This is a genomic window from Ascidiaceihabitans sp., assembly GCF_039986515.1.
Classification (GTDB): Bacteria; Pseudomonadota; Alphaproteobacteria; order Rhodobacterales; family Rhodobacteraceae; genus Ascidiaceihabitans.
Genome location: NZ_JBDWQO010000007.1, coordinates 392,840 through 449,454 on the forward strand (window position 1 = coordinate 392,840; position 56,615 = coordinate 449,454).

Consider the following 56,615-nt stretch of genomic DNA (forward strand, 5'->3'; position numbering starts at 1 on the left):
CATGGCCTGGTTGATAACCAATTCACCGACCAAGTTTACCAAACGTTCAATTCTGTCCAAATCTACACGCACAACGGACTTCGCTGCAGCGGCTCCGGGTGCTTTGGGCGGCGTTTGCACGGGTTGTGGAGGCTTCTTTGCGAGATCAGTATCAGGTTCGTCATCTTGTGTAGGTGGAGGTTCTGGCAGATCAGGCAGATCTTCCGCTTCAGGTGCGACGATTGCGCTTTGCGCACTGTCCGAATAAATTTTAAGGTCGCACAGTCCTTCGACAAATTCAAAAACAGACTCGATTTCAGCGGTTTCAACATTTGCCGAGAGCGTCACCTGCCATGAAAGATAAGGGATTTCTGGCGACAATTCCTCTAAGCTCGGCAGCCTGTCCAGATTGCATTCGGTTTTGCATTTACCCAGTTCTTGCAATGCTTTGAGAATTTGAAACGGTTCATTTCCAGTTTCGAAAAGTTCTGCATTAGGGGTGAAATGAATGTAGAATTTGGGCTGCTCTGGTTCGACGGACATATCGGGTAAGTCCAGATCCAGGTCCAAATTTAGCCCCAATGGTTGGAAGTAGATTTCTTCTTCAGCTTCTTCTTCCGGGCTTCCGCCATTTGCAGCATCAAGCTCATCAGTCAGCAGTTTCCCCTGATCGTCTGGTAGATCAAAACCGTCCCGTGCTGCACGAACAAGATCTGAAAGGTGATCAGCGCAACGGAAGAACAGTTTCAAGAGACTGCTGTCGATTTCCAAAGTACCCGATCGGATACTGTCCATCACTGTTTCATATCGGTGCGCAAACCGGACCAGTTTTTCCAAACCAAAAGCACCGGCACCACCCTTGATCGAATGGACCGCCCGAAAGACGACGTTGATTGTTTCAGCGTCCCATTCGCCGTCGTCAATGGTCTGCAACCCATCGTGCATCGCTTCAAGCAATTCTTCACATTCAATGAAGAATGAGGCCTTAATTTCGGCCATTGGATCGGTTGGTTCGGTCATGTCTTTTGTCCTTACCCGGCAACCATCTGAAGCGCTTTGATCAATTTCGTCGGTTCAAACGGCTTCACGATCCACCCTGTTGCCCCGGCTTGCCGCGCACGCATTTTAAGTTCAGGTGCAGCTTCAGTGGTCAGGACCAAAATAGGCGTGGCGCGATATGAATTCTTTTGGCGGACCGCGTCGATGAACCCGAAGCCGTCCATCCGAGGCATGTTGATGTCGGTGATAATCGCGTCAGGGGAAAGGTTTTCAAGAATTTCGACACCGTGAATACCGTCATCGGCAGTATGGACAGTAAAACCGACCGGTTCCAACGCCAGTCGGATCATTTCACGCATTGTACGGCTGTCATCAACGGCCAAAATTTCAAGGCTCATGCTGTGCCCTCCATGAGGTTTGCGGAATTGAGCCCCATGTAGCCCAATTGCCGTTCGACACGTTCGCTGACATTTTCAAGCTTTAAAGATGCCCCTGATGCGTGGGTGCGCCGTGCCGTTGCCAAAATGGCCTGTGCACCTAATGCGCCGAAATGTACGACGTCTGAGGCGTCCAAAATAATGTCGGTGCCTGCATCGACTGCTTTCAAATCCGATAACAGTTTCTCAGAAAAGGACAGATCGAGCCGCGCTGTTAGTTTAATTGTCTCAGCCATTAATCTGACCCAAACTACCAACCTGTTGCATCGTCATCGCGTTCTCCATCCAGTCTCAATTAGAACGGTCTCTGTTTAGCCGAGGGGTTCTTAAGACACCGTTACTAGCTAAAATTTCTTTTTTACCTCCAAAAAAAACGCCCCGTTGCGGAGGCAACGGGGCGTTAAAAACTGTTGTTTTGTGTAGCGATTAGGCCTTGCGGCGGCGTCCACCGGTGCGCCCGGCGCGCCCGCGGCCTTCTTGGCCAGCTTTGGGTGCCACTTTGTTAAAGCTGATCCAATCACCGCCGTGCGGGTCATTGTCTGTTAGGAAATTGGCTGCGCGAATGGCTTCCATTTCCTTGCCTGCGCGCGCCTGGGTCGATCCGATCCCAAACATTTGTGCAAAAGCTTCGTCATCCATATCAGCCGGTAAGATGATACCTGATGCTTCGACTTCCGCGCGTTTCTCTGCCAAACGCTTTGGGCCAACCGGCAAAGCCACAGGGTTCATGATCGCTGACGTCATTCCTGCGCCCATTGCCATCGGCAAAAACGCATTGTTGATGCCGTGACGGTTCGGCAGGCCAAAAGAAATGTTGGACGCGCCACATGTGGTGTTCACGCCCAGTTCTTCGCGCAAACGGCGTACAAGCGTGAAAACCTGAAGTCCGGCAGTGGCCATCGCACCAATCGGCATAACCAATGGGTCAACAACGATGTCATGTGCGGGAATGCCGAAATCAGCCGCCCGTTCCACGATTTTCTTGGCAACAGCGAAACGCACATCCGGATCTTCGGAAATACCTGTGTCATCGTTGGAAATCGCGACAACAGGTACGTTGTATTTCTTGACCAACGGCAAAACCATTTCCAGACGTTCTTCTTCGCCCGTAACCGAGTTTAGAAGGGGACGACCTTCGGCAGCGGCCAAACCGTTTTCCAAAGCCCCCGGAACAGAGCTGTCGATGCACAAGGGGCAGTCTGTAATGGCTTGTACGCGCTGCACCAGTTCAGTCATCAACATGGGCTCAACAAAGTTGTTGTCCGCATAGCGGGGGTCTTCGGCCATTTTGTTGGAAAAGACAGCGCCAGAGTTGATGTCGAGGATATTCGCGCCCGCCATGACCTGTGCCAATGCATCGGCTTCAACGCGTGAAAAATCACCGCGTTCCAATTCTTCGGACAGTACTTTGCGGCCCGTTGGGTTGATCCGTTCTCCGATCACGCAAAAGGGTTGGTCAAACCCGATGACGGCTGTTTTTGTCTTGGATTCGACAATTGTTTTTACCATGACGGCAATCCTTTATGCGTTTTTCGGTGTGGCTGCGGCCCCACCGTTTTCGATAGCCCAATTTGCATTGGTTTTGATGCCGCCCAGCGGGAAGAAGTGAACTTGGGCGATGTTGAAATCTGGGTTGGCCGCTTTGTGTGCAGCCAATTCTGAGATAACTTCCGTGGGTTCAAACGGCAAAAGCAGTTTTGTGACGTCTTTGGCGCGCCGTTGCAGCACACGCAAAGAGGGGCCAACGCCGCAAGCAATAGCAAATTTGATCATGGTTTGCAGCTTGGCGGGACCGGCAATGCCGATGTGAATGGGCAAATCTATGCCCGCTGCCTTCAGCGCATCAGCCCATTCGATGATCGGACCTGCTTCAAAGGCAAATTGAGTGGCCAAAGCCATCTTCGCATCGGTGCGGGTGGAAAAATCCTGCTTCCAGCGCAGCGCGTCATCGACGTTTTTCATGCTGCCGTCGGGATCAATGTCTTTGTTGCCTTCGGGGTGGCCCGCAACATGCAAATGTTTGAAGCCGGCCGCGTCAAACGCACCTGTTTCCAGAAGCTGCATGGAGCTGTCGAAGTCACCATGGGGCGTTGTGACGCCGCCGGCCAATAGCAACGCCTGATCGACGTTTGCTTCGCCTTGATAACGGGCGATCCAGTCCTGCAAAGTGGATGCGTCTTTGATGATGCGGGCCGGAAAGTGCGGCATCACATCAAAGCCTTCGGCGTTCAGACGCTTGGCGGTGTCGACCATGTCTTCGATGGGGGTGCCTTCGATGTGCGCGATGTAGACGCGTGTGCCTTCAGGCAAGATGTCGCCAAAGTTGTCCACTTTTGCAGCAGTGCGGGGCATCACCTCGATGGAATAGCCTTGCAGAAAGCTTTCAACCTCTGGGGACAAACGGCCCGCATCGGGACCTTCGGATTTTTTGAAATTGAACAAAGCCATCAGCTTTCCTTTCCAAGGAGTGGACCCGTCAGGTTGGGGCGTGTCCGTCGTTTGCAATCAACGCCTTGATGCGATCTGCATCATATTCGGCTTCCAGACGCAGGGCTTCTGCCTCTGCGATCTGGTCGGGGTCACCGTCCATGGGGTAGGGGGCCGCTTTGCGCCATTCGGCGAGATAAGCATCGGCATCTTTGGCGTTCACTTTCATGGCGGCGCGGTCGATGGCTTGTTCAAACCGCTCTTCCAGCTGGCGTTTTGATCCACGACGTCCTTTGCCCACGATGACTTGGGCAGGAATGTCGCGCCAATATACGATCGTGACGTCTGGCATGTGTGATTCCCCTTGGTTGGTTTGGCCTGTGTAGGGCAGGTTTTGCGCATTCCGGCGTCGTTTTTCGACAGAAACGAAGCTGTCCGCGACCTCTTTGTCTGCACCTGTTTAGGCGGGCTCTGTCAAAGGGGCCAGTGCGCGGGGGGCTCAAAATCCTCATGGTTTTCATGAGTGCGATGTTTTAGGTTGTGTCCAAAGCATGGATCACATGTGCAAAAGCGTGAGGCTGCATACCAAAATGATCAAAGTCGAAGCACATAAGATAGCCTATATGGCGCTGCCAAAAGCGGCGTGTTCCTCGGTGAAAAAAGCGCTGGCGATGATTGATCCTGCGGTGGATGTCGAAAGCCTGCCGGAAACAAAATATGACTATGACAAATGGCATTCAGTTTATCCGACGCAAAAATTCAGAATACATCGCTGGCAGAGGAATATTGAAAAGGATTGGTTTGGGTTCGCTGTTGTTCGTGATCCGGTCAAGCGTTTGATGGCATGCTATACGAACAGGGTTGTCGAACGCGGTGAACTTAAAAATAGCCGTAATCTCAAGAATGGCACATATAATCTGCCCGTTGAACCAGATCCGGATTTCTTCTTTCAAAATATCGACACCTATCGAAAGGCGGCCTCTTCAATCAAGCACCATGCGATGCATACTTGGCTTTTTACCGGGCCGGATTTGAGTGTTTTTACTAAAGTTTATACCACGGAGAAAATGGCTGATCTTGTCAGAGACGTGCAGGATTGGACCAATGCGCCATTCGAGATTGGGCGCGAAAACACCAGTTCGATGACGTTGACGCTGGATGATTTGAAACCGGAAACTGTAAAAGCGCTGACGCCGTGGTTGTGTTTAGAATATGGGTTCTTGATCAACCACTACAGCAAACGCCCGGCGCAATTGCAGGCATTTTAGGTGTCCGGTCGCTAAATGGGTCTGGTCGCTAAATGGGTCCGGTCCCTAAATGGGTCTGTGCGGCGCTTGGGTCTTGCGTGTGCTGGGTTGCAGGCTTATCGTAAACACAACTCGATATGAAAGGCGCGCAAGATGGCGCCACAGCGTCCCGATGGTGCGGGCGCGCAAAACGATAAGGGCGTTGTAAAACGTCCGTCAAAAAGACGTCCCGTACCGGCACAGCCCCGGTCTGAGCAGCTTTATGCTGCGTTGGATTTGGGAACAAATAGCTGCCGCATGTTGATAGCCCAACCCAAAGGGGGTGGGTTCCATGTGGTGGACAGTTTCTCGAAGTCCGTCCAATTGGGGGCGGGGCTTGAGAAAAGCGGGCGTTTGTCGCGCGGTTCAATGGCGCGTACCGTTCAGGCTTTGCGCATCTGCCAGCAAAAATTACGCAAACATAAAGTCAAACGCATGCGTTTGGTGGCGACTGAAGCCTGTCGCCGGGCGCTTAATGCGGATGATTTCATCAACCGTGCCCACCGCGAAACCGGTCTGCGCCTTGAAATCATCAAGCCCGAAGAAGAAGCACGGCTTGCTGTCATTTCCTGCGCCCCATTGGTCAGTAAAAAAACCGAAAACCTGTTGGTTGTAGATATCGGGGGCGGGTCGACCGAACTGGTTTGGATCGACATGAAAAATGTGCCTAAACGGGATCGGCCGCAGTCTATCATGCGGTTACATTCGGGGTTTATCGCGCTGGACAAATCAATGCCGGCGGCGCGGGTCGTTGACTGGATTTCCGTGCCTTTGGGTGTGGCGACATTGCGCGACCAGTTTAATGATGTTGAAAACGACGCCGCACGATTTGCACTTATGAGCTGGTTTTTCGAAGAAAACCTGTCTGATTTTTCACCCTACCACGACACAGAAGCCCGCGAACGTTTTCAGATTGTCGGCACGTCCGGCACCGTCACAACTGTGGCGGCCAGTCACCTTGGGCTGAAGCGGTACGACCGCACAAAGGTGGACGGGCTGCGCATGTCGTCGACGCAAATCGACACCGTGATCAGCTCTTATCTGGAAATGGGCCCTGACGGGCGCCGCGCCGATCCGCGCATCGGTCAAGACCGTCAGGCGTTGATCATGTCGGGGGCCGCGATTTTGCAGGCGTTGATGCGCTGCTGGCCCACAGACAAATTGTCAGTTGCGGATCGCGGTCTGCGTGAAGGGCTGTTATATGCACAAATGAGCGCCGATGGCGTTCTGGACAGTGGAGCGTTTTGAGCATGGCTAAGAAACCCGGACCATCAGGCAGTGGCAAGACGCCTACGGGCAAGAACACCTCGGGGCGCGGACAGCGTGATCTGAAAGTAAAGGTCAAATCGGCCCGCGGGCGCACAACCAGTTCGACCCGCTGGTTACAGCGCCAGTTGAACGACCCTTATGTCAAACGCGCCCGCGCCGAAGGGTATCGCGGACGGGCCGCGTTCAAGATCATGGAGCTGGACGACAAGTACCGCTTTTTGGTGCCGGGGGCGCGGGTGGTTGATTTGGGCTGTGCGCCGGGCGGTTGGTGTCAGGTGGCGGTCAAACGCGTCAATGCGCTGGACGAGCGATCAGGCAAAGCTGTTGGCACAATTTTGGGCGTGGATCTGCAAGAAATGGAACCGATTGCAGGCTGCACTTTGCATCAATTGGACTTTATGGAAGACGATGCCGATCTGAAGGTCAAGGACTGGCTGGGTGGGCAGGCGGATGTTGTGATGTCCGATATGGCGGCCTCCAGTTCCGGTCACAAGCAAACCGATCACATGCGCATCATTGCCCTGTGTGAGGCTGCTGCGTATTTTGCTTTTGACGTTCTGGAAGAGGGCGGCACATTTGTCGCCAAAGTTCTGGCCGGGGGGGCTGAGGGCGATTTGCAAAAGTTGCTGAAGCAACGCTTTAAGAAAGTGGCGAATTTCAAGCCACCTTCATCGCGGTCCGACAGCTCTGAAAAGTTTGTCGTGGCGACCGGGTTCAAAGGCTAAAGCACAAGTCGATGGTGATGTGACGGGCAGCAGGGCCTAGTTGGGGCGCTGTAGCGTTTTCGCGGCAGTCAGCTTGATCATCTCCACCTCTTCAGGTGTCGCTTTGCGAAACGTCAATTTGCGGGCAGGGGCCACGACGTCAGCGGCACGTTCGCCTTGGCGAAACAGCTCAAACAGCCGCGAATGGCGCGGGTCCTTGGGGTCATGAAGATGTCGTGACATAAGATTGTCCTGTGTTTCAGTCACAAAACCATGCGCGAAGATTGCGCCAATGGTGGGGCGCATCCAAGGTTATTCAAAGCCCGACAACAGTGTCTGACAACAAGAAATCCAACAAGGCCTGTCTGGTGCCTGCGGGATGTTCGTCCACAAAGAAATGCCCGCCAGGCAGGCCTGCGCTTTGCATGTGCGTCAGGCGGTCCGCCCATGTGGCTGGCACATCATACAGCTTGCCCATAATGCCGTCTGCGCCATAAAGCACCAAAGCAGGGCAGGTAATTTCGCGCCCCAGATCGGCCGCATCCAATGCAAAATCCACGTCAATGGCCGCGCGGTAATCGTTGCATGTGGCATGGATCACTTCCGGTTTGCGCCACGCATTGCGGTAGTGGTCCAGTGCGACGGGATCAAAAGCGTCAAGCGGTGTTGCCCCCCAAGCCGTCAAGGCGGTTTGGTAGTAGGTGTCGGGGTCGGATGCGATTAGGTTTTCTGGAAATGGCGCGGGCTGCGCCAGAAAAAACCAATGATAATAGGCCCGTGCCACGTTTTGTTGCAGATCGTTTAACAGTGTATGCGTTGGGATGATGTCCATCACTGTCAGGCTTTTGACAGCTTCGGGGGCATCCAGTGTCAGCCTATGCGCGGTGCGCGCACCACGATCATGCCCCACAAGATGGAAGCTGTCGTACCCCAAATGGGCCATAAGTGCCGTTTGATCTGCCGCCATTGCACGGAAGCTGTAGTTTTCCATGCCTTCCGGCGCCGCGCTGTCGCCGTAGCCGCGCAAATCGGCTGCAACGACGGTGAAATGTTGTGCAAGCGCCGGTGCCACCTGTCGCCACATTGCGCGGGTTTGTGGAAAGCCGTGTAGCAACAACAAGGCAGGGCCGGACCCGCCTATGCTGTACGCTATCGTCTGGTCGCCAAGCTGGGCTGTGCCGTTTTCAAACCCGTCAATCATGATCTGCCCTTTATGTCAGCGCATCAAGGATACGTGCCCAACTGCGGATGCCTTTGTGAAAGCTCTCCATGTCGTATTTTTCATTCGGGGAATGCAGCGCGTCATCATCCTTGCCAAAGCCGATCAGCATGGGCGTTGTGTCCAGAATGTTCTGGAAATGACCTGCAATCGGGATCGAGCCGCCGCAGCCCACATAAGCCGCAGGCACCCCCCATTCGGTCGACAGCGCCTGACGGGCCTTTTCAAACATCGGATCGGTGGTTTCCGTGGCCGATGCAGCACCCGAGCTGTGGCCTTTGAAGTCCACGGTGCAGTCTTCGGGCAACATGCTTTGCACATAAGCGCGGAAATTGGTGCGAATGGCGTCAGGGTCCTGATCACCGACAAGGCGGAAACTGATCTTGGCATGGGCCTGCGCGGGCAGGACGGTTTTGAAGCCATCACCGGTGTAGCCGCCCCAAATTCCGTTCACTTCGCAGGTGGGGCGTGACCAGATCATTTCCAATGGTGTGCGGTCCTGTTCGCCTGCAGGATGGCTCAGCCCCACTTCGCCCAGAAAATGCGCATGATCAAAGGCCAAGCCTTGCCACTGGGCTTCCATTTCATCGGAAAGCTCTGCCACACCGTCGTAGAAATGCGGAACGGTGATGCGCCCCTCATCGTCGTGCAAACCGGCAATAACCTTGCCCATGACGCGGATCGGGTTGATGGAAATGCCGCCATACATGCCGGAATGCAGATCGATGTCGGGGCCCTGGATGGTGAATTCCTCGCCCAGAAGCCCGCGCAGCATGGTCACGATGGCGGGTGTTTTGCTTTCGAACAGTCCTGTATCGCAGATCAGCGCGATGTCGGCCCGCAATTCGTCGGCGTTATCTTTCATGAAGGGCACAAGGCTGGGCGATCCGCTTTCCTCTTCGCCCTCAAAGAAAAAGGTGATGCGGCAGGGCAGGGCACCATGCACATGAATCCAGGCGCGGCAGGCTTCCAGAAACGTCATCAATTGCCCTTTGTCGTCGGCAGAGCCGCGACCGCGAATGACCGGACCCTTGGCGGTGTCTTCAACCTGCGGATCAAACGGATCATTGTCCCATAAGTCCAAGGGATCGACAGGTTGCACATCATAATGGCCATAGAACAGCAAATGCGGCCCGTCGCTGTCTTCGTTGATGTGGCCCACAACCATCGGATGACCGGGGGTTTCGCGTTTTTGCGCAGGCACACCCAGACGCGCCAGATCCGCAACCAGCCAATCGGCAGCCGTTTGGCAATGTTGCGCGTAGGCGGGATCGGTGGAAATAGACGGGATGCGCAACAGCTCTTTGAGGCGCTCAGTGGCGTCAGGCAGATCAGTGTCGATTTTGGCAAGAACGGCATCAAGGGACATGGGGAGGCTCCGGATAATTGTGTGTTGGTGCCACGTTACGCAGGCCAAGCCGACTGTCCAGCCCGTTTCCTATCGGCGTCATGACGTACATGTGTTTTGCAGATGCGACAAGGTGCGCATAATTTAGGTGGTCGAAGTGCTGGCGCAGAATCTAAATTCATTCTAAGTATGACATATATTTAATCAGACGTATTTTTATCAAAGCCATTACAACACCTTAAGACGACGGAGTGACCGGTTTGGACTATACTGCAAAGCTAGATGAAGCGATTGGGCGCCTACACGAAGAGGGACGCTACCGCACGTTTATCGATATTGAACGCCAGAACGGCCAGTTTCCCCATGCGGTTTGGACAACGCCAGAGGGCGACAAAAAAGACATCACAGTGTGGTGCGGCAACGACTATTTGGGCATGGGCCAGCATCCTGTTGTTCTGGATGCGATGCATGAAGCCATCGAAGCCACGGGCGCAGGGTCTGGCGGGACGCGCAATATTTCCGGCACGACAGTGTACCACAAGCGCCTAGAGGCCGAACTGGCGGATTTGCATGGCAAGGAAACCGCGCTGCTGTTTACCTCGGCCTATATCGCCAACGACGCGACACTTAGCACTTTGCCAAAGCTGTTTCCGGGTCTCATCATCTACTCTGATGCGTTGAACCACGCCTCTATGATCGAAGGTGTGCGGCGCAACGGGGGGTCAAAGCGTATTTTCCGGCACAATGATGTAGAACACCTGCGTGAGCTTCTGGCTGCTGATGATCCCGCGGCCCCCAAGATCATTGCCTTTGAATCGATATATTCGATGGATGGCGATTTTGGCCCCATCGAAGCGATCTGCGATCTGGCGGATGAATTCGGGGCACTGACGTATATTGACGAAGTGCACGCCGTAGGCATGTACGGGCCACGTGGCGCGGGGGTTGCGGAGCGCGATCGCTTGATGCATCGGTTGGACATTATCAATGGCACCCTAGCCAAAGCATACGGCGTGATGGGCGGATACATTGCGGCATCCGAGAAAATGTGTGACGCCATAAGATCTTACGCGCCGGGCTTCATCTTTACCACGTCTTTGCCGCCAGCCGTTGCCGCGGGTGCTGCGGCCTCTGTCGCGTTTTTGAAAACTGCGCCTGAACTGCGGGAACAACAACAGACACAAGCCAAAATTCTGAAACTTCGATTGAAGGGCCTTGGATTGCCCATCATTGATCACGGAAGCCACATTGTACCTGTGATGGTGGGCAACCCTGTGCACACGCAGATTCTAAGTGATATGTTGTTGCAAGATTATGGCATTTACGTCCAGCCCATCAATTTTCCGACGGTACCGCGTGGCACTGAACGGTTGCGCTTTACGCCGTCACCAGTACACGGTGCTCCCGAAATGGATGCGCTTGTGACTGCAATGGATGGTTTATGGTCACATTGTGCGCTGAATCGTGCCGAACTAACGGCATAATTCCCCATAGGGTGCATTTCAATTGGCGCTATGCTAAGGTGCTGCTAACAACGGGTCGAAAGTCGAATCGCCTAGGGGATGGCGGACTTTAAGGCCTAAGAGCAGTGCAGATATGGAAGACGGGGCGCACCAACTATGATCGGGCGAAAGCAACCCAAGATCATTGAAGAAAACGTTGAACCAAAAGGGTTTGACGATTTCGAACTGCGCCTTGGCGATATGATGCGCGGCGAACGCGCCACGATGGGCAAAAGCCTGTTGGACGTGCAACGCGAACTGCGCATCAAAGCAAGCTACATCGCTGCCATTGAAAACTGCGATCCGGAAGCGTTCGACACGCCCGGTTTTATCGCCGGCTACGTGCGGTCATATGCGCGGTATCTGGATATGGATCCGGACCGGGCCTTTGCGGTGTTTTGCACCGAGAGCGGATTTTCTGTAGCGCACGGCATGTCGGCAGAGGCTTCTGTTGTCAAAAAACCGTCCCGCGAAGATCGCCTGAACAGTGGCCGCAGCGCTGATATTTTTGCGAAACCTGCAACACCTTTTATCCCGACTGGTGAAAGCATTTGGAACCGGGTTGAACCGGGTGCCATCGGGTCGTCGCTTGTTCTGATCGCCCTGATCGGGGCCATCGGGTTTGGTGGCTACTCCGTGTTGCAAGAAGTGCAACGTGTGCAAGTGGCCCCTGTGGATCAAACGCCTATCGTTTTGGCCGACCTTGACCCATTGGATGATGCCGTTTCGGCACCCAGCGCTGAAGTGAACCCTGCCGCGCCACAGCTTTCGGAAAATCCGCGTGGTGATGTGCTGGACCGCTTGTATCGGCCTCAGGCGTTGGACGTGCCGGTTTTGATTGCGCGCGATGCGCCCATTGCAAACATCGATCCCAGCTCGATTGGCAGTTTCACCTCTCCATCGCCTGACAGTGTTGTCGTGGCTGGTATCAATGACGCGACTGCGTCGTCCGGTTCTTTGACGGGCAGCTTGAATGTGCCGCAGGTTGTTGAAGGCCCAGCACCTGCGTTGCAAATGGTTGCAGTGCGCCCATCTTGGGTGCGTGTGCGGGCTGCTGATGGCACCATCATCTTCGAATCCACCATGCAGGCAGGCGACACATGGAACGCGCCAGCCACCGAAGAACCCCCCACTTTGCGAACGGGCGAAAGCGGTGCGATCTACTTTGCTATGGACAATAAATTCTATGGCCCTGTTGGACCCAACGGGTCTGTAACATCCAATCTGCCGCTGGATGTGGCCGAGCTGAAACAAAACTATGTGCCAGCCGATTTGCAAACTGACGCAGGGCTGACACAGTATGCGGACGCCAAAGCGCTTGAGTTGACGCAAGGCGAAAACGGCACGGACTAATCTGCTGCGGGTCCTTGTGACAGTGTTCTAAACTGTCTACCTTACATTACAGATTATCCTTCTTGCGGAGACTGAAATGTCGCTGAACCACATTCGTCCTTGGCGCAATATTTACCGTCGCAAAAGTCGGCAGATCATGGTGGGCAATGTGCCTGTGGGGGGCGACGCCCCAATCACTGTGCAGACGATGACCAACACTTTGACTACGGATGCCAAAGCGACGATTGCCCAAATTCAGGCAGCGGCCGAGGCTGGCGCAGACATTGTGCGTGTTTCAGTGCCCGACGAAGCGTCATCCCAGGCGATGAAAGAAATTGTGCGTGAATCGCCCGTGCCTTTGGTGGCGGACATCCATTTTCACTATAAACGCGGGATTGAAGCCGCTGAGGCAGGGGCCGCATGTCTGCGCATCAATCCAGGCAACATCGGCGATGAAAAGCGTGTAAAAGAGGTGATCAAAGCCGCGCGCGACCACAACTGTTCGATCCGTATCGGCGTCAACGCAGGATCGCTTGAGAAACATTTGTTGGACAAATACGGCGAACCTTGCCCGGATGCGATGGTCGAAAGTGGTCTGGATCACATCAAAATCCTGCAAGACAACGACTTTCACAATTTCAAAATCAGTTGCAAGGCCTCGGACGTGTTCATGGCTGCGGCCGCCTACCAACAACTGGCGGAAGCCACCGATGCGCCGATCCACCTTGGCATTACAGAAGCGGGGGGGCTGACATCTGGCACCATCAAATCTGCTATCGGTTTGGGCAACCTGTTATGGATGGGGATCGGCGACACGATCCGTGTGTCGCTGTCTGCGGACCCCGTGGAAGAGGTAAAAGTTGGATATGAAATTCTTAAATCGCTGGGACTGCGGCATCGCGGTGTGAACATTATCAGTTGTCCGTCTTGTGCGCGTCAGGGGTTTGACGTCATCAAAACCGTCGAGATTTTGGAAGACCGATTGGCGCATATCAAAACGCCTATGTCTTTGTCGATCATCGGTTGCGTTGTGAACGGGCCGGGCGAAGCTTTGATGACAGATGTCGGGTTTACGGGCGGCGGCAATGGTGCCGGAATGGTCTATCTTGCCGGCAAACAAAGCCATAAGCTGGGCAATGACGCAATGATCGAGCATATTGTCGAACAAGTCGAAACCAAAGCCGCCGCAATTGAGCAGGCTGCACTGGATACGGCAGCAGAATAACAGACGGGCGATCCGCAACTTAGACCACAGGGATTGGACCACAATTTGAAGAACACTGCAGTGCAAGACCGAAGGCGATACGATTTGTCGGGCGTCAAAATCATTGACAGTTTTTCGAATATGGAAGTGCGGCTGCGTATCGCGTTATTGACCCCGTTGGCGTTGCAATTGACGTGGTGGTTAAGTGCGCCTTTGTTTTCGTACATCATGGCAGCCTATCTGGTGGTGTTGTCGGTGTATTTCCGTCTCATTGCGCAAGCGCCTCGCAAAGTCGGCAAAGGGCATTTGGCTGGCCTGTTGATATTGTCGTTGATCACACACGCCATGTTTATCAGCTGCGCGGTTTTGCTGTGGTCCTTTGACGGACGTATCGCGCAGTCATTGGGTATGATGTTGTGGTTTGCGGCAATGCTAAATGCGATCTCCCCCAGAGCGGTGGAGAGCTATTTCTTGATCATGGATATTTGTGTGATTTTCCTGTCGGGGGTGTTCATGCTGATGATCGAATTTATGCGCGGCACCGACGGCGCGACGTTGACTGTATTCAGCGTTTCGTTTTTGGCGCTGTTTTTGTATTATATTCAATCTGTCAGCGGGATTGCCAGGTTTCGTGGGAAGCTGTTGCAGCTTCGTCGTGGCGAAAAAGAAGCCGACAGACAACGGGCAATTGGCCAGCTTGTGGGTGGGGTTGCCCATGATTTCAATAACTTGTTGACCGTTGTTATTGGCAATCTACAACTACACGGCGAGATAACAGAGGTCGCGGAACGTGAAGAACTTCTGCGCGAAGCGGAAAGGGCCGCGCGGCGTGGAGCTGATTTGACAGGTCAACTTTTGGCGTTTTCCAGAAAATCGCAGCTGTTGCCCGAGCCTGCAAGCATCGATCAAATTGTGAAGGATGTGAAACCGCTTATTATGAGGCTATTGGGCGAAAAGCATACTTTGGAATTCCACATCTCTAAGGAAACCCCGTTGATTGATGTGGATTTGGCAAAACTGCAAGCGGTCTTGATGAACTTGATTTTGAACGCAAGGGACGCGATGGGCGATGGCGGCACGATAAAGTTCTACGCCGAACCCAGTTATGCGCTAAAAAACCGCACGCTCAGCATAAAAATCGCAGACAAGGGAACCGGGATTGAACCGAGTATTTTGCCACAGGTATTTGATCCCTACTTCACGACCAAACCGGTCGGTAAGGGATCCGGGCTTGGCTTGTCGATGGCCAAGGGCTTTGTCGAACAGTCCGGCGGGCAGCTTCATCTGACCTCAAAGGTCGGACGTGGAACGCAAGTGGTGTTGAATTTTCCTGCGTTTTTCCCCACGTCCTGACATCTTGTAGAATAGGGGGGGAAAAGCTGGGCCTCAGCCGCGCTTTTCTTTGATCATTTCCATCATCTGGTCGTACGGCAGATAGCCACGCAGCATTTCATCATGCACGACAAAGGTCGGCGTGCCGGTAATGCGCAATTTTTGGGCCAAAGCGCGTGTACGGGTGATTTCCTGCGTCACGTCTGCGCTGTCCATTTGGGCTTCGATCGCTGCGGTGTCCAAGCCCAAAGTTGTGCCTAAGCGGCGCAACATCGGCAACGATACGTCCCCGTTCACAGTCATCAATGCATCGTTCAGGGCTTTGTAGCTTTCGCCACCAGCAATCTGTTTTGTGGCCACCGCAAACCGCGATGCCAAAACCGACTGGTCCCCAAGGATTGGGAATTCTTTCACGATCAGACGAATGTTTCCGTCTGTTTCCAAAAGCTTGGCCACTTCGCCGTGGGCGCGTTTGCAATACCCGCAGCGATAATCCAGAAATTCAACCAATGTGATGTCGCCATCGGGATTGCCGCCAACATAGGAAAACCCGTCGTTGAAAATCTCGTCGGCGTTGTCTGTGACCATGCTCAGGTCTGCTTGCACCTGCGCTTGCTGCTGGCGTTCTTCCAGTACATTGACCGCTTCCATAATCACTTCCGGGTTGTCCATCAAATAGGACCGAACCTCTTGTCGGAAAATGGAACGTTCTTCTGAGGACATTTTGGTCAAATCAAGCGCCGCAGCAGGCATGGCAAAAAGCCCGGCAACGGCGGCTGCGGTCAAAGTATGGTGCAAGGACATTGGGTTATCTCCGTTTTTTTGCGGCGCGTTTGGTGGCAATCAACACATCTTGCGCCCGTTGCCAAGGGCCACTGCCTTGCGGCAATAGATCCGATGCGCGTTTGGCGTGAATACCAGCATCTTTCAGTCGGCCCGTCAGGGCATAGCGTTCGGCTGTCACCAAAGCGGCCATGCCGGGTTGCTTTGATTTGGCATAAGCCACGGACAAATCGCGCAACATGATGCCGTCCCGAAAATCGATTGATCTGGCCTTTTCCAAGGTTGTACGTGCGGCATTGATGTCGCCCCGCACCAGCAATGCGCGGCCATATCCCGACAAAATCAGCGCATCACGCGGGGCGAGACGTACGGCCTGTGCGTAAGCGTTTTGAGCCGCTGCAAATTGACGGGATTCCATCAAGATCTGCCCTTTGAGGTCATACAAAAATGCATCTTTCGGCCGTTGTGCAATCGCTTGATTGATCGTTTTCACAGCTTTTTTGGTTTTGGAGGTCCGGTGGTACGCCACAGCCTGACGCATCAGCTTCACATCCGCGTAACCGCTTTCACCCGCTCGGCGCAGTGTCCATTTCGGGGCGCGTTGAAAGGCGGTAAGTTTACCTTTGACCCGCGAAAACCAATAGCTGGCATTCTGGTCTTTGGTTGTGGTTTTGTTGGCTGCAACATAGGCTTCCAAAGCACGAATACGGTCACGCGACAAAGGGTGGCTGCGCAGGTACGGGTCCTGACGCGACGCGCTCAAGAGCTCCTTGCCCCGGAAGATATCCAAAGTGTCCAATAGCCCTTTGGGATTGACGCCAGCGCTGCGCATGTAGCGAACGCCCGTTTGGTCTGCGGATGCTTCTTCGGCGCGCGTGTGGCTTAAAAAGGCGCGTTGTGCCGCACTTTGTGTCCCCAACGCGATGCCTGTGGCGGCTTCGGCCCCACCGGCGGCTGCAGCGACGGCGGCCAGTGCCAAACCCAAACCGGCAGCTGTGCGTGAGGCGCCCAAATTGGTGATGCGGCGTGTGATGTGCCCGTTTGTGATATGGGCCGCCTCATGCGCAATCACGCCTTGCAGCATTTCGGCGTTTGTCATTTTGTTGATAAGGCCCGAGTGGATGAAAATCGCACTGTTGTTCACGACAAATGCGTTCAACGTGGAATCGTTAACAATCAGGATTTTCACCCTATGCGGGCTTAGCCCCGCGGCTTGCAAAATAGGCGTTGCGATTTGCTTCAGGCCGTATTCGATGTCGGCATCGCGCAGCAGGCTTGTGGCGGATGCGGGAAGAACCGCCAGACACATCGCAAAAAACAAAGCCATTGTCCGGCCAATCAGGCGGGCAGGTGTTGACGGGTGTGCAAGGACGCTGTGAAAGGACATGGACACACTAGGAAGGAATATCATGAGAGTTTCAACCCGCTCAAACGTCGATCCCTTTATTGTGATGGATGTTATGGAGGCTGCGCGGCGTGCAGAAGCGGAAGGCCGCCACATTATCCATATGGAAGTGGGCCAGCCCGGAACCGGTGCGCCCAAAGCTGCAACGCGCGCTTTGGCGCAGGCGATGGATGATGGACCTTTGGGATATACTGTGGCCCTCGGGCTGCCTGCGCTGCGCCAGCGGATTGCAAAGATGTATGGCGATTGGCACGGTATTGATCTGGATCCAAACCGCGTGGTTGTCACGTCCGGCTCGTCGGGCGGCTTCATTCTGGCCTTCACATCACTGTTTGACAGTGGCGACCGCGTCGGGATCGGGGCGCCAGGGTATCCCAGCTACCGCCAGATTTTACATGCGTTGGGGCTGATGCCGGTGGATTTGCAAACATCTTCTGCAAACCGCTTGCAACCCTCTGCAGGTGACTTTGCAAATAGTGATTTGCAGGGTTTGCTATTTGCAAGTCCCGCCAATCCAAGCGGCACAATGCTTGATACATCTGCGATGACAAAGCTGATTGAAGGTGCGCAAGCCCAAGGGGCCTCGGTGATTTCTGACGAAATTTACCACGGTATTGAATATGAAGCCAAAGCTGTAACGGCCTTGAGCATCACGGATGACTGTTACGTCATCAATTCTTTTTCCAAGTATTTCAGCATGACCGGCTGGCGCATCGGCTGGATGGTTGTGCCCGAAGATCACGTGCGTGTGGTAGAGCGGATTGCGCAAAACATGTTTATCTGTGCGCCGCATGCCAGTCAGGTCGCTGCATTGGCGGCGATGGATGCCACAGATGAGCTTGAAGCGAACATGAACGTTTACCGAACCAACCGCGCCTTGATGTTAGATGGGCTGCCAAAGGCGGGATTTGCAAAATTCGCGCCGCCGGATGGCGCTTTTTATGTCTATGCGGATGTCTCTGATTTCACCAAAGACAGCCGCAGCTTTGCAGCCGACATCTTAAGCGAAGCGGGCGTTGCTGTCACACCGGGACTGGATTTTGACCCGGTGCGTGGTCATAAAACTTTACGGTTTTCATATGCACGTAGTTCTCAGGACATCACGGAAGGTTTGGCCAGATTGCAGGCGTTTATGGTCCGTCGGGGCTTCGCTTGACGTGAAATCTGGCGTAAGATGCGCCAAAGGCCCAACAGAGGCAGAGCGGTATGTGGAACTTTCTGAAGGCAACTTGCGTGTTTGCGATGCTGTGTGGTCCTGCGGCCGCGCAAAGCCTAAGTGCTGTGGCCCGTGTGGATGGCACCAAAAGTAGTATAGAAGACGGATGGTTCGGCAAAACGCAACTGACTGTGCATCTCAGCCAAGGGGTGCCGTTTCGCGTGTTCCATCTGGCCGATCCGCCGCGTTTGGTTGTGGATTTCCAAGATGCCAATTGGGCCGGCGTTGAGCCGTCCGATATTCTAGAAGAACCCGGGCGGATCACGCAGGTGCGTTTTGGGCCATTCAAGCAGGGCTGGTCCCGTTTGGTGCTTGATCTGGCGGAACCGATGCTGCCCAGCGAGATTGGATTGCCTGTCGATGCGCAAACAGGGCAAGCTGTGTTGGGCATCGCGCTGAAAGTCGCGTCTGAACAGGACTTTGCGGCCAAGGCCGGTGCACCAGCCGACGCACGCTGGGAAGCCAGCACAACAGAGCCGCAGATTGCAGCCAAAGCAGACGACCGTTTCGTGATTGTGATTGATCCGGGGCATGGCGGCGTTGATCCGGGGGCGGTGCGCGATGGGATCAATGAAAAGGACCTGATGCTGACCATGGCGCGTGGCTTGGCGGAAACGCTGGCGCGGTCGGGGCAGGCGGATGTGTATTTGACCCGCAACGAAGATGTTTTTGTCTCTTTGCCCGCGCGCGTCGGGATGGCGCACCGTGCAAAAGCCGACCTGTTCCTGTCGCTTCATGCAGACGCGCTTAGCCAAGGGCAAGCCCATGGGGCGACGGTTTATACGCTGGCAGATGAAGCGTCTGATGCTGCGTCGGCACAGTTGGCCGCGCAACACAATCGCGCCGATATTATTGCCGGTGTTGATTTAAGCGGGGCCGATGATGCCGTGGCCGGGGTGCTGATTGATTTGGCGCGTCAGGAAACCAATCCGCGCAACGACGCTTTGGCCACGGCACTGTTGGACGGTATGGAAGCGGCGGGAAAACCACTTGCCAAAACTCGGCAGCGCCGCGCCGGGTTTTCGGTGTTGAAGTCCGCTGATATTCCTTCCGTTTTGCTTGAGGTCGGTTTCCTGTCCAGCCCCCGTGATCTGGCAAATTTGCGGGATCCTGTCTGGCGCGAGGGGATGATCAATGCATTGGCGCAATCGATCTTGGATTGGCGGGCGGATGATTTGGCGAAACGGGCGCTGATCCGCCAGTAAAACATCGGCAAATGGGCGGGTTTTAGCCGTCTGAATACCACTTCGTGTTTTGACCAAAATCACGCGCTCCGGTATAGGTGGACCCCAGAGCAGAACCTCAGAGAGGCGCGGGCACAATGTTCCGATTTATTCTATCGTTTTTTGGCGGTATTTTCACAACGATTACAATGGGTTTGGGCATGTTGGCCCTAACCATTGGTGCGGTGTTCTGGATGTATGGACGGGACTTGCCCAGCCACGAATCTCTGGCACAATATACACCGCCCACAATCAGCCGTATTTATTCGGGCCAGGGCCGCATCATTGATGAGTTCGCCAAGGAACGCCGCCTGTTTGCCCCTGCCGACACGATCCCGGACTTGATCAAACAGGCATTTGTGTCCGCCGAAGACAAGAATTTTTACACCCATGAAGGGTACGATTTGCGCGGCATCGCAGCCGCTGCAATTGACGCGATTAAATCCCGCGGTCGCGACGTGCGCGGGGCGTCTACGATCACCCAGCAGGTTATGAAAAACTTCTTGCTGTCTGGTGATCGTCAAGCACAGCGCAAGATCAAGGAAATCATTCTGGCCAGCCGTATCGAGGAAACGCTGGACAAAGAGCAGATTCTGGAACTTTACCTGAACGAGATTTTTCTGGGTCAAAACAGTTACGGCGTGGCAGCCGCCAGCCAGACATATTTCAACAAGAACCTCGGCCAATTGACCCCGCATGAGGCGGCGACACTGGCCAGTCTGCCCAAAGCGCCATCCGACTACCATCCGGTGCGCCGCAAAGACCGCCTGACATCGCGTCGCAATTTTGTGCTCAAAGAGATGATGGAGAACGGCTATATTTCCGAAACCGTCTATGAAAGCGAACGGGCCCAACCTTTGCGTTCGGTGCAAAACGGCGACTTTGACAGCTTCAAAAAGGAACTGCCGCCGCGCGACTACTTCACCGATGAAATTCGCCGCCAACTGACCCGTGATTTTGGCGAAGGCGAATTTTTCACTGGTGGCCTGAGTGTTCGGGCCACCATCGACAACGAAATGCAGCCCATTGCCGCCAACGCCTTGCGCAAACAGCTTGAGCGTTTTGACCGGGGGCAGGGTGTTTGGCGTGGCACGGGAAAATCCATCGCAGAAGATGCATTGTCTGACGAAGCCGCATGGCGCGCTGCCCTGTCCGACGTCAAAGTGGCGCGTGACGTTGATCTGGAAAACCAGTGGTACCCTGCCGTGGTGCTTGAGGTGGGCAACAACGACGCCCGTATCGGCATCGAAGGCGTGGAAGAGGACGAAGACGGGCATTGGGTGCCTGCAAAAGACGTGCAATGGGCGCGCAAGCGACGCGAAGACGGCTCTTTGGCGAAGAAAGCCCGCGTGGCCGGTGACTTGCTGACAGTAGGTGATGTTGTTTTGGTGCGCCGCATGACGGCGGATGCTGACGGATCATTCATCCGCTGGACCCTGCGCCAAATTCCGCAAGTGCAGGGTGGTTTTGTCGCGATGGACGTGGACACGGGCCGTGTGATTTCCATGCAAGGCGGGTTCAGCTACCAACATTCGGTTTTTAACCGCGCGACGCAGGCCAAACGCCAGCCGGGTTCGTCTTTCAAACCGTTTGTCTACGCGGCAGCGCTCGACAGCGGGTACACGCCCGCCACGATCGTGGTCGACGCGCCGATTGAAATCAACACGCCACAAGGGCTGTGGCGCCCCAAGAACGCCTCTAACAAGTTTTACGGGCCGACACCTTTGCGCACAGGGATTGAACAGTCACGAAACTTGATGACAATTCGTTTGGCGGAAGAAGTGGGCATGGACACCGTCGCAGCCTATGCCGAAAGCTTTGGTGTTTACGACCAGCTGGGACGGTTTCTTGCAAATGCTTTGGGATCTGAAGAAACCACGCTTTACCAAATGGTTGCGGCCTATGCGATGTTTGCCAATGGCGGCGAACGGGTGCGCCCGACTTTGGTGGACCGCGTTCAGGACCGCTATGGCAAAACTGTGTACCGTCACGATGAACGCACCTGTGATGACTGCCGTATTGCCAGCCTTGATCCGGGGTTTGCACCGCAAATCCTGTCAGACCGCGAACGGGTTATGGACCCCATCACGGCCTACCAATTGACGTCGATGATGCGCGGCGTTGTCGACCGCGGAACGGCGCGCAAAGCGGTAAAACTGCCAGTGCCCACAGCAGGCAAAACCGGCACAACCAACGATTCCAAAGATGTGTGGTTTGTTGGGTTCACCAGCAACATCGTTGCAGGGTGCTACATCGGGTATGACCAACCGCGATCTATGGGACGCGGCGCATCGGGGGGCGGCATGTGCGGACCCGTCTTTCAGGAGTTTATGAAAGAAGCGACCAAGAAATATGGTGGCGGCCCGTTTGATGTCCCGCCTGGGGGACACTTTATCAACATCGACCGCTTCACCGGCGCACGTCTTGGGGATGGCGCGTCTGGCCCTAACGTGGTTGCGGAATACTTCCGTGACGGTGAAGAGCCGACCTTTGGTGTGTCCTTTGATGGTGGCTTTGCGATGGGCGGTGATCTGCCATTGGTGGAAGAAGTGCAGCGGACGTCCAAGCAGGTCACGACCTCGACAGGTAAGAAAGCCGTGGTGGGGGGAAAAGCCAGCTTCGGCACGCTCAGTTCCGGTGGATTGTATTAACAAGCGCCACCGCTTGCCCCGTCGCTTGCCCATGGGCGCACGGTGGTCTATCACGCGGGTCTAACTGTTGAACCTAAAGGTTAAATCCGATGCGCGCAGAGCTTCAAAATACCGTAGCCGAGATTGAAAAATCCCTAGAGCTTTTGGGCCAACGGCTTGATGTGGAAACCGCGCCTTACCGCCTTGAAGAATTCAACGCGCGTGTCGAAAACCCCAATCTGTGGGATGATCCGGACGCCGCCCAAAAATTGATGCGAGACCGTCAGATGTTGGTGGATGCCATCGACACCTATGAAGGCATTAAAACCGATTTGGCCGACAACATCGAATTGATTGAGCTGGGCGAGATGGAAGAAGACGCCGAAGTCGTTACAGATGCAGAAGCGGCACTGACAGCTCTTGCAGTGATGGCGGCCCAAAAAGAGCTAGAGGCATTGCTGGACGGAGAAGCCGATGGCAATGACACATTCCTTGAAATCAATTCCGGGGCAGGCGGCACAGAATCCTGTGACTGGGCATCCATGTTGGCGCGTATGTATGTGCGATGGGCCGAAAAGAAAGGCTATAAGGTTGAATTGCAGTCTGAAAGTGCCGGCGAAGAGGCGGGGATCAAATCCGCGACTTATAAAATCAGTGGAACAAACGCCTATGGCTGGATGAAATCGGAAAGCGGCGTCCATCGCTTGGTGCGTATCTCGCCGTTTGATTCCGCTGCGAAACGGCACACCTCTTTTACTTCGGTCGGGGTGTATCCTGTTGTGGACGACAACATCGAAATTGAGGTGAACCCGGCTGATATACGCATCGATACCTATCGGTCGTCAGGGGCGGGCGGACAGCACGTCAACACCACGGATTCCGCCGTGCGTATCACGCACGCGCCAACTGGCATTGTGGTGACCAGTTCCGAAAAATCGCAGCACCAGAACCGGGACATCGCGATGAAAGCGTTGAAGTCGCGTCTATACCAGATGGAGCTGGACCGCCGGAATGCTGCGGTGAACGAAATGCACGAGAACAAGGGTGATGCGGGCTGGGGCAACCAAATCCGGTCCTATGTTTTGCAGCCCTATCAGATGGTCAAAGATCTGCGCACGAACTTTGAGACCTCTGACACCAAAGGGGTGCTTGACGGTGATCTGGACGGGTTGATGGGGGCCACTTTGGCGATGGACGTGTCAGGCAAAAGCCGCGCAGAAGCACAGGGCGACTGATCTCCAACCTTTGGGGGCCGACCGTGTTTGACACGGTCCAATTGTCTGGCGACAAAGGCTGCAATACCCTTGAACTGACCAAGGTTTTAGCGTTCCCTTAACGCATGACAGATTTAAGTTTCCAAAGTGCCCTGACGCTTTCCGAAAAACTGGCTGATGGCACCATAAGCGCCTCGGACGTAATGCAATCGACGCTGGACCGTGTCGACGCCGTAAATGGGACCGTAAATGCCATTGTGTCTTTGCGCGACAACGATGCGCTAATGGCCGAAGCCCGCCACGCGGATGAAACCCCACGTAAAGGTTGGCTGCACGGAATACCCATTGCGATCAAGGATTTGGCCAATGCAAAAGGGCTCCCGACGTCTATGGGGTCCCCTTTGTTTGCCGGACAAATGGCTCAGGCAGATGATGTTATGGTGGCACGTCTGCGGGACGCGGGTGCGATTGTCATAGGCAAAACCAACACGCCTGAATTTGGTCTTGGAAGCCATACGTTCAATCCCGTGTTCGGCGCCACGCGAAACCCCTACGGTCCGGGTCAAACGGCTGGTGGATCATCGGGTGGGGCGGCGGTTGCTTTGGCGACAGGGATGCTTTGTGTGGCGGATGGGTCGGATATGATGGGGTCCTTGCGCAATCCGGCCGCTTGGAACAACGTCTACGGGATGCGACCAACATTCGGGTTGGTGCCATCAGAACCACAAGGCGATACGTTCTTGCATCAAAATGCGACAAACGGGCCAATGGCGCGAAACCCAAAAGATCTTGCGGCCCTGTTGGATACAATGTCAGGCCCTGATCCGCGTCAACCACATGGGATTGCGCAGGCCCAGACCCTGCCTGCCCTGAACGGAGACGTCGCAGGCTTGCGTGTGGGGTGGTTGGGGGATTGGGGCGGTGCAATCCCGCTTGAGGATGGCATCGACGATCTGTCGCAAACCGCGCTGCGCCAAATGTCTGATATGGGCTGCGTTGTAGATACACTGAACCCTCCGTTTTCGCCCAACGCGATCTGGGACAGCTGGACCACGTTGCGCGCGTTCAATGTGTCAATGGGTTTGCGCGCATTGTACGAGGATGAGACGAAACGCCAGCGCTTGAAACCTTCTGCGCAGTGGGAAATCGAAAAGGGGTTGGCCTTGTCGGCCACTGAAATTCACAAAGCCAGTGCAGTGCGGTCTGGCTGGTTTAAGGTCGCGTCACATCTATTTGATAGATATGATGTAATTATTGCGCCATCCGCGCAGGTGTGGCCATTCGATGTGGCATTGGAATACCCCAAAACAGTCGCGGGGCAAACAATGGACACCTATCATCGCTGGATGGAAATTGTGATCGCCCCAAGCCTTCTTGGTCTGCCCGTCGTCAATATTCCAATGGGCTTTGGCGGGCCGAATGACCTGCCAATGGGGCTGCAACTGATCGGTCGTCGTGGGGCAGATGCCATGCTTTTGCGTTTGGCGCAAAATTGGCACCTTGCGACCGATTGGCCAAATGCACGACGCCCGATACTTGAAACCGCAGTATAGTATGGCGCACACTCCCGAAATGGAGCGATCACCAGAAACCTTACCTGCCAATCATGGGGTGCCTGACATGGATGCGCCCACTATCGTCATTTTACGTGGTGCACTTGTGTCGGGGTGGCAGGATTTTAAAGCAGCCCCTGTGTTTGGTCTGCTCGCTGCATTGGCCTGTATTTTGGCTGGATGGATGATGGTGGGGGTGACCTATGCTTCGGGTCACACGTTTTGGTTGATTTTGATGGTGTTCGGATTTCCGTTGGCGGCGCCTTTTGCAGCTTTTGGCACCTATGAGGTATCACGCAGACGTGCAGCGGGGCATCGCGTGTCTGTGGGCGCAGTGTTGCGCGTTATGTGGGGAGAGCGCAATCGCCAACTGCCTTGGCTGTGTGCCATCATGATCGTCGTTTTGCTGTTTTGGTTTTTCCTTGGCCACATGATCTTTGCGCTGTTTCTGGGACTTGCGCCGATGACGAATATTTCCTCGTCTCTGACGGTGTTTTTGACGCCGGACGGGGTGATGATGTTGGGAATGGGCACAGTGGTCGGCGCCGGTTTTGCGCTTTTGCTGTTTTCAATGTGCGTGATCGGACTGCCGTTGTTGCTGGACCGTGAAGTTGATTATGTGACAGCGATGCTGACCAGTATTCAAACCGTGATGGCGCATCCTTGGGTCATGCTGCCATGGGCGATTTTTGTTGCAGGGGTTTGTCTTTTGGGGCTGCTGCCTGGTTTTTTGGGCCTGTTGATCGTTCTTCCGTGGCTGGGCCATGCGTCGTGGCATGTTTACGCAGCACTTCTGGACAGGACTTCTCATCCCTGAACCACAGCTTCCGGTGGGCGGCCAAACCTATGCCGGTTCGCGGCCTTCCGCGACCAGCCTAAGCCGCAATGCCTCTGTCTGTGTGTGTCCGAGTTCCAGAGCAAACACATAAGCATGTGTCAGGAAAAAGCAGGCCGCATCCAGATCGACAGCCTGATCCGCGGCTTGGGTGTACAAAGCCACCAAAGCGTTTTGGTCAGATGTTGCGTGTGCCGCCATCATAGCGGTATTCAAATCTGTCATTCCGCCGCAAGGGGGCTGCGGCGGGCTTGGATCCGGGTCGCGACCCATTCGTGAAACAGATGGGTGGGGCTGTCCATGGCCGGTGAAAACCGGCCGCCGTCGAAGTGAACAGCATGACGTCCGCGCTGCATGCCTTCCACAACAAAGACATCTTCTGCAAAGACCTCTTTCCAAAGGCGCGTGTTTTGGGCCCGCAAGTCCGCGTCTGTCTTGTCAGACGCGTAGTACAAGTGGATGTTTTCAATTGTTTTTTCGGGACCTTGCGGCAGTAGAATAATCGAGAAAACATGGTCGCGGTGCACGCCCAACAGGACATTCGGAAAGGCTGTGATATATTCTGCCGCCGTGTCCCATGTCTGTGACAACCCGTCAAAGTCGGGAAAGCTGTTGCCTTGATCATCCTTCAACTGGCGGTACACATATGTGCCTTGTCCCGCGAAGGTTTGTTTTTTCTCGATATGGTAATGGTCTTCGAGGCGGGAATAGCTGTTCAGGCCGGGATGTACCCAAGGCAAGTGGTAGCTTTCGCAATAGTTCTCGACCGCCAACTTCCAATTGCAATTGATCTCAAGCTGAAACCGGCTGTCGGCACCACCATGGTGGATCGGTTTGTCAAACTCCGACCAGCGCTCTAACAGGGCCGCGTTTACAGTTTCAAACGGCTCTGCATCCCCCGAAATATTGATCCAGATGACATCCATCCAGATGTGGCTGCGGATTTCGACCAAACCCAGTAATGAACGATCTATGTCGGGATGTGTGTTTTGCCCCGGCCCGCCGACATGGGGTGTTGAAACAAGGCGACCTTCCGTTGAATAGCACCAACTGTGATAGGGGCAGCGAATTGCGCCTTCGATTTTGCGGGGGGCATCGACAAGGATCATACCCCGGTGGCGGCATGTGTTTTGAAAAACGCGTACTGCGCCGTTTTTGTCGCGCACCATCAGCAATGGCATGCCCAAAAAGTCGATGGGCACGGCGTCACCGATATCCAGCACATCTGCGCCCACAGCCAAACCCGCCCAGCCCGCAAACAGAACGGCGTTTTTTTCTTCATCGAAGATGTCCGGATCAATGTAGTGCGCATTTGGCAAGCCATTGGCGTGCTCGATGGGTTGGCATACTGTGTCTAGATCGGTGGTGGTCATGGCTGGCCCCTCGCTGATGTCTTGTTCCAGCGTTACAAGGGAAGCCATTGCTTTGTGTGCTCATCCGCGACTTGAGTTTTCCCAATGCGACATTGCCCACGGGCGTCAGCCAAAGGGGCGTGCAGGGTCCAACAAACGTCTGTGGAACGGAATAAGATCTTCTTCGGCACAATATCCTGATTTCCGCGCTGCCGCCATCGCAGTCGAGAAATCGCTCCCCAGATGTTCATACACCATGCGAACAGCCCGATCACCAGACATGCTTTCGCGTACCGTGCGGGCCACGTAACCAACCCAGAAATTGTTTTCAAAAGATGCAACGCGGCTGAGGTAGTTAAATGAACAGGTCATGGAGTTGCGCCGCGATATAAGGGCAGCGATGCCTTCTTCTTGTTGCATGACAAGGCCGCGGAATTCACTGGCACTGCGTTTTGCCGACAACCCCTGGGATTGCATGGCTTGGCGCGTCTCGTAGCCGCGGATGTAAGTGACAGTGTTTTCGCGTTTTACAAACACCAAGCCTTCAACAAATTGCGAAGCTTCCAGAAAGCTGCGGCGCGTAAAGCGGAAAAAGCCACTGGGAAAGAGATCTTCGGGGATGCTATAAGCGCCGCGTCCGACGAAATCGCGTAGAAATGGCCCTGAAATTGGGTCGGACAACGAATTGATCGTCTCGACCGGTTCCAAAAGCATGCGTGCGTCTACATGAAAGAATGCACATATCCGCGCCAAAACATCAGGTCTCGGGAAACTTTCCCCCGCCAGGTACCGGTTGAATTGGGTGCGGTTGATACCAAGTTGCCGCGACAACTCTGACACAGATTGGTAGTTTTGGGATAAAATCCGCAAATTCGAGCCGAACATACTGCGCAATTCAGCAGGTGTTTTAACGTGGGGGGGCATCTTAGCTCCGTCTGTGTCCTACGTAATAGATCATACAAATTAACGAGTTAAGGGCGTGGATTAGCTTGATGTTAATAAGATGACGCCAATTAGTGTCACCTGCGTTGCACAAGCGCAGCATCACGATACGCTCATGGACACAAATTGCAAGAGTACGATACCGAGTTAACCATGTGCTCCGGCTCCAAAATCTAGTCAGATATGGTTATTGCGAAACAAGCAGGGCAAGTTTCATGATTGGTGTCATCCTTTGGAGCGACGAAGTAGATCGTCAGGCCGTTGTCTGGTGCGAAGACCAGGGCGATCTGGCGTTTTTGGATGATGCGAGTTCATTGTCCGAGGGCAAACCGTTTTTTGCTGTCGGAGACGCTGTGCGTTTCGACCTTTACGTCGAGGTGAACCTGCGACGGGCGCACAATGCAACAATACTAGAGGACGACACGGCAAACACGCAAACTGCGCCTCAACGATTTGACACATCACAGGCATCGGCCAAAATTATTCCATTCCGGCCAGTGCCTGAGACACCAACTATACCAATCAAACGCAACGCGCAGGGCGCGTAGACGTTTAATCGCCGCGTGACAGGGCGGCAACACCGGTGCGTGCGACATCAGCAAGCCCCAAGGGGCGCATCAAATCAGCGAAAGCGTCAATTTTTTCGGGCGCACCGGTAATTTCAAAAACAAAGCTTTCAAGCGTGCTGTCCACCACGTTGGCCCGGAAAATATCCGCAAGCCGCAGGGCTTCGACACGTTTGTCTCCGGTACTGGCCACTTTGAACATGGCCAGTTCGCGTTCAACGCAAGGGCCCTCTACAGTCAGATCGTGTACTTCGTGTACTGTCACGATCCGTCCCAGCTGCGCCTTGATCTGTTCGATCACTTGCGGGGTGCCGGCGGTGACAATTGTGATGCGGCTTAGATGACCCTGATGGTCCACTTCAGCCACCGTCAGGCTTTCAATGTTGTACCCGCGTCCTGAAAACAACCCAATCACACGCGCCAGAACACCGGGTTCATTTTCGACCAAGACCGCCAACGTGTGACGTTCAATGACGTCTGAAAACGTGGGCCGCAAGTTATATGCGGATTTGGATGAAGCACCTTTTTTGATCTTCAGAGCGGACATGGGATTTTTCCTTACGCAAACGATGTTTAAGCCTACCGCTGTTCCGGTCAAATGACCAGAGAAACACTGTTTTTTTGAGCTTGATAATTGTCGATTAAGAGCTTGGCGATATGAGGGGGAAAAGCACAGAAAGAGACAGTCGATGTTGCTGCAAAATCTGATCGATCAAGCATTTGGTGCACCAGACGGGCTGGCGGCGTTGTCCCGCGATTGGGAGCCTATACTGGACACATTGCCTGGCTGGTTTTGGAGCGTCGATGAAAACTATGCCTTGACGTATCTCAGCGACAATGTCGGCGTGATCACCGGATCCATCCCTTCCGATTTAAAGGGCATTTCGATCTTGGATCCTATCTATGGTGACGCCAAAACCGAAGCAGGCATAGATGCCTATTATTCGGCCTTACGCGCGCAACGGCCATTTAACAACTTATGCTACGAACGAAACATGAATGACGGAACGCGCGTGGTTTTGATGGACAGTGCGACGCCGGTCTTCGACGACATGGGGGTGTTTCGCGGTTTCAACGGCATCAGCATTCATGTGACGCACACAATCGAAAAGGCGGGCGCAACATCCGGTCTGGTCTACGGGCTCAAATCGCGTGCAGATGCGCTTGAACGTGAACTGTCCACCCGCAACGCAGAGCTTGAGGCCAACAACAAACTTCTTAGCGAGGTATTGGAAGCGATGGGGGAAGGCTTGATTGTGACCTCCAAGCACAAGCTGTTTGACCCGGAAAATGAAGTTATCATGGTGAATCCGGCATACCGGAAACTGTTTGATCTTGAAGACGATGACGTGATGCCGGGAACATTGGTGAAGGATCTCACTGGCAAACTGGTAGAGCGGGGGCATGTCTCCAAGGACGATGTATTGCGCAAGCGTTTCGAGGAAGAAATCACGGCCATGCGCCCTGTCCTGATGAACATTCCCGGTTTGAACCGGACCTGTTCTGTGACCTCAAGTATGCGCCGCAACGGTGGCTACATTCTGGTACATTCAGATGTCACAGAATTACATGCACATAATCTGATGCTGCAAGAAGCCAAAGATGCCGCCGAAGTGGCTGCGACCACCAAGTCAAATTTTCTTGCCACCATGAGCCATGAAATCCGGACCCCGATGAATGGCATCGTTGGCATGGCCGATATGCTCGCGCAAAGCGAATTGGACAAGGATCAACAAGAATACATTGAAACGATCCGGTCTTCTGCTTTGGCTTTGACGGGGTTGATTTCGGACATTTTGGATTTCTCCAAGATAGAAGCTGGGCATCTTGAGCTAAAACTGGAACCTTATGAATTGCGCAGCCTGTTGTGCGAAGTTTGCGGGTTGTTGCACCCGCTTGCGCAGTCCACCGGGCTGGATTTAAGCCTGCATGTCGATCCGGACGTGCCAACGGATGTGATGGGCGATGCATTTCGATTGCGTCAGGTCTTGCTAAATTTGCTTGGCAACGCTGTGAAGTTTACGCGGCAAGGACGTGTTGCCCTGACTGTGACACGAAACCCAAAAACTGGACTTCTTGCATTTGCGGTGTCTGACACGGGCATCGGTATCCCCGAAGAAATGCTGGATAGTATTTTCACACCGTTCGAACAAGTCGATGCAGGCTTGCGGCGAGGTTTCGAGGGAACTGGCCTTGGTCTGTCCATCACACGCAACATCGTGGAAGTCATGGGCGGCACCCTGTCTGTAACATCCCTTTTGGGAAAGGGGTCGCGGTTTTGCGTGGTCTTGCCTTTAGAAGAGGCAGCCGCCAGCCTCAAAACTCCCGAAGTTGAGGCAAGACATGATCATACATGCTTCGAAGGCGTACGGGTCCTGGTGGCCGAAGATAACAAGACCAACCAGTTGGTCGTTCGGCGAATGTTGGAAAAAAACGGTGTTACCATCGTGGCGGCCAACAACGGTGAACGGGCGTGCGAGATTTACATGGATGAACGGTTTGATTTGATTTTGATGGACTTGTCCATGCCCGTCATGAGCGGTCTGGAAGCCAGCGTAACAATCCGGTTATTTGAACAGAACAATGGGAAGACGCGTTGCCCAATCGTGGCCTTAACGGGCAATGCGTTCGATAAAGACAAAGAAGCAGCACAAGATGCGGGGATGGATGACTTTTTGACCAAACCTGTGCGTCTGGATGACCTTTTGACGTGTCTGGACCGGCATTTGCGTATCGGTAACTCAGCACCGAATTCAACACCTAGGTAAGCACCGGGGCAAGCGCACCAGCCCCGGTTGTTGTGCGCCTGAATTAAACCAGAACAGAGCCTTTTGCGTCGATCACACCTTGGGTGTCGGCTTCGCCCAGCAACATTTCATTATGCGCCTTGCCCGACGGGATCATCGGGAAGCAGTTTTCGTGTTTTTCAACCAAACAATCGAACAAAACCGGCCCGTCATGGTCCAACATTTCCATGATGGCGTCGTCCAAATCATCGGGGTCTGAACAAATGATGCCTTTGGCCCCAAAGGCTTCGGCCAACTTCACAAAGTCGGGCAGGCTTTCGGACCAGCTAGACGAATAGCGTTCACCATGCAAAAGTTCCTGCCACTGGCGCACCATGCCAAGGCGTTCGTTGTTCAAAATGAACTGTTTGACCGGCAAATTGTATTGCATTGCGGTGCCCAGCTCTTGCATGTTCATCAACCAGCTGGCTTCGCCTGCAACATTGATGACCAAAGCTTCGGGATGGCCCATTTGCACGCCGATAGAGGCAGGGAACCCGTAACCCATTGTTCCTAGACCACCGGACGTCATCCAGCGGTTTGGATCTTCGAAGCCCAGATATTGTGCAGCCCACATCTGGTGTTGGCCCACTTCGGTCGTGATGTAGCGATCGTGACCCTTGGTCAATGCCTCAAGGCGCTGCAACGCATATTGCGGTTTGATGACTTTGCCTTTTTGCGTGAACTTCAAGCATTCGACTTTGCGCCATTCGTTGATCTGGCCCCACCATTTGCCAACAGCGTCCACGTTCGTTTTGCGACCGCGTGACTTCCAGACCTTCAGAATGTCTTCCAACACATGGCCCACGTCACCCACAATCGGAATGTCGACGCGGATCACCTTGTTGATAGACGATGGGTCGATATCGATGTGGGCCTTTTTGGATTTTGGGCTGAACGCACTTATCAATCCGGTGATACGGTCGTCAAACCGTGCGCCAATGTTGATCATCAAATCGCAGTCATGCATGGCCATATTGGCTTCGTATAGCCCGTGCATGCCCAGCATCCCCAGCCAATTGTCGCCGGACGCGGGGTATGACCCAAGGCCCATCAATGTGGATGTGATGGGGAAGTTTGTGGCGCCAACAAGTTCGCGCAGCAACTGGCTGGCACCGGGGCCAGAGTTGATCACGCCGCCGCCCGTGTAAAACAAGGGGCGTTTGGCCTTTTCAATCGCGGCGACCAGTTCTTCGATCTCTTCCATGTCGCCCTTCAATTTAGGCTGGTAATGTGACACCGACGGTTTCTTTTCGGTATATTGGCCGTTGGCGAACTGAACGTCTTTCGGGATGTCGACCAAAACCGGGCCGGGACGGCCATTGGTGGCCACATGAAAGGCTTCGTGCAGCACGCCGGACAGCGCGTCCGTTTCTTTGACCAGCCAATTGTGTTTGGTGCAGGGGCGCGTGATGCCAACGGTGTCGGCTTCTTGAAAAGCGTCAGAGCCGATCATGAATGTGGGCACCTGACCAGTCAGAACGACAATCGGAATGCTGTCCAAAAGCGCATCGGTCAATCCGGTCACTGCGTTCGTTGCACCGGGGCCTGATGTCACAAGGCAAACGCCGGGTTTGCCGGTGGATCGCGCATAGCCTTCGGCGGCATGCACAGCACCTTGTTCATGGCGAACAAGAATATGTTTGATAGAGTTTTGCTGAAAAATCTCGTCATAAATCGGTAGCACAGCGCCACCAGGATATCCGAATACTGTGTCGACACCCTGATCAATCAGGGCTTGAACAACCATTTTCGCTCCGGTCATTTGGCGTGTCATCTTTTTGTGCTCCGTTTAAAGATGTGTCATTTTCATTTGCGCAAAAAAAAGCCCCCGTTCTGGCGGGGGCGCATGGGATCCTTTAGGGAAGTCCGTTACCGGCCCATGCGCTGTTTTCCTAGAATGACGACAAGTGCGTACATACCCTTTGGGCCTTTCATTACGTTTTGTGACAATATGTGTGGTAAACAGCAGCGTCAACACCTGCTTGACGAAAAATATGTCGCAAGGTTGTAAATTTTTGTATTTTTATTTCGCCACGAGCGTTCTGCGCGACATTTTTGCGAATTGAATGCCGGTTTTCGCCTGACTTGATCTATTTCGTCTCGATTTCCGCACGTGCGCTTGTGGCAAGAGACTGGATTTCTTCCGCAAGTGATTTGAATTCCGTGGCAATCACAGCCAACCCGCGCCCTGCGTCACCTGCGCGGGCCGCTTCCACAGAGGCGTTGAGCGACACAAGCCGCACATGTTTACCGATGTGTTCAAGCCGAGCCAATGTGGACATGACCGCGCGGGATGATTTTTGGGCGTCGCTGGCCTTTTGTTCCCGCGCACTGTCCAGATCGGTCCACAGCCGGTTGCACAGGCGTGTGACCATATCGTGGAACCCTTTTTTGCGGGCAAAATCCAATTGGGCCTTCAGCGCGTTCGAAAGTGCTTTGGTGTTTTGAGGCTGCGCGGCTGTTTTTTCGATAATTTTTGACAGCTCCAGCATGTGCAAGACACCGTCGACCTCTGCGGGCATTGTCTTTGCCAGCCTGAACACCCAATCCGCGGTTTCTTGCGGAATGTCCTCGGCGATGTAAGAGCCTGTCAACAGTGCCTTGACGTCTTCTATTTCTCTGATTTGTTGGGTCAGAATATCAAAAATCGCAGCTTGGTCCGCATCCGACGATTTAGCTATTGGGTCGGGCAAATAGATGATGCGCCCAGTCAGTCCGACACGAATAACCTTTGCCCGCGTGGTCGCTATGCGGTCGATCACGTCACGGCGCATCGGAAAGTTGTCAACGTGTGATACGTTTATTGGAGGGGGCACTGATTGTGGAGCTTGGATGTTCATCCCAAAGGCGATAGCTGAAAATTGCTAATAAACTCTAAAAAGCAACGGTCAAAGGGTACTGCCTGTTCCTTGCAACACGCCATGTTCCATCGCGTAGCGCGTCAGCCCGGCGGTTGAGGAAATCCCCAATTTCCGTTTGATATTTTTGCGGTGTGTCTCAACCGTGCGCACCGAAATATCCAGTTCATTCGCCACTTGCTTGTTCGACTTACCCTGCGCCAGTTGCAGCAAAATTGTTTGTTCACGCCCTGTCAGCGCATCACGTGCATCGCCGGGTTTGGGTTTCAACGACCCGGCAGCCCCGGTGCACAGGTATTGTTCGCCCCGCATCACCGCATCTATCGCCAGCTTGATTTCATCGGTCGGCACATCTTTCAGGACATATCCCATCGCACCGTGGCTTAGGGCGGACGATATGTATTCGGGGCTGTCATGCATCGACAGCACAAGCACACGTGTGCCCGGGCGCTGTTCGATCACCATTTCCGTGGCGGTCAGACCACCCATTTCCGGCATATTCAGATCCATCAAGATGACGTCGGGGTTCAGGGTCTCAAGTTGCTCAACGACTGCGCGGCCGTTGTTCAAGGTGCCGACCACATCCAGCTCAGGATAGCTTTCCAGAACGGATTGGATGCCTTGGGCAACCATCGGGTGATCATCAACAATCAGAACGCGGATAGGCTGGGTCATACGGGAACTCGTTTTGCGAGGGTTTCGTCAGAAGAAGGCGGCAGAAGATGCGTGAGCGGGACAGTGGCTTCGATGATGGTGCCTTTGCCGATCCCGCGTGCAGACAGGATGCGCAATGTGCCATCCAATTGCTCAACGCGTTCTTGCATGTTGCGCAACCCGATACCGGGGCCACGCTGTTCTACGGATTGGTTCATACCCCGACCGTTGTCTGATATGCGCAACGTCGCGCCGCGTTTGTGCCCGCGCAGATCAAGCTTGGCCTGCGTGGCGCCGGCGTGGCGTTCAATATTGGTCAAGGCTTCTTGCGCGATGCGATACAGCGCGATCTTGGCATTTGAATCCAGCCGGTTGCGAAACACCACGGTGTGAAAGTCGGTTTGAATGCCTGTGCGGTCTTCAAAATCTTCGGTCAAAGACTTGAGGGCGGGACCAAGCCCCAAATCATCCAGAACACCGGGGCGCAAATCCCGGCTGATGCGACGTACTTCGTTGATGGCTGTGCCCAAGTGTTCAATGCCCTGGTCGAGGGACTGATCGGCATCTGGCGTGCCACGATCAAATCTGCGCCGCGCACTGTCCAATGTGTAGCGCACGCCCACCAAGATCTGGCTGATGCCATCGTGCAATTCACGCGCCACGCGGCCGCGTTCTTCCTCTTGGGCATCGAAAACGCGCTGGGTCAGTTTCTTAAGCTTGGCATCGGCCAAACGGCGTTCACGAAAGTTGATGACCATGCCTGACAAAAACACCATCAGAATTGCAGCCAGCGTGATCGCCGAGATGTATACGAATGTCCGCTGGATGCGGCTTTCAACGTCCGCGCGGGCTGTGGCAACTGTGGCCAGCACATCGTCGATGAACACGCCTGTACCAACAGCCCACCGCCATGAGGGGAAAGAGGTGACATAGGTGATCATGCGCGCTTCTTTGCCCGTCGAGGGTTTGGACCACAGATGCGTCAAATACCCGTCGCCTTGCCGTGCAATGCGGATCAATTCATCGACAACGGGCGTTCCTTCGCTGTCGGTTTCGTTCACAAAAGTCTGGTTGATGCGTTCTGTCTGACGGGGGCTGACCAGATTGGTGCCATCGTAATCATACACAAAAAAGAACCCGTCATCGCCGTAAATCATCGCTGACAGGATCTGTTTTACCTGTTGTTTGGCTTCTTCGTCATCGGGGGACGCATTTCCGTAGATAAAGTAAAACCCGTTTCGGGCTTGGGTGACGTAATTGCGCAATTCGGCTTTCTTTGCCTCAAGCAACTGGTTTTCCAGTGCTTTGATTTCGCGTTCCGCCAAAGCGCGGCTTTGGACCGCGACAAGGGCTGCGATGGCAGCCACCGCCAGAATAAGGGGGATAGAGGCCACCAAAGATAGCTTTTGACCATAGTTCGGTGTGAAGGCTGACAAGAGGCGGCGCATGGCGAATCGATACGCGGGATTTCGCCCGAATCAAAGGGGCAGGGGGGTGCGAGGGGCGGAAAACCATTGGAAATGATGTAAAAAAATCCCCCAATAGCGCTAAATGCGGGGGCTTACGTGCTGCGTCTACGCAGTAATAGGTATTTCAAATTTGTTCGATGTGACTAGTGTGGCGACACTCGAAACGATCCGTCTGCGGGGGCAACTCCCCTTTGGACATCATATCTGGGAGGATCACTATATGGATCGTCGTTCATTTTTGAAGACATCTGCACTGGGCGGCACAGCCGCTGCTGCATCTACATTGGCCGCACCTGTTTACGCGCAAGGCAAGCGCACACTGACAATGGTAACATCATGGCCGCGCGGTTTCGCGGTTCTGGATGATGCTGCGTCATATATGGAAAAATTTGTGGGCGAAATGTCCGATGGCCAGTTGACCATCGACAAAAAAGCCCCTGGCGAGCTGGTTGGCGCGCTGGAAGTGTTTGACGCGGTATCGTCCGGTCAAGCCGACATGTACCACTCTGCCGACTACTACTACATCGGTCAGCACCCAGGCTACGCGTATTTCACAGCCGTGCCTTTCGGTGGCACAGCACAAGAAGTGACAAACTGGTACGAGCACGGCGGCGGCCAAGAGCTGCACGACGAGCTGGGCGAAATCTTTAACCTCAAAGGTTTGCTGGCGGGTAACTCCGGTTCGCAGTCCGGTGGCTGGTTCCGCAACGAAATCAACTCTGCCGCTGACTTCAACGGTTTGAAATTCCGTATGCCGGGCCTTGGTGGCAAGGTTCTGGGTAAATTGGGCGCTTCTGTTCAAAACATCCCCGGCGGTGAACTGTACCAAGCGCTGTCTTCCGGTGCTTTGGACGGTCTGGAGTGGGTTGGCCCACAAGCGGACGAGCGCGCGGGCTTCCAAGAAGTTGCAAAAGTCTACTACACGGCTGGTTTCCACGAGCCGGGTTCGGCTTTGGCGTCTTCCGTCAACCTTGACGTTTGGAACGACCTGACACCACAGCACCAGTCGATCTTGCAAAACGCATCGCGCGCCACGACCCACGTCCAGTTGGCAGAAACACTGTCCAACAACGGCGCGGCCTTGGCCCGTTTGCAGCAGCAAGGTGTGAAAACCCTGCAGTTTGGTGACGACGTTTGGGATGCATTCGGTGCAGCCTCCAAAGAAGTCATGGACGAAAACATGGGCGACGAGTTGTTCGCGAAAATCCGTGCATCGTTTGAGACGTCTTTGGCGTCTTCCGCAAGCTGGATCAACAAATCCGATGCCTATTATGTCCAACAGCGTATCCGCGTTCTGGGCGGCTGAGGCTTAGCTTAAAAACATCGAATAGGCCCCTGATTTTAATGATAAATTCAGGGGCCTTTTTGACACAAATCACGGTTACAGGCACGCATCGCCTTAAAAGAATTGCAAGGCCCATAGCGGGTTCGGGGGGACATCATGGGAAATGAAGGCGTCGTGTCATTTGGACAGCTGATCAGCGGGATCGGGTCAGGCATTTTATGGATGCTCACCGAAACGGTGATGGCCTTTTACAACATTGCCTACGCGATAACGCATCCGGGCCTTTGGCTGGACTGGAGCAATAAAGAAGCTGTCATGCGCTTTGTGTATTACGGCGGCTCTACGGAATTTTTCTTTGCGGTGTTTGCCCTCTTTCTGGTGCTGACCATCGCCGGCTTGATCCGGAACGAAATCATGTGGGGGGTCGTGCGCATCCTTGAAGGTTTCGCCAACGGCATCGGTCGCTTGTTTGCTTGGGCTGGTCTTTTGATGGTGCTTCAGCAGATCATCATCGTATTTTTGCAGCGGATTTTCACGCGCCCCGACATCTCAATCGGCTTTGGTATTCCGCTTCAGTTCGATATCTCGTGGTTCGCCGAAGAACTGAAGCTTTACAACGCCTTGGTCGTCGCCCTTTGCGCGACATATACCTTTGTGCAGGGCGGCCACGTCCGCGTAGATCTGGTGTATTCCGCCGTCAAATTCCGCACCAAGAAGGTCATCGACATGTTCGGAGCTGTTTTCTTCATGATGCCTGCGGCAATCCTGACATGGATGTATGGCTGGTACTTCTTGTGGCGCCACCTGATCGTGCCAAAACCATCGGCCTCTGACACGTTGGACCGCTTGCTGCTGAAATCACGCGCCATGCGCTGGAACGTCGAAACCATCGGCTTTTCGCCCAACGGATTTACGGGCTATTTCTTGTTCAAAATTCTGCTGGTCGCGTTCACAGCACTGGTGTTTTTACACGCAATTGCCTTCCTGTATCGCTCTTACCTTGAATGGAAAGAGGGCGAAGAAAGCGAAGGCAAATATCTGGATCGCGACACACTTGGCGAAGGCGAAGAAGCCTATGAAGGGACGCACTAATGGAACATTTTCAGAAAAAGTGGGTACCGGTCTTTGGGTCAGCGACCCTCGCTCGGTTCGAAAATGTGACGGGAGCTAAATAATGCTATTTGGTCTTGATGGGGTCGAGATTGGCCTGATTATCGTCTTTGTTTGCCTGTTCGGCGGCATTCTGTCCGGCTTTCCCGTGGCTTTTGCCATCGGTGGTGCGGGTGTCATATCTTTCGGCATTATTGCCGCCTTGGACAGTGCAGGATTGCTGATCCACCAAGCCATTGACCAGTCGGCACAAGCCTACCGCGATTTGGTCAATTCCGGCGTTGATCCCAACAGCATCAGCGTCTTTAGGTTCCCCGACCTGCCGCGTATTGGCGAACCGGTGTTCCCGAAAGGCTGGGAAGTTGCGCTGGACCGGAACGTATCGTTCATCGTGAACCGCATGAACGAACGCGTGTTCGCGGGGGCGTCTATTGAGACGCTGCTGGCGGTTTTGATGTTTGTTATGATGGGCATCACGTTGGAGCGCTCAAAGATTGCCAACGACCTGCTGACCACAATGGCGCGTGTCTTTGGCCCGTTGCCGGGTGGTCTGGCTGTTTCGATTGTTGTGGTTGGTGCCTTTTTGGCGGCCTCGACGGGTATCGTTGGCGCAACAGTGGTGACAATGGGGCTGCTGGCGCTGCCGACAATGCTGCGCAATGGGTATTCACCCGAGATCGCAACGGGCGTCATAGCGGCCTCTGGCACTTTGGGTCAGATCATTCCGCCGTCCATCGTGATTGTTTTATTGGGCACTTTGGCGGGGGACTTGTATTCATCCGCGCAAGAGGCACGCGCCATGTCCGTGGGCTGCCAATCGGCGCTGACGTATTTGGGTGAGCCTGCGGTTGTGTCTGTCGGCACCTTGTTCCAGGCGGCCTTGTTGCCGGGCATTCTGTTGGCGTTGCTCTATGCGCTTTATGCCTTTGGATATGCGTTGTTGAACCCCGACAAGGCCCCTGCGGTACCGATGGGATCCACCAACGCTGAACCCGTCACACGCGGTGAAGCGCTGACATGGTTCTTGTTTGTGCCTGTGGCGTTGATCGTGGGAACGGTGCTTTTGGGCAACCTTGGGATTGTGGGCAGCCAAAGCATGGTGGTGTCTTCGTTCTCTGACATCGGCGAAAGCGCGTCGTTGCGCACCAATGTCTCTGAAATGTGCCAAGCGGCGATGATCGAATTGCATGGCCAGCCTGCATGGGATGCAGCCGTGGCACAGCAAGCGGCCATTGAAGCGGCAGGTGGTGTTCAACAATCCGAACGTCTCAGCCCTGAAGCGTTGCAAGCGGCGATTGATGCAAAAGTCGCGGCTGCAGCCCCCATCGGGACTGGCACGGCCATCTTACTGATCTTTATGGGGCTGATCCTAAGCGTCGCACGCGGCGTGTCACCTTCGGCAAACCCGCGCCCTCTGATCGTCGGTGGCATTGGTGTTGTGTTGGCTTTGATTGTGGACATTGCCTTGGTTGGCCCAGAAACATCAGCTGGTGTTTACGTCGCTATGATGTTCCTGCCTGCGGTGGCGATCTTGTACGGGGTTGTTTTTGGTGTCACGCTTTGCGCCAAAAACGAACTGATCCGCGTGGTCTTTCCACCGCTGATCCTGATCGTGGCGGTTCTTGGGTCTATCCTTGGTGGCATCACAAACCCGACGCCTGCTGCGGCTCTTGGGGCAGGTGGGGCGATCATGTTGGCGGCCTACCGCAAACTGCGTGATACAGACCGCTCACCCAAGGTCATCATCTGGTCTACGCTGGCCATCATCATCTGCATCCTTGTGGGTGTGAATTTTGATCTGCGCATCAACCAGGACGATGTATCTTTTGAAAGCTGGGTCGCCTTCTTCGTGGCTTATGGCGCTTACATGTACGCTTTGTTTGGCTTGCTGTTTTCGTGCTGGATCCTGTTCACAAGCGGCGTCCTGACGCCAGTGGTGCGCGAAACCGCCAAGGTCACGTCGATGGTCTTCACCATCCTGATTGGATCGCAGTTGTTGAACCTTGTGGTCATCAGCTTCGGGGGCGAACATTACATCCAGCAGTTCCTTAAGTCGTTTGACAATGAGGTCACGGTCTTCCTGATCGTGATGCTGGTGTTGTTCATCCTTGGCTTCGTGTTGGATTTCCTTGAGATCATCTACATCGTGATCCCGATCGTGGGTCCCGTCATTTATGGTGGCACCTTTGACCCCAAATGGGTGACGATCATGATCGCGGTGAACTTGCAGACGTCCTTCCTGACACCGCCCTTTGGATTTGCGCTGTTCTACCTGCGCGGGGTTGCCCCCAAAGAGGTCACGACACGCCACATCTATCGCGGCATCCTGCCATTCGTTCTGATCCAGGTGGGGGGATTGTTCCTGCTGTATTGGTTCCCTGCGATTGTCACGATCGTGCCGGACCTGATCCCGAATTGATCCCAAACTGATCAGGGAAAAATCACAAACCGGAAAGGCCGCTCTTTTGAGTGGCCTTTTTTTGGGGGCTGGTGTTGGGTGGTAGGCAAGGAGGGGCCGAAATGACCCAAACTGACTACGCAGCATCGCGCACTGTTGATTTCGACGAAATTCCCGTTGTGGATGTGTCTGACCTGGACACAGTTGTCGGCCGCGCCCGCATCAGCGCTGACATCATGGCGGCGGCGCAAACGTCGGGGTTTTTCTATATTTCGGGCCACGGTATCCACCAAGACCTGATAGACCGCGCCTTTGCCGCTTCGCGTGATTTCTTTGCTTTACCGGCGGATGACAAAGCCACGGTACAAGTGAACACGGATCAACGAGGCTGGATGGGGCAGGGCATGACCCATCTGGAGGGCGCCAAAACCCACGACGCCAAGGAAGTGTTTTTCTGGGGATGGGATGTGGATGCTGACGACAAGGACGTCAAAGCAGGTGTGCCGATGGTGGCCGTCAACCAATGGCCAGACGCGGTCGCCCCTGATCTGAAGCCACAGCTGATGGCCTATTACCTCAGTGTCGTGGATATGGGCCGCAAGATCATGGGCGCCCTTGCCACTGGGTTGGGGCGCGAGGCCACATTTTTCGACAAAGCCTATGCAGCGCCTTTGGCGCGGGGGCAATTGGTCTATTATCCTGCCATGACCGAAGACGACCGGATGGCCCAGCGTTTTGGTGCTGCGGCCCATTCGGATTTCGGAGCGCTAACAATTTTGAAACAAGACGATGTGGGCGGGCTTCAGGTGCAAAACCTTGCAGGGGAATGGATCAACGCGCCGCCGCTGCCGGGCACATTCGTGTGCAACATCGGTGACCTTCTGGAACGCTGGAGCAACGGGCGTCTGGTGTCCACCAAACATCGGGTGTTGAACAGTTCGGGCCGCAGCCGGTACTCGGTGCCGATTTTCTTCGACCCCGCCAGCCAGACACCGATTGATCCGGCGGATTTCGGGGCAGTTGATCCGAATTATACTGTTGTCACGGCCGGCGAACATATCGCAGGCCGCAACGGGCGCAATTTCAAGCAGTATCAAAAAGACTAGGCGTTTGGTCTACAAACCTTTGTCCATCAAGTCTTTGATATCGGCCTGCGACGTGCCCGCCACGATGCGGCCCAATTCCTGACCGCCTTTCAAAACGATCAGCGTGGAACGGCGCGGGATGTTGCGTGATGTGGTGACGTCGTGTGACTTGTAGTCGTCCCAGTCTACGCGCACAAACGTCATGGCGCTGTTGTAGGCGGGGTTCTCGCCGCGCAATTGCCCTATGATGCGTTCTTGGCGTGCGCATGTGGAACACCAGTCGGCGGCATAATCCACAAACACGGTTTCGCCGCGGTCCAAAGCGTCTTGGATCAGGCCGGGCGTATAGTCTTTCAGGTCCGTGCTGGCCTGTGCCGCCATCGGCAAGACTGCTGTGGCAGTGCAGGCAAGAAAAAAGTCACGACGGTTCATTTGGATCTCCTGAGATTATATTGAAACAGATAGGTCTTGCAGCCAGTAGGGCAAAACCTGCACCAACCACGCCTCGATGATGTGGTTGACTTTGAACAGCAGCATCAGGCCCACGGCCACAAATGTGGCACCAAGGATCGGTTTTGATTTTGCAGCCAACGTGCGCAGACGTGTGGCGCGGCTGCGTATGGCTTCGCGCGCACCCAGACCAAGACCAAGGATCAAAGTGGACACGCCCGCGGCAAACGCCACCATAATCAGCGTCACATAGCCAAGGTTTTCGCCCTGTGATGCAAGCGCGATTGCCCCACCCAGCGTCGGACCAATGCACGGCGACCAAACGGTGCCCAACAGCAATCCGCCGATAAACTGTCCTTTGGTGCTTTGGTTGTCGATGTCATTCATCGCGCCGTCTGCACGACCTGCCATACCTGCTGCCGCAGCTTCAAAGCGGGTGGACAAGGCAGGGACCAAAAGGACCGTGCCAAAGACGACCATTATAACGGCCCCGATTTGGGCCAACGTGTCTTGCGTCAACCCGATGGCACCGCCAAAGGCTGTGACCAGCACGCCAAAGACAACAAAAGACAGGCTCATACCCGCGGCCAAAGCCACCGGCCCCATGCGGCTGGCGTTCAGTGAAGACACTAAGACAATCGGCAACACCGGCAGTACGCAAGGGTTGATCAGGGTCAGCAGCCCGGCGAGATACGCAAACACAAATTCCATAGCGGGTATATATGACGCGCTACCTGCCGTGGCCAAATGACAAAGCTGTCAGGCGTTGTAACAGACGGGCGGCATCACCGCGTCAGGTGGTGGGGCGTGTGTCTGGCAAAGAGATATTGGCCACCTGTTCCGCGATGGGATCAGTGGACAAAGGATGGCGTCGGGCGCGGAATTTCTCTGGATCGTCCATCGGGGTCCATGCGCCGTCTGTGTAGACCTCAAGCCCGGAAAAGTTGGCTTTATAGCCCATTTTCTGGCTGCCCGGCACCCAATAGCCCAGGTAGACATAGGGTAGGTTTGCTTCGCGGGCGATCTCGATGTGGTCAAGGATCAAGTAAGTGCCAAAACTGTTGCGTGGCATGTCGGGCTTGTAAAAAGAATACACCATACTGACGCCATCAGACAAAACATCCGTCAAACTGACGGCAGTGAGATCTTTTGCAACGTCTTCGGTATATTCAATGACACGGCTGCGGATCGGTGTTTCTTCGATCATCGCGGCAAATTCGAACACATCCATATCCGCCATGCCCCCATCTGCGTGGCGGCTGTCCAGATAGGTGCGAAACAAGTCATATTGTGCTTCGGTGGCCCAAGGGGATGTGGCGCGGCGCGACAAGGATGTGTTTCGGCGTATGACGCGCTTTTGGCTTTTGGAGGGCACAAATTTTGAAACGTCGATGCGCGCAGACAAACAAGCAGAGCATTCCGAACAGGACGGGCGGTACAAGACGTTCTGTGACCGGCGAAATCCTTGTTGTGATAGGCTGTCGTTCAGTGTGGTTGCGTTTTCGCCCTGTAATGCGGTGAAAAGCTTACGTTCCATGCGCCCATCCAGATACGGACAGGGTTGCGGTGCCGTTACATAAAACTGCGGCGCAATGGGAAGCGTGTGGCGCATAAGGGACCTGACTGATTTACTCAAATATATCCCAACCACCTGCAAGCGCAAGCGATTCAGTGCATTGTGGTTTATGAAACCTGTGTCAGCGGCTGCGGCGGTTTAGCATTGCCGTGCCAAGGACCATATCGGTCAAAGACTGACCACGCGGGCTGGCGCACATAAAGATCACCGAAACGATCTGAACAACGACCGTACCCAAGGTCAGATGGTAGCCGATGGTGTGTAACGCTGCTTCTGCAAAGTTCAGGCGCATGCCGTCGCGGTTGCGCAATTCGATGGCTGCGATACGCATGCCAAATGTCGCCGATCCGCCAGCAATGGTGATGATACGGTAGCCAAGGCTAACCACAAACAGCAAAAAGGGAAGGAAAAACAGCGCTGTAAAGGCGGTGAAGGGCACGATAACGGCGGTGAGAATACCGATGATCACGGCGTCGATAACCCAAGCCAACAACCGTTTGCCCGGCACATCGGCATAGAATTGGGATTGGCGATCTGGATCAGGCAGATGTGTCATGGGGTGTCTTTTGTGCTTTGTATGTCAGGAACAGGGAAAAGGTGGCTCCGGCCCGATGGAATACGGGCCGGACACGGGGCTACGCGTCGGATGCTGCAGCGTCGTCAGACTTGCGGGCACGTTCGTCCATAAACTGGTCGAATTCCGACTTGTCTTTGGCTTCGCGCAGGCGCTCAAGGAAGGCTTCGAAATTGTGCTGCTCTTCTTCAAGGCGGCGCAGCGTGTCTGCTTTGTAGCTGTCGAAGGCCGAATTGCCTGTGGTGCGTGTCGCGCCAAACCCACTGTGACGGCTCATTTTGTGGCTGCAGGATTTAGAAAACATGCGTTTGCTCCAGATCATGTAAAACAGAAGGGCGAGGCCGACGGGCCAGAAGAACACAAAACCCAGAACCATGGCTGTGATCCATGCGCCTTTGCCTTTGCTATCAAGCCAGTCTTCGGTCTTCGTGAACCATCCGCCAGAGGCAGAGGAAGGGGCGGTTTGCGTCAGGGTTGTCATCTGTTGCCTTTCGTTGGTGACGATCAGTGTGAAAGACAATGTAAATCCCTTTCACATCATACAAGATGGGACCGCAACCGGTGTCTGGCAAGGTGTAATGTAAATCTTTTTTACATTGAGTGTTTTTACTTCGTAAAATCAAATACTTGGCAGGATGTTAATTCGCAAATTTCCGCGGCCAAGCTTGAAAAAACATGGTTCGGGGTGCCTGCGGCCGCCCAAATCACATCAAATTCTTGCAATTTAGGGTCCAGAAACGCCCGTATTGGGTTTTTATGCCCAACTGGCGACACGCCACCGATTGCAAACCCCGTCTGCGCACGGATCAACGCGGCATCTGCTTTGCCCAAAGGCTCACATGCCAATGCCGCTGCTTTGGCGGCGTCCACCTGATTGCCACCAGCGGTGATAAACAGAATTGCCTCTCCGCTGGTTTCGCCTGCAAAAATGATGGATTTGGCAATTTGGTCTATCTCGCATCCAATAGCATGCGCTGCGCCAGCTGCGGTGCGGGCTTGTGCCGTTTCTACAATATTCGGGGTCAGCCCTGCGGCTTCTAAAGCGGCGCGGACACGTTTTAGACTTTTGCTCATGAGCGCATCCTGTCGATGCCACAAAACAAGTGCAAGCCCCATTGACGCTGACGTCGCTGCGGCGGAAGTTGCGTCATGACTTTGCTTGATCAAATGACCCGATGCCCCCGCGCCTTTGACCCCGAACTTGGGGCAGGGGCCACAGATCACGTCCAGAACCTTGCCCCACTGGCGCAAAACCTTCTGCATGGCGCGGCGGGCAGCAGCCCTTATTTGGCGGGTCTTATTCAAAAGGAAGCCGATTGGATTGTCGGCGCCATTGATGATCCTGATGCAGCCCTTGCCGCGCAAATGCTGTGTGGCAAGGATGTGGCGCCGGATCAGTTGGGGGCGGCCTTGCGACAAGGCAAGCGCCGGGTGGCTTTGCTGACGGCTTTGGCGGACTTGGGGGGGGCGTGGTCGTTGGGGCAGGTGACACAAGCCCTGACAGATTTTGCGGATGCTGCCACTCAGGCCGCATTGCAAGCCAGCATCGCGGCCCAAGTGAAGCGGGGCAAACTGCCCGGCGTTTCGATGGATGATGTGGAAACCGCAGGCGGTATGGTGGTGCTGGCCATGGGGAAAATGGGTGCCGGGGAATTGAATTATTCATCCGACATCGATTTGATCTGCCTGTTTGATGAAACCCGCTTTGATGTTGCGGATTTTGCGCAGGCCCGCATGGGGTTTGTGAAAGCGACACGCGCGATGTCGGCTTTGCTGAATGATCTGACGGGCGATGGCTATGTGTTTCGCACCGATTTGCGCCTGCGCCCTGATCCGGGGGTGACGCCAGTGTGTATGGCGATGGAAGCGGCCGAGCGTTACTATGAAAGCCTTGGCCGCACCTGGGAACGCGCCGCCTACATCAAAGCACGGCCAGCGGCGGGTGATCTTGCCGCAGGCGACGGCTTTTTGAAAGCACTGCGGCCATTTGTGTGGCGCAAGCATCTGGATTTTGCGGCCATTCAAGACGCCCATGACATGCGGCTTGCGATCCGCGAACACAAAGGGCTGGGTGGCCCCATCACGTTGCCGGGTCACAACATGAAACTGGGGCGTGGCGGTATCCGCGAAATCGAATTTTTCACCCAGACCCGCCAGTTGATTGCAGGGGGGCGCGATGTCGATCTGCGGATGCGTGGCACTTGTGAAGGATTGGCGGGGCTCTCCCAAAAGGGCTGGATTGATGCGGATGTCGCGGACCTGTTGACTGACAATTACGTGGCACACCGGACCGTCGAACACCGTTTGCAAATGGTGCGCGATGCCCAAACACACAGTTTGCCGCAAAGCAGCGATGGCATGGCACGGATCGCCTGTCTGATGGATATGGACGTGCGCGACCTTGAAGCCGATTTGCATCGCAGGCTCAGCGCTGTGCATGACGCCATCGAAGGCTTTTTCGCCCCTTCGGCAACAGATGACGCGCCAGAGCATACATTGGACACGGCGGCCATTGAACGGTGGCACAGCTATCCGTCGCTGCGCAGTGAACGAGCTGCCGCATTGTTCGAGCGGATCAAACCCACGCTGCTGCGCCGACTTGAACAAGCGCCCCGACCGCAAGATGCATTGTTGGCGTTTGACGGGTTTCTGGCGGGGTTGCCTGCGGGTGTGCAGCTGTTTGCGCTGTTTGATGCCAACCCGTCTTTGGTGGACCTTCTGGTCGACATTGTCAGCACATCGCCGGCCTTGGCGGAATATTTGTCGCGCAATGCCGGCGTGTTTGATGCGGTCATTGGGGGCAGTTTCTTTGCGCAGTGGCCCGGCCAAGACGCGTTGCAAGCCGAGCTAACGCAGCTTTTGAACCATGAAGCGGACTATGAGGCAAAACTGGATGCTGTGCGCCGTTGGAACAAGGAGTGGCACTTTCGCATCGGTGTGCACCAGTTGCGTGGATTGGTCAGCGCCTCTGAAGCGGCCGCGCAATATGCCGATCTGGCGCGGGCTGTCATTGTCTGCTTGTGGCCCGAGGTGGGCGCACAGTTTGCAAAGAAACACGGGGCCGCACCGGGGCGCGGAGCTGTGGTGCTTGGCATGGGATCGCTGGGGGCTGGGCGCCTGAATGCGACATCTGATCTGGATATTATCGTGATCTATGATGCGGACGGGGTCGAGGCGTCATCAGGCCCCAAGCCCTTGGCCGCACGACAATATTACGCGCGCCTGACGCAAGCGATGATTACGGCCATGACCGCGCCTATGGCGCAAGGCCGGCTTTATGAAGTGGACATGCGCCTGCGGCCCTCTGGCACCCAAGGGCCGGTGGCCACCAGTTGGGGCAGTTTTCAAAGCTACCAGAAAGAACAGGCATGGGTTTGGGAACATCTTGCCCTGACCCGTGCGGCAGTGGTGGCGGGGGCAGACGCATTGGGGCGCGATGTCGAAGCATTTCGCCACGAAGTGCTTCACATGCCCCGCGACGCGGCCCACATCCTGAACGAGGTTGCGCAAATGCGGGTGCGGATCGCGCAAGCGAAAGAATCCACATCGGTGTGGGACGCCAAAATCGGCCCCGGCCGGTTGCAGGATATCGAACTGTGCGCCCAGGCCTTTTTGCTGATTTCGGGCGGCATTACGCGATCTGTGCGCGATGGTATTGTCGCTGGTGTCGGTGCTGGCCTTCTGAATGACGCGGATGGCGTTGTTTTATCTGACGTTTATGATGTGTGTTGGCGCGTGCAAATGGCGTCCAAGCTACTGACGGGGCGATCATTGGGGCATGACGATGTCAGGTCTGGCGGTCATGACTTTTTGCGACGGACAATGGATGGGATCGGATCCGATGATCTTGAAACACACTATGCTAAAGCGGCGGCAGTCATTGACAGGGTCGTTGCATTGGGAGAGCAGCATGAAAAAAGGGGATGATCTGGACCCGAAGGGTTTGATCTTTGAAGCCTACCGCATTGAAGGCATCCTGAAGTCGGAATGCCGGACGATTTTTCTGGACTGGGCGCTGAGTTTGCCGATGGAAACAGACACGGCACAGACGCTGCGCGCTTTGATCGAAAAATACGCAAAGGATGCGCCACAGCATCCGATGTCCGAGGTGATGCACGAGGGTCTTGTCGGAATGGCTGCTCCGCGCAGGCGCGGTGGATGGCGCAGCAGGGCGCGGGATTGATCCCTGCGCTTTGGCCTTTTCCACGTCATTGGACATAGCGTGCCGGGATGCACCCGCCGCTACATTGCCCATATAGTTTCACAGCATTACAGAAAATTTGACGCAAAGTTGCCCCAATTCCACGTCAAATGTTGTCTCAACCAAAAATGGTAATTGCCGAACAATCGGCGGGAGGACGACATGAAGACAATTAAACTTATGATGGCATTGGTCGTTGGCGGATTGGTTTCTGCTTGTGCAAGCCAGGACACCGCAACACGTAACGCGCGTTTCGTGCCTGAAGCCCCGAAACTGGAAGCGGCAGTTCCTGCAATCACCAAGTCGTCTATCCGCATTGAACGCATCAACGTCGCTGTGCCGCGCACCTTGAAGGTTTCTGAACGCAATCTGTACTACCCAGGCGGTGACATCGTATGGCGCGAAGATCCCATCGGCGACCGCCATGCTCAAGTCAAAGCCATCTTTGAGACAGGTCTCGCTAAGGGTGCTGCACAAATGGATGGTCTGGTGCCGGTTGTGCTGGACGTACAAGTGCAACGCTTTCATGCGCTGACCGAAAAGGCGCGCTATTCAATTGGTGGTGTTCACAACATCATCTTCAAAATGCGCCTGCGTGATGCCGTGACCGGCTTGGCTTTGGGTGAACCCTATGAGGTGACCGCAGATCTGACAGCCTTTGGTGGCCGTCATGCTTTGGCCGCCGAAGCCCGCGGACAAACGCAAAAGGTCCGCATCACAGACCACCTGGCTGAAGTGATCCGGCTGGAATTGACCAACCCCGACGGCTACGAAAACGCCAAACTTGGATTTCTGCAAGCGGTGAACAAGCTTTAAGCTTTCACAATGCAACAATAGACCGTAGGGAAGGGCGCTATGACAGCGCCCTTTTCTGATGACCCGACCCTCGCCCCTTCACGTCCCGTTGTGCGCATGCGCCCAAAGTCCAATGCGCGTGCCATACGCCATGGCTTTCCTTGGGTGTATGCCAATGAATTGGTGACCGACCGCCGCACCAAGGCTTTGGCGCCCGGTGCGTTTGCCGTTCTGGAAGACGAAGCGCGGGTGCCTTTGGGATTGGTTTCGGTCAACGGGGCCTCCAAAATCATCGCGCGTATGATCGACACTGACCCAAACGCTGTTATCGATCAGGCGTGGTTCGAAGCCCGCATTGCGCGTGCATTGGGTTTGCGCGAGAAAATCTATGATGCGCCGTTCTATCGTTTGATCCATGCCGAAGCGGATGGTTTGCCCGGTGTCGTCGTGGACCGTTTCGGCGATGTGTGTGTTATTCAACCCAATGCGGCCTATGCCGATGTGCATATCGAAATGATCCGCGACGCATTGGCGTCCGTCACCGGAGTGTCGTGTATTTTGAAAAACGCCAGCGGGCGCACCCGTGGCTTGGAAGGGTTGGATGATGTGTCCATGACGCTTTTGGGTGACACGCCATCTGCCCCAGTTCCTGTCTTGATGAATGGTGCCACGTATATGGCGGATCTGACAGGCGGGCAGAAAACCGGGCTGTTCTTTGACCAACGCCCCAACCATGCCTTTGCAGCGATGGCATCCAAGGGCGCACGCGTGTTGGATGTGTTTTCCCATGTGGGCGGCTTTTCCTTGGCGGCTTTGGCGGCTGGGGCGACCTCTGCTGTGGCTGTGGACGGCTCTGCGCCCGCGCTTGAACTGGCGCAAGCCGGGGCTGCGGCGTCGGGCTTTGGCGATGCGTTTTCAACCCGTCAGGGCGACGCGTTTGATACATTGGCGGCACTGCGCGAAGAAGGGGTCACATTTGATGTTGTGATCTGTGATCCGCCCGCCTTTGCGCCTTCGCGTCAAGCTTTGGATGCCGGTTTGCGTGCTTATGAGCGTATCGCGCGACTGGCGGCGCAATTGGTGGCAGACAACGGAATTTTGGGGCTGTGTTCGTGTTCTCATGCTGCTGACCTGTCGCAATTCCGCGCGGCTTGCGTGCGTGGGATCGGGCGCGGCGGCAGGCAAGGGGCCATCATCCACACTGGCTTTGCAGGTCCCGACCATCCGATGCTGCCCCAATTGGCCGAAAGCGGATATCTCAAGTCAGTGTTCTTCCGCCTGTGATCGTCTTTCTGGATGCTTGCGTTTTGTTTCCGACGGTGATGCGGGAAATGATCGTGGGCGCTGCAAATTCGGGTGCATTCCAGATCCAGTATTCGCCCCGCGTGCTTGAGGAATGGGCCCGCGCGGCGCGGCGTTTGGGGGACATGGGCGAGATGCAGGCCCGCGCCGAAATTGCGTTGCTGCGCAGCGCGTTTCCCAAGGCAGAAGTGACGCCGAAACAAGGCCTTGATCGACGTTTGTGGCTGCCAGATGACAATGATATTCATGTTCTGGCAGCTGCGATTACTGGGTCTGCCGATGCGATCATGACGTCCAACACCAAGGATTTCCCGAAACACATTCTGGCCGATGAAGGGTTGGACCGCGTGGACCCTGACGGCTTTTTGGTGCGCATCCAACAGACGCATCCCGAAGCCATGGCAGACGTAGGGGCACGTGTGTTGCATCAGGCAAGACAAATGTCCGGCCCCGATTGGTCCATTCGCACCTTGATGAAAAAGGCAAGACTGCCGCGGCTTGGCAAGGCGTTAAGCTGAGCTTTGGTGTGAAGGACACCTAGCAGATGCGACATCGCAATTTCATGTCCGGTATTTGGTGCAAGTAGCATATTTTTTTTTAGAATAATTCTAAATTAGGACTTGGCAAACACCATCAGCGTCATAAATGATGTGCATAGCCAGCTTCGTTGCCAGCCAGTTTATCTGATTTATCATAGACCATGCAGGGACATATCATGACACAGACCGCAAGCGCACTGTCGCAAGATGCCACCGCCGCCATCGTCGAGGCACTGAACCAATCCGTTGCTGAAACCGCCGTGACAACCATGTTGGCGCAGAACTTTCATTGGAATGTGACAGGGATGGGCTTTGGTCCGCTTCACGACTTGTTCCAGAAGATCTACGAAGACCATTTCATCGGTCAGGATGATCTGGCTGAACGGATCAAAGCGTTGGATGGCCATGCGGAAGGCACATTGGCCGGGATGCTGAAACGGTCAAAGGTATCGGAAGATTCAGGCCACGGTACAGACAAAGACATGATCGCAGCACTACTGACTGCGCAAGAAACACTGGCCTCGACCTTGGCGGGGTGTGGTGAAATCGCAGCCGATTACGCCGACACATTGACCGAAGACCTGTGTATCGCGCGTGGTCAAATCCACGAAAAGTTCGCGTGGATTTTGCGGTCGCATCTGCGCTAATTAAAATCGCATTCACGTAACGAGGGGGGCAGGGCACTGCCCTTCTTTTTGCATTTTTTAGCATAAGCTAAATTCCATGCGGAATACTGTCCAAGACGGTGTTGTTGAGCCGTAAGCATGTCAACAAATGCGGCACGGTGGTCGTCCCGTTTCAATCGCTTGAACATGGATTTCTGGGTCTTTGTCATGGAACACCCGATACAATGCCCTTGGCGTTTGTACTTGCAGACATCGATACAGGGATTGGGCGTTTTGGGCATTTGGCCTGGTTCCTTCGGGGTGTTACCGGTGGCTATTTAGTTTACAAAAATAGTCAGTTAATGGTTTAGGCGGCGGAACAACAGGTTTCAAGGCTGGGCAGGCTTGATGATTTACTTTGTGGGCGAAAAGGGGCCTTAAATCACTTTTCCAAAGCCCAGAATAAGCTGTCGCAATCCAACTGCGGCACCCATCAAAATGCACACAAGTGTGACAGGTGCACTGAACGCAAGAACCGACATTGCAGATAATCCCTGACCCACGCTGCACCCAACGGCGACAACGGCACCGATCCCCATAAGGGCCGCGCCCAGAATCTGGCGGCGCAATTCGCGTGGATCGTCACAGGCTTCCCAGCGAAAATGGCCTTTGTAAAGGCTGCCAAGGAAAGCCCCCAGCAATACGCCCACAACAGATCCGGTGCCAAAACTGATAGAATTGCCCGATGACGTCATCGTATATAAAACCGTCTCGCCAATGGGCGCTGAAAATGTGTGGCTGAGGACAGGTGTCGCATCAAAGCCAGTCGCGGCCACCCACTGCGTTCCTGCCCATCCCGACACAATGGCCACGCCTGCCACAGCACCCCACACAATGTAGCTTGGGTCGCGCCGCAAACTACGACTTAACAGGGTAAAGCCCAGAATTGCCGTGCCTATGACGATGCCACTTACTTCGAGGGGCGCACCGGTCCAGTGCGCCAAAACATGTGCAAAGGTTGTTGTGCTGTGTGTTGGATCGCTTGTCAGGTCGGGATTGCCAAACATCCACAAGCGCAGCGCCGACAATGGCCCGCCCAAAGCGATGTAGGCAAAGATGCCCATCACCAGAACAATAAGAAGGGACCGAAGATCGCCGCCGCCGACACGCGCCAAGGCGCCGTAGCCGCAATTGCCTGCCAAGGCCATGCCGTAGCCAAAGACCAGACCGCCAAAAATACTGGCCAAGGGGTTCCAACCGCGCCCAAGATACAGTGTTTGTTGCAGGTCCAGAAAACCGAACAAAGACAAGGCGAATGTGCCAATCACCGACACGCCAATCGCGATGCCCCACATGCGCAGTCGCAAGGGATTTTCGCCGTAATACAGGTCCTCTATCGCACCCAAAGTGCAAAATCGCCCGATCCGTGCAGCCAGCCCCAAAAGAATACCACCAAAGGTGCCGATCAAAGCAACCAGTCCGGCGTCTGATATCATGTCACCCATGAACTTAGTCCGCTGCTATTGGGCGATGGAAATGTTTTGGTTCTTTCAATCGTCGCGGCAGAACAGATCATAAACCACTTCCATGATCTGTGTGGGGCGATCATCTGCCAAACTGTAGTAGATTGCCTTGCCCGCACGCCGCGGCACAACCAGACCTTCTAGACGCAGACGGGACAGCTGCTGGGACACGGCGGCCTGACGTGCAGATAGCAGTCCTTCAAGTTCTGTGACTGACTTTTCGCCGGATGCCAGATGGCACAGGATCATCAAGCGACCCTCATGGCTGATGGCTTTGAGGAAGTTGGCGGCTTGCATGGCGTTGGCCGCCATCTTGTCCATGTCTTCCGTACACATATTGGCGTCAAAAACTGGAAGCCCCATAGGTCTCTCTCTGTTTAGTGGAACGATATCAGCTGGAACGATATCAGCGTCCATATGATTGATCGTGGTCATGTACTGTTCTTACCCTGAGATATCAACATTGGCCTGAGACAGCATCTTGCCAAGCAATCCCCAAAAAAAGTCCTCGCCCGGATAGCCCTCTATGCGTGACATTTCCTGTCCCTCCACGACCAGCACAAATGTGGGTGTGAAGGTCAAAGATCGCGCAAAAGTGATATCATCGGGCCGTTTCGCGCGAATATCCATCCGCCTCAGCGGCGCTGCGGCCCCTTCTTCGGTTTTTGGATAGATCGGCGCAATTTCCGCGTTCCATCTTGCACACCAGATGCACCCCTTTTCCTCGACCATAACCAGCTGGGTGTCAGCCCAAGCTGCTCCAACCGAAGCGGTCAGCAAGGATATGGCAAGGAACAGGCGGCGGAAGAACATGTGAAATTGACCTTTCGATAATAAACTACTTAATATGAATATGTGAATTACACAAGAGGACGGCACACCCATGTTGGATATCACGTTTGCAGGTGCGGCGTTTGCCGGATTGCTGTCCTTTTTGTCGCCCTGCATTCTGCCCATCGTGCCTTTTTACCTCAGTTATCTGGCAGGTGTGGGCATGAACCAGATCAGTGCAGATGCAGAGATCGACAGCAAAACGCGTGGACGGGCCGTGTTGGCAGCTTGCTTTTTCGCGGCTGGCGTCATCACCATCTTCATGGGGCTTGGGGCGGCGGCCACTGTTTTTGGGCAGGTTGTTCGGGACTACTTTGATGTATTGCGCTGGGTTGCGGCGGCGATCATCATCGCAATGGGGCTGCATTTCCTGGGCGTTTTACGGATCGGCATACTGTATCGCCAATTGCGGGCGGATACCGGGGCCACGTCAAGTGTCAGCCTTGCGGGTGCTTATGTGATCGGGCTGGCCTTTGCCTTTGGGTGGACACCCTGTGTGGGGCCGGTGCTGGCGGCAATTTTATTCACGGCCGCGGGGGCTGACACCGCGTCCCATGGGGCATTGCTGTTGTTTGTGTATGGCTTGGGCATGACAGCGCCGTTTGTTCTGGCGGCACTGTTTATCGGGCCTTTCATGCGTTGGATGTCCGGTTTTCGCAGGCATTTAGGACTGATTGAGAAAATCATGGGCGTGTTGCTGATCGTTTTTGGCCTTCTGATCGCCACCAATTCTATGAACATCATCGCGCAATGGATGCTTGAAGTCGGACCGGACATCGGTGTGTTGCGCTAATTTGAAAGGACCAGATATGAAACGGGTTTTGCTGGCATGGGTTGTGGGCATTTTTGCAGCATCGGGGGCGTATGCCGCTGAACTGGGCGATGATGGTTTGCACAAGGCGCCTTGGATGCGGGACACTTTCAAAGATCTGCCCGAGGATCTTGAAGAGGCCACGGCCGAAGGCAAACGCCTGATGGTGATCATTGAACAACGCGGCTGCATCTATTGCCAAAAGATGCATGAGGATGTCTTGCCGCTTGAAAACATCGCGGCCTTTATCGAAGACAATTACTTTGTTGTTCAGATCAACATGTTTGGCGATGTAGAGGTCACAGACTTCGACGGCACAACCTTGCCGGAAAAGGACATGGTGCGGAAATGGGGGGCTTTGTTTACCCCGACGATTCTGTTTTTTCCCGAAAAAGTGGCAGACGGCCAAAGCGCAGCTCAGGTCGCTGTTGCAACGATGCCAGGGGCTTTTGGGCAATACACCACCTTCAATATGCTGAATTGGGTTGTGGAAAAAGGGTATGACGGGGAAGAAAGTTTCCAACGATATCATGCGCGTAAGTTTGCAGAGCAATCCAAATGACAAAATTGGGGACGTGGCAGTTTGCAATCAAATATTATAATTCAACTACATGAATTTGATGTTGCGTCATCACGTTTTCGTGCGCTACGGTATACAAAGCTAAGTGTTTGGGAGGACGCATGAAGAATTCTATTTTTGCAGTTGCGGCCACGATGATCGCCGCGACGGGTTTGCACGCTGAAGAAGTTCTGCCAACCAATGTGGCCTTCAACGACGGCGCCGTTGAGCAGTCATTGTCTGGCGTGACGGGTGATGCCGCAAACGGGCGCATCATTGTCGGCGACAAAAAGCAGGGCAATTGCGTTGCATGCCATCAGGTTTCGGATTTGGCAGATGTGCCGTTTCAGGGCGAAATCGGTCCGGCGCTGGACGGTGCGGGCGAACGCTGGTCAGAGGCGGAATTGCGCGGGATCGTGGCCAACGCCAAGATCATGTTTGAAG

The 56,615-nt window shown here is 54.6% G+C and carries 57 protein-coding genes (2 of these 57 running past the window's edge); 28 read left to right on the forward strand and 29 right to left on the reverse strand.

Going from position 1 to position 56,615, the window contains the following annotated elements:
* From ABJL60_RS04575 to ABJL60_RS04600, 6 genes are all read right to left on the reverse strand, one after another.
* Positions 1-999, reverse strand: partial view of a chemotaxis protein CheA gene (locus tag ABJL60_RS04575; RefSeq protein WP_348375033.1) — the 5' end (the start) only. 1,113 nt of this gene lie to the left of the window's left edge; 999 of the gene's 2,112 nt are visible here — the first part of the coding sequence; it begins with the start codon at positions 997-999; its stop codon lies off the left edge, out of view.
* Positions 1,000-1,010: 11 nt separating this feature from the next.
* On the reverse strand, positions 1,011-1,376 hold the full coding sequence (locus ABJL60_RS04580; protein WP_348285520.1) for a response regulator: 366 nt from the start codon (positions 1,374-1,376) through the stop codon (positions 1,011-1,013).
* On the reverse strand, positions 1,373-1,651 hold the full coding sequence (locus tag ABJL60_RS04585; RefSeq protein ID WP_348375035.1) for an STAS domain-containing protein: 279 nt from the start codon (positions 1,649-1,651) through the stop codon (positions 1,373-1,375). The genes ABJL60_RS04580 and ABJL60_RS04585 overlap by 4 nt, the downstream gene beginning before the upstream one ends.
* 190 nt (positions 1,652-1,841) lie before the next feature.
* On the reverse strand, positions 1,842-2,924 hold the full coding sequence (locus ABJL60_RS04590) for a methyltetrahydrofolate cobalamin methyltransferase (protein ID WP_108828621.1): 1,083 nt from the start codon (positions 2,922-2,924) through the stop codon (positions 1,842-1,844).
* Between the two features lie 12 nt (positions 2,925-2,936).
* The gene (locus tag ABJL60_RS04595) at positions 2,937-3,863 is read right to left on the reverse strand and encodes a 5,10-methylenetetrahydrofolate reductase (RefSeq protein ID WP_108828620.1); all 927 of its coding nucleotides are present in this window, start codon (positions 3,861-3,863) and stop codon (positions 2,937-2,939) included.
* Positions 3,864-3,891: 28 nt separating this feature from the next.
* Entirely contained in the window at positions 3,892-4,194 is a 303-nt protein-coding gene (locus tag ABJL60_RS04600) for a virulence factor (RefSeq protein ID WP_108828619.1), read from the reverse strand.
* 238 nt (positions 4,195-4,432) lie between these two features.
* On the opposite strand from ABJL60_RS04600, the gene ABJL60_RS04605 reads away from it, so the two are divergent.
* The 3 genes from ABJL60_RS04605 to ABJL60_RS04615 all read left to right on the forward strand — a co-directional run bounded on the left by ABJL60_RS04605 (position 4,433) and on the right by ABJL60_RS04615 (position 7,122).
* Complete coding sequence (locus ABJL60_RS04605; RefSeq protein ID WP_348375037.1) at positions 4,433-5,110, forward strand: sulfotransferase family 2 domain-containing protein; 678 nt, start codon at positions 4,433-4,435, stop codon at positions 5,108-5,110.
* Between the two features lie 132 nt (positions 5,111-5,242).
* The gene (locus ABJL60_RS04610) at positions 5,243-6,376 is read left to right on the forward strand and encodes a Ppx/GppA phosphatase family protein (protein WP_348285524.1); all 1,134 of its coding nucleotides are present in this window, start codon (positions 5,243-5,245) and stop codon (positions 6,374-6,376) included.
* A gap of 2 nt (positions 6,377-6,378) precedes the next feature.
* Positions 6,379-7,122 carry an RlmE family RNA methyltransferase gene (locus ABJL60_RS04615; RefSeq protein ID WP_108828616.1) on the forward strand — a complete coding sequence of 248 codons (744 nt, stop codon included), beginning with the start codon at positions 6,379-6,381 and terminating at the stop codon, positions 7,120-7,122.
* Positions 7,123-7,158: 36 nt separating this feature from the next.
* On the opposite strand, the gene ABJL60_RS04620 is transcribed toward ABJL60_RS04615, so the two are convergent.
* The 3 genes from ABJL60_RS04620 to ABJL60_RS04630 form a co-directional block, all read right to left on the reverse strand.
* The gene (locus ABJL60_RS04620) at positions 7,159-7,344 is read right to left on the reverse strand and encodes a hypothetical protein (RefSeq protein ID WP_348285525.1); all 186 of its coding nucleotides are present in this window, start codon (positions 7,342-7,344) and stop codon (positions 7,159-7,161) included.
* A gap of 73 nt (positions 7,345-7,417) precedes the next feature.
* On the reverse strand, positions 7,418-8,302 hold the full coding sequence (locus ABJL60_RS04625; protein WP_348375039.1) for an alpha/beta hydrolase: 885 nt from the start codon (positions 8,300-8,302) through the stop codon (positions 7,418-7,420).
* Positions 8,303-8,312: 10 nt separating this feature from the next.
* On the reverse strand, positions 8,313-9,689 hold the full coding sequence (locus tag ABJL60_RS04630) for a M20/M25/M40 family metallo-hydrolase (protein ID WP_348375041.1): 1,377 nt from the start codon (positions 9,687-9,689) through the stop codon (positions 8,313-8,315).
* A gap of 239 nt (positions 9,690-9,928) precedes the next feature.
* Between ABJL60_RS04630 and hemA the strand changes: the two genes are divergently transcribed.
* The 4 genes from hemA to ABJL60_RS04650 all read left to right on the forward strand — a co-directional run bounded on the left by hemA (position 9,929) and on the right by ABJL60_RS04650 (position 15,059).
* A complete protein-coding gene (gene hemA, locus ABJL60_RS04635; protein ID WP_348375365.1) occupies positions 9,929-11,152 on the forward strand; it encodes a 5-aminolevulinate synthase in 1,224 nt (407 codons plus the stop codon).
* Positions 11,153-11,287: 135 nt separating this feature from the next.
* Positions 11,288-12,523, forward strand: a complete 1,236-nt coding sequence (locus tag ABJL60_RS04640) for a RodZ domain-containing protein (protein ID WP_348375042.1) — start codon at positions 11,288-11,290, stop codon at positions 12,521-12,523.
* Positions 12,524-12,599: 76 nt separating this feature from the next.
* Positions 12,600-13,727: a flavodoxin-dependent (E)-4-hydroxy-3-methylbut-2-enyl-diphosphate synthase gene (ispG, locus tag ABJL60_RS04645; protein ID WP_348285530.1), complete on the forward strand. Its 1,128-nt coding sequence runs from the start codon at positions 12,600-12,602 to the stop codon at positions 13,725-13,727.
* 45 nt (positions 13,728-13,772) lie between these two features.
* Positions 13,773-15,059 (forward strand): ATP-binding protein, encoded by a 1,287-nt coding sequence (locus ABJL60_RS04650; protein WP_348375044.1) that lies wholly within the window; start codon positions 13,773-13,775, stop codon positions 15,057-15,059.
* A 33-nt stretch (positions 15,060-15,092) separates the two neighbouring features.
* Here ABJL60_RS04650 and ABJL60_RS04655 read toward each other — a convergent pair whose 3' ends face one another.
* Positions 15,093-15,842 carry a DsbA family protein gene (locus tag ABJL60_RS04655; protein WP_348285532.1) on the reverse strand — a complete coding sequence of 250 codons (750 nt, stop codon included), beginning with the start codon at positions 15,840-15,842 and terminating at the stop codon, positions 15,093-15,095.
* A gap of 4 nt (positions 15,843-15,846) precedes the next feature.
* Positions 15,847-17,148, reverse strand: coding sequence for a M48 family metalloprotease (locus tag ABJL60_RS04660; RefSeq protein ID WP_348285533.1), 1,302 nt, complete (start codon positions 17,146-17,148; stop codon positions 15,847-15,849).
* Between the two features lie 82 nt (positions 17,149-17,230).
* Here ABJL60_RS04660 and ABJL60_RS04665 point away from each other — a divergent pair, with 82 nt between their 5' ends.
* The 6 genes from ABJL60_RS04665 to ABJL60_RS04690 all read left to right on the forward strand — a co-directional run bounded on the left by ABJL60_RS04665 (position 17,231) and on the right by ABJL60_RS04690 (position 25,879).
* Positions 17,231-18,382, forward strand: a complete 1,152-nt coding sequence (locus tag ABJL60_RS04665; protein WP_348375046.1) for an aminotransferase class I/II-fold pyridoxal phosphate-dependent enzyme — start codon at positions 17,231-17,233, stop codon at positions 18,380-18,382.
* 50 nt (positions 18,383-18,432) lie between these two features.
* Complete coding sequence (locus ABJL60_RS04670; RefSeq protein WP_348375048.1) at positions 18,433-19,647, forward strand: N-acetylmuramoyl-L-alanine amidase; 1,215 nt, start codon at positions 18,433-18,435, stop codon at positions 19,645-19,647.
* A 116-nt stretch (positions 19,648-19,763) separates the two neighbouring features.
* Positions 19,764-22,316, forward strand: a complete 2,553-nt coding sequence (locus tag ABJL60_RS04675; RefSeq protein WP_348285536.1) for a PBP1A family penicillin-binding protein — start codon at positions 19,764-19,766, stop codon at positions 22,314-22,316.
* Between the two features lie 89 nt (positions 22,317-22,405).
* Positions 22,406-23,530, forward strand: a complete 1,125-nt coding sequence (prfB, locus tag ABJL60_RS04680; RefSeq protein WP_348375049.1) for a peptide chain release factor 2 — start codon at positions 22,406-22,408, stop codon at positions 23,528-23,530.
* Between the two features lie 104 nt (positions 23,531-23,634).
* Positions 23,635-25,062, forward strand: coding sequence for an amidase (locus tag ABJL60_RS04685; protein WP_348375051.1), 1,428 nt, complete (start codon positions 23,635-23,637; stop codon positions 25,060-25,062).
* Between the two features lie 67 nt (positions 25,063-25,129).
* Positions 25,130-25,879 (forward strand): DUF2189 domain-containing protein, encoded by a 750-nt coding sequence (locus tag ABJL60_RS04690; protein WP_348375053.1) that lies wholly within the window; start codon positions 25,130-25,132, stop codon positions 25,877-25,879.
* A 27-nt stretch (positions 25,880-25,906) separates the two neighbouring features.
* Here ABJL60_RS04690 and ABJL60_RS04695 read toward each other — a convergent pair whose 3' ends face one another.
* The 3 genes from ABJL60_RS04695 to ABJL60_RS04705 are packed head-to-tail and all read right to left on the reverse strand — an operon-like array spanning position 25,907 to position 28,173.
* On the reverse strand, positions 25,907-26,122 hold the full coding sequence (locus ABJL60_RS04695) for a hypothetical protein (protein WP_348285540.1): 216 nt from the start codon (positions 26,120-26,122) through the stop codon (positions 25,907-25,909).
* Positions 26,119-27,318: an aromatic ring-hydroxylating dioxygenase subunit alpha gene (locus tag ABJL60_RS04700; RefSeq protein WP_348375054.1), complete on the reverse strand. Its 1,200-nt coding sequence runs from the start codon at positions 27,316-27,318 to the stop codon at positions 26,119-26,121. Before ABJL60_RS04700 ends, ABJL60_RS04695 begins: the two co-directional genes overlap by 4 nt.
* A 57-nt stretch (positions 27,319-27,375) precedes the next feature.
* Entirely contained in the window at positions 27,376-28,173 is a 798-nt protein-coding gene (locus tag ABJL60_RS04705; protein WP_348285542.1) for a helix-turn-helix transcriptional regulator, read from the reverse strand.
* A gap of 233 nt (positions 28,174-28,406) precedes the next feature.
* Here ABJL60_RS04705 and ABJL60_RS04710 point away from each other — a divergent pair, with 233 nt between their 5' ends.
* Complete coding sequence (locus ABJL60_RS04710; protein ID WP_348375056.1) at positions 28,407-28,739, forward strand: hypothetical protein; 333 nt, start codon at positions 28,407-28,409, stop codon at positions 28,737-28,739.
* Between the two features lie 4 nt (positions 28,740-28,743).
* Here ABJL60_RS04710 and ilvN read toward each other — a convergent pair whose 3' ends face one another.
* Positions 28,744-29,304 (reverse strand): acetolactate synthase small subunit, encoded by a 561-nt coding sequence (ilvN, locus tag ABJL60_RS04715; RefSeq protein ID WP_108828602.1) that lies wholly within the window; start codon positions 29,302-29,304, stop codon positions 28,744-28,746.
* 142 nt (positions 29,305-29,446) lie between these two features.
* On the opposite strand from ilvN, the gene ABJL60_RS04720 reads away from it, so the two are divergent.
* Positions 29,447-31,525 carry an ATP-binding protein gene (locus ABJL60_RS04720; protein ID WP_348375058.1) on the forward strand — a complete coding sequence of 693 codons (2,079 nt, stop codon included), beginning with the start codon at positions 29,447-29,449 and terminating at the stop codon, positions 31,523-31,525.
* Positions 31,526-31,568: 43 nt separating this feature from the next.
* On the opposite strand, the gene ABJL60_RS04725 is transcribed toward ABJL60_RS04720, so the two are convergent.
* The 4 genes from ABJL60_RS04725 to ABJL60_RS04740 form a co-directional block, all read right to left on the reverse strand.
* Positions 31,569-33,320, reverse strand: coding sequence for an acetolactate synthase 3 large subunit (locus ABJL60_RS04725; protein WP_348375060.1), 1,752 nt, complete (start codon positions 33,318-33,320; stop codon positions 31,569-31,571).
* A gap of 316 nt (positions 33,321-33,636) precedes the next feature.
* Positions 33,637-34,308, reverse strand: a complete 672-nt coding sequence (locus ABJL60_RS04730) for a methyl-accepting chemotaxis protein (protein ID WP_348375062.1) — start codon at positions 34,306-34,308, stop codon at positions 33,637-33,639.
* Positions 34,309-34,434: 126 nt separating this feature from the next.
* Positions 34,435-35,079: a response regulator transcription factor gene (locus ABJL60_RS04735; RefSeq protein WP_108828598.1), complete on the reverse strand. Its 645-nt coding sequence runs from the start codon at positions 35,077-35,079 to the stop codon at positions 34,435-34,437.
* The gene (locus tag ABJL60_RS04740) at positions 35,076-36,506 is read right to left on the reverse strand and encodes a cache domain-containing protein (protein ID WP_108828597.1); all 1,431 of its coding nucleotides are present in this window, start codon (positions 36,504-36,506) and stop codon (positions 35,076-35,078) included. The genes ABJL60_RS04735 and ABJL60_RS04740 overlap by 4 nt, the downstream gene beginning before the upstream one ends.
* A 241-nt stretch (positions 36,507-36,747) precedes the next feature.
* On the opposite strand from ABJL60_RS04740, the gene ABJL60_RS04745 reads away from it, so the two are divergent.
* The 4 genes from ABJL60_RS04745 to ABJL60_RS04760 all read left to right on the forward strand — a co-directional run bounded on the left by ABJL60_RS04745 (position 36,748) and on the right by ABJL60_RS04760 (position 42,426).
* Complete coding sequence (locus tag ABJL60_RS04745; protein ID WP_348285548.1) at positions 36,748-37,833, forward strand: TRAP transporter substrate-binding protein; 1,086 nt, start codon at positions 36,748-36,750, stop codon at positions 37,831-37,833.
* A 135-nt stretch (positions 37,834-37,968) separates the two neighbouring features.
* Positions 37,969-38,904, forward strand: coding sequence for a TRAP transporter small permease subunit (locus tag ABJL60_RS04750; protein ID WP_348285549.1), 936 nt, complete (start codon positions 37,969-37,971; stop codon positions 38,902-38,904).
* Positions 38,905-38,986: 82 nt separating this feature from the next.
* A complete protein-coding gene (locus tag ABJL60_RS04755) occupies positions 38,987-41,341 on the forward strand; it encodes a TRAP transporter large permease subunit (RefSeq protein WP_108828594.1) in 2,355 nt (784 codons plus the stop codon).
* Between the two features lie 101 nt (positions 41,342-41,442).
* Positions 41,443-42,426 (forward strand): 2-oxoglutarate and iron-dependent oxygenase domain-containing protein, encoded by a 984-nt coding sequence (locus ABJL60_RS04760; protein WP_348285551.1) that lies wholly within the window; start codon positions 41,443-41,445, stop codon positions 42,424-42,426.
* A gap of 9 nt (positions 42,427-42,435) precedes the next feature.
* Here the strand turns inward: ABJL60_RS04760 and ABJL60_RS04765 are convergent, their stop codons facing one another.
* From ABJL60_RS04765 to ABJL60_RS04790, 6 genes are all read right to left on the reverse strand, one after another.
* Positions 42,436-42,837 (reverse strand): thioredoxin family protein, encoded by a 402-nt coding sequence (locus ABJL60_RS04765; protein WP_348285552.1) that lies wholly within the window; start codon positions 42,835-42,837, stop codon positions 42,436-42,438.
* Between the two features lie 15 nt (positions 42,838-42,852).
* Positions 42,853-43,566, reverse strand: a complete 714-nt coding sequence (locus tag ABJL60_RS04770) for a cytochrome c biogenesis CcdA family protein (RefSeq protein ID WP_348285553.1) — start codon at positions 43,564-43,566, stop codon at positions 42,853-42,855.
* Between the two features lie 82 nt (positions 43,567-43,648).
* Complete coding sequence (locus ABJL60_RS04775; RefSeq protein ID WP_348375064.1) at positions 43,649-44,467, reverse strand: arginyltransferase; 819 nt, start codon at positions 44,465-44,467, stop codon at positions 43,649-43,651.
* An 85-nt stretch (positions 44,468-44,552) separates the two neighbouring features.
* Positions 44,553-44,987: an RDD family protein gene (locus tag ABJL60_RS04780; protein ID WP_348375066.1), complete on the reverse strand. Its 435-nt coding sequence runs from the start codon at positions 44,985-44,987 to the stop codon at positions 44,553-44,555.
* 79 nt (positions 44,988-45,066) lie between these two features.
* Positions 45,067-45,486, reverse strand: a complete 420-nt coding sequence (locus ABJL60_RS04785; RefSeq protein ID WP_348318613.1) for a DUF2852 domain-containing protein — start codon at positions 45,484-45,486, stop codon at positions 45,067-45,069.
* Positions 45,487-45,611: 125 nt separating this feature from the next.
* A complete protein-coding gene (locus ABJL60_RS04790) occupies positions 45,612-46,079 on the reverse strand; it encodes a YbaK/EbsC family protein (RefSeq protein ID WP_348375068.1) in 468 nt (155 codons plus the stop codon).
* 75 nt (positions 46,080-46,154) lie between these two features.
* Between ABJL60_RS04790 and ABJL60_RS04795 the strand changes: the two genes are divergently transcribed.
* The 6 genes from ABJL60_RS04795 to ABJL60_RS04820 all read left to right on the forward strand — a co-directional run bounded on the left by ABJL60_RS04795 (position 46,155) and on the right by ABJL60_RS04820 (position 52,489).
* Positions 46,155-48,932 (forward strand): glutamine-synthetase adenylyltransferase, encoded by a 2,778-nt coding sequence (locus ABJL60_RS04795; RefSeq protein WP_348375070.1) that lies wholly within the window; start codon positions 46,155-46,157, stop codon positions 48,930-48,932.
* Complete coding sequence (locus ABJL60_RS04800) at positions 48,916-49,188, forward strand: hypothetical protein (RefSeq protein WP_348289270.1); 273 nt, start codon at positions 48,916-48,918, stop codon at positions 49,186-49,188. The genes ABJL60_RS04795 and ABJL60_RS04800 overlap by 17 nt, the downstream gene beginning before the upstream one ends.
* Before the next feature lie 180 nt (positions 49,189-49,368).
* On the forward strand, positions 49,369-50,022 hold the full coding sequence (locus ABJL60_RS04805; RefSeq protein WP_348375072.1) for a DUF6778 family protein: 654 nt from the start codon (positions 49,369-49,371) through the stop codon (positions 50,020-50,022).
* A 39-nt stretch (positions 50,023-50,061) separates the two neighbouring features.
* Entirely contained in the window at positions 50,062-51,285 is a 1,224-nt protein-coding gene (locus tag ABJL60_RS04810; protein WP_348375074.1) for a class I SAM-dependent rRNA methyltransferase, read from the forward strand.
* A complete protein-coding gene (locus ABJL60_RS04815; RefSeq protein WP_348375076.1) occupies positions 51,282-51,821 on the forward strand; it encodes a PIN domain-containing protein in 540 nt (179 codons plus the stop codon). Before ABJL60_RS04810 ends, ABJL60_RS04815 begins: the two co-directional genes overlap by 4 nt.
* Positions 51,822-52,018: 197 nt before the next feature.
* Complete coding sequence (locus ABJL60_RS04820; RefSeq protein ID WP_348375078.1) at positions 52,019-52,489, forward strand: DNA starvation/stationary phase protection protein; 471 nt, start codon at positions 52,019-52,021, stop codon at positions 52,487-52,489.
* Here the strand turns inward: ABJL60_RS04820 and ABJL60_RS04825 are convergent.
* The 4 genes from ABJL60_RS04825 to ABJL60_RS04840 all read right to left on the reverse strand — a co-directional run bounded on the left by ABJL60_RS04825 (position 52,486) and on the right by ABJL60_RS04840 (position 54,783).
* Complete coding sequence (locus tag ABJL60_RS04825) at positions 52,486-52,749, reverse strand: DUF1289 domain-containing protein (protein WP_348375079.1); 264 nt, start codon at positions 52,747-52,749, stop codon at positions 52,486-52,488. The genes ABJL60_RS04820 and ABJL60_RS04825 overlap by 4 nt on opposite strands.
* A 135-nt stretch (positions 52,750-52,884) precedes the next feature.
* Entirely contained in the window at positions 52,885-53,952 is a 1,068-nt protein-coding gene (locus tag ABJL60_RS04830; RefSeq protein ID WP_348375081.1) for a YeeE/YedE family protein, read from the reverse strand.
* A gap of 45 nt (positions 53,953-53,997) precedes the next feature.
* Entirely contained in the window at positions 53,998-54,333 is a 336-nt protein-coding gene (locus ABJL60_RS04835; RefSeq protein WP_348289279.1) for a metalloregulator ArsR/SmtB family transcription factor, read from the reverse strand.
* An 81-nt stretch (positions 54,334-54,414) separates the two neighbouring features.
* Entirely contained in the window at positions 54,415-54,783 is a 369-nt protein-coding gene (locus ABJL60_RS04840; protein ID WP_108828579.1) for a hypothetical protein, read from the reverse strand.
* Between the two features lie 70 nt (positions 54,784-54,853).
* Between ABJL60_RS04840 and ABJL60_RS04845 the strand changes: the two genes are divergently transcribed.
* The 3 genes from ABJL60_RS04845 to soxX form a co-directional block, all read left to right on the forward strand.
* Positions 54,854-55,594, forward strand: a complete 741-nt coding sequence (locus ABJL60_RS04845) for a cytochrome c biogenesis protein CcdA (protein ID WP_348375083.1) — start codon at positions 54,854-54,856, stop codon at positions 55,592-55,594.
* Positions 55,595-55,610: 16 nt separating this feature from the next.
* On the forward strand, positions 55,611-56,174 hold the full coding sequence (locus tag ABJL60_RS04850) for a thioredoxin family protein (protein ID WP_348375085.1): 564 nt from the start codon (positions 55,611-55,613) through the stop codon (positions 56,172-56,174).
* A 119-nt stretch (positions 56,175-56,293) separates the two neighbouring features.
* Positions 56,294-56,615 carry the 5' portion of a sulfur oxidation c-type cytochrome SoxX gene (gene soxX, locus ABJL60_RS04855; protein WP_348289252.1) on the forward strand. Its footprint extends 155 nt past the window's final position, so the window shows 322 of its 477 coding nt (coding positions 1-322); the start codon lies at positions 56,294-56,296; the stop codon falls past the right edge of the window.

Coding starts and splice junctions, on each gene's coding strand:
- ABJL60_RS04580 (WP_348285520.1), bottom strand. CDS start 1,376: ATGAGCCTTGAAATTTTGGCCGTTGATGACAGCCGTACAATGCGTGAA.
- ABJL60_RS04585 (WP_348375035.1), bottom strand. CDS start 1,651: ATGGCTGAGACAATTAAACTAACAGCGCGGCTCGATCTGTCCTTTTCT.
- ABJL60_RS04590 (WP_108828621.1), bottom strand. CDS start 2,924: ATGGTAAAAACAATTGTCGAATCCAAGACAAAAACAGCCGTCATCGGG.
- ABJL60_RS04595 (WP_108828620.1), bottom strand. CDS start 3,863: ATGGCTTTGTTCAATTTCAAAAAATCCGAAGGTCCCGATGCGGGCCGT.
- ABJL60_RS04600 (WP_108828619.1), bottom strand. CDS start 4,194: ATGCCAGACGTCACGATCGTATATTGGCGCGACATTCCTGCCCAAGTC.
- ABJL60_RS04605 (WP_348375037.1), top strand. CDS start 4,433: ATGATCAAAGTCGAAGCACATAAGATAGCCTATATGGCGCTGCCAAAA.
- ABJL60_RS04610 (WP_348285524.1), top strand. CDS start 5,243: ATGGCGCCACAGCGTCCCGATGGTGCGGGCGCGCAAAACGATAAGGGC.
- ABJL60_RS04615 (WP_108828616.1), top strand. CDS start 6,379: ATGGCTAAGAAACCCGGACCATCAGGCAGTGGCAAGACGCCTACGGGC.
- ABJL60_RS04620 (WP_348285525.1), bottom strand. CDS start 7,344: ATGTCACGACATCTTCATGACCCCAAGGACCCGCGCCATTCGCGGCTG.
- ABJL60_RS04625 (WP_348375039.1), bottom strand. CDS start 8,302: ATGATTGACGGGTTTGAAAACGGCACAGCCCAGCTTGGCGACCAGACG.
- ABJL60_RS04630 (WP_348375041.1), bottom strand. CDS start 9,689: ATGTCCCTTGATGCCGTTCTTGCCAAAATCGACACTGATCTGCCTGAC.
- ABJL60_RS04640 (WP_348375042.1), top strand. CDS start 11,288: ATGATCGGGCGAAAGCAACCCAAGATCATTGAAGAAAACGTTGAACCA.
- ispG (WP_348285530.1), top strand. CDS start 12,600: ATGTCGCTGAACCACATTCGTCCTTGGCGCAATATTTACCGTCGCAAA.
- ABJL60_RS04655 (WP_348285532.1), bottom strand. CDS start 15,842: ATGTCCTTGCACCATACTTTGACCGCAGCCGCCGTTGCCGGGCTTTTT.
- ABJL60_RS04660 (WP_348285533.1), bottom strand. CDS start 17,148: ATGGCTTTGTTTTTTGCGATGTGTCTGGCGGTTCTTCCCGCATCCGCC.
- ABJL60_RS04665 (WP_348375046.1), top strand. CDS start 17,231: ATGAGAGTTTCAACCCGCTCAAACGTCGATCCCTTTATTGTGATGGAT.
- ABJL60_RS04670 (WP_348375048.1), top strand. CDS start 18,433: ATGTGGAACTTTCTGAAGGCAACTTGCGTGTTTGCGATGCTGTGTGGT.
- ABJL60_RS04675 (WP_348285536.1), top strand. CDS start 19,764: ATGTTCCGATTTATTCTATCGTTTTTTGGCGGTATTTTCACAACGATT.
- prfB (WP_348375049.1), top strand. CDS start 22,406: ATGCGCGCAGAGCTTCAAAATACCGTAGCCGAGATTGAAAAATCCCTA.
- ABJL60_RS04685 (WP_348375051.1), top strand. CDS start 23,635: ATGACAGATTTAAGTTTCCAAAGTGCCCTGACGCTTTCCGAAAAACTG.
- ABJL60_RS04690 (WP_348375053.1), top strand. CDS start 25,130: ATGGATGCGCCCACTATCGTCATTTTACGTGGTGCACTTGTGTCGGGG.
- ABJL60_RS04695 (WP_348285540.1), bottom strand. CDS start 26,122: ATGACAGATTTGAATACCGCTATGATGGCGGCACACGCAACATCTGAC.
- ABJL60_RS04700 (WP_348375054.1), bottom strand. CDS start 27,318: ATGGCTTCCCTTGTAACGCTGGAACAAGACATCAGCGAGGGGCCAGCC.
- ABJL60_RS04705 (WP_348285542.1), bottom strand. CDS start 28,173: ATGCCCCCCCACGTTAAAACACCTGCTGAATTGCGCAGTATGTTCGGC.
- ABJL60_RS04710 (WP_348375056.1), top strand. CDS start 28,407: ATGATTGGTGTCATCCTTTGGAGCGACGAAGTAGATCGTCAGGCCGTT.
- ilvN (WP_108828602.1), bottom strand. CDS start 29,304: ATGTCCGCTCTGAAGATCAAAAAAGGTGCTTCATCCAAATCCGCATAT.
- ABJL60_RS04720 (WP_348375058.1), top strand. CDS start 29,447: ATGTTGCTGCAAAATCTGATCGATCAAGCATTTGGTGCACCAGACGGG.
- ABJL60_RS04725 (WP_348375060.1), bottom strand. CDS start 33,320: ATGACACGCCAAATGACCGGAGCGAAAATGGTTGTTCAAGCCCTGATT.
- ABJL60_RS04735 (WP_108828598.1), bottom strand. CDS start 35,079: ATGACCCAGCCTATCCGCGTTCTGATTGTTGATGATCACCCGATGGTT.
- ABJL60_RS04740 (WP_108828597.1), bottom strand. CDS start 36,506: ATGCGCCGCCTCTTGTCAGCCTTCACACCGAACTATGGTCAAAAGCTA.
- ABJL60_RS04745 (WP_348285548.1), top strand. CDS start 36,748: ATGGATCGTCGTTCATTTTTGAAGACATCTGCACTGGGCGGCACAGCC.
- ABJL60_RS04750 (WP_348285549.1), top strand. CDS start 37,969: ATGGGAAATGAAGGCGTCGTGTCATTTGGACAGCTGATCAGCGGGATC.
- ABJL60_RS04755 (WP_108828594.1), top strand. CDS start 38,987: ATGCTATTTGGTCTTGATGGGGTCGAGATTGGCCTGATTATCGTCTTT.
- ABJL60_RS04760 (WP_348285551.1), top strand. CDS start 41,443: ATGACCCAAACTGACTACGCAGCATCGCGCACTGTTGATTTCGACGAA.
- ABJL60_RS04765 (WP_348285552.1), bottom strand. CDS start 42,837: ATGAACCGTCGTGACTTTTTTCTTGCCTGCACTGCCACAGCAGTCTTG.
- ABJL60_RS04770 (WP_348285553.1), bottom strand. CDS start 43,566: ATGGAATTTGTGTTTGCGTATCTCGCCGGGCTGCTGACCCTGATCAAC.
- ABJL60_RS04775 (WP_348375064.1), bottom strand. CDS start 44,467: ATGCGCCACACGCTTCCCATTGCGCCGCAGTTTTATGTAACGGCACCG.
- ABJL60_RS04780 (WP_348375066.1), bottom strand. CDS start 44,987: ATGACACATCTGCCTGATCCAGATCGCCAATCCCAATTCTATGCCGAT.
- ABJL60_RS04785 (WP_348318613.1), bottom strand. CDS start 45,486: ATGACAACCCTGACGCAAACCGCCCCTTCCTCTGCCTCTGGCGGATGG.
- ABJL60_RS04790 (WP_348375068.1), bottom strand. CDS start 46,079: ATGAGCAAAAGTCTAAAACGTGTCCGCGCCGCTTTAGAAGCCGCAGGG.
- ABJL60_RS04795 (WP_348375070.1), top strand. CDS start 46,155: ATGACTTTGCTTGATCAAATGACCCGATGCCCCCGCGCCTTTGACCCC.
- ABJL60_RS04800 (WP_348289270.1), top strand. CDS start 48,916: ATGAAAAAAGGGGATGATCTGGACCCGAAGGGTTTGATCTTTGAAGCC.
- ABJL60_RS04805 (WP_348375072.1), top strand. CDS start 49,369: ATGAAGACAATTAAACTTATGATGGCATTGGTCGTTGGCGGATTGGTT.
- ABJL60_RS04810 (WP_348375074.1), top strand. CDS start 50,062: ATGACAGCGCCCTTTTCTGATGACCCGACCCTCGCCCCTTCACGTCCC.
- ABJL60_RS04820 (WP_348375078.1), top strand. CDS start 52,019: ATGACACAGACCGCAAGCGCACTGTCGCAAGATGCCACCGCCGCCATC.
- ABJL60_RS04825 (WP_348375079.1), bottom strand. CDS start 52,749: ATGCCCAAAACGCCCAATCCCTGTATCGATGTCTGCAAGTACAAACGC.
- ABJL60_RS04830 (WP_348375081.1), bottom strand. CDS start 53,952: ATGGGTGACATGATATCAGACGCCGGACTGGTTGCTTTGATCGGCACC.
- ABJL60_RS04835 (WP_348289279.1), bottom strand. CDS start 54,333: ATGGGGCTTCCAGTTTTTGACGCCAATATGTGTACGGAAGACATGGAC.
- ABJL60_RS04840 (WP_108828579.1), bottom strand. CDS start 54,783: ATGTTCTTCCGCCGCCTGTTCCTTGCCATATCCTTGCTGACCGCTTCG.
- ABJL60_RS04845 (WP_348375083.1), top strand. CDS start 54,854: ATGTTGGATATCACGTTTGCAGGTGCGGCGTTTGCCGGATTGCTGTCC.
- ABJL60_RS04850 (WP_348375085.1), top strand. CDS start 55,611: ATGAAACGGGTTTTGCTGGCATGGGTTGTGGGCATTTTTGCAGCATCG.